The organism is Clostridium sp. DMHC 10 (assembly GCF_001270375.1).
Taxonomy (GTDB): Bacteria; Bacillota; Clostridia; order Clostridiales; family Clostridiaceae; genus Clostridium_S; species Clostridium_S guangxiense.
Window position 1 is genome coordinate 230,687 of sequence record NZ_LGVB01000015.1, and the last position, 57,671, is coordinate 288,357.

Here is a 57,671-nt window from a genome sequence, read left to right on the forward strand (position 1 = left end):
AGGTACTATATCCCCTTCTGACATGTTATTAGCTCCTGTAACTATTTGTATTGGTTCCTCTTTTCCAACTTCAACCTGACATACAACTAATTTTTCTGCATCAGGATGAGGCTCTATTTTTAGTATTTTACCAGTAACTACATTTTGCATTTCCTCTCCACTTGTTATTACTTCTTCAAGTTTTGAACCAGAAAGAGTAAGTATATCTCCAAGTTCTTTTGCATTTATATCAACATCTACGTAATCTTTAAGCCATTTATAAGGTACTTTCATATTCTTCTAATCCTCCTCTAAAATTGATTCAAAAATCTCATATCACTTTCATAAAGTTGTCTAATATCATCAATATGATGATCTAACATAACTATTCTATCAAGTCCAAGACCAAATGCAAATCCACTGTAAACTTCAGGATCTATTCCGCAGTTTCTTAAGACATTAGGGTGGACCATTCCGCAGCCCCATAATTCTATCCAGCCTTCTCCTTTACATACTCTGCATCCCTTTCCTCCACAGGCAAAGCATGTAACATCAGCTTCAGCAGATGGTTCAGTGAATGGAAAAATGATGTGGTCTAAATTTCATTTTTGTATTTTCTCCAAACATTTTCTTTGCAAACATTTCAAGCGTCCCTTTTAAATCGGAGAATCTAATTCCCTTATCTATAACTAATCCTTCAACTTGATAAAATATTGGTGAGTGAGTTGCATCTGCAGCATCAGAACGATAAACCTTTCCAGGTGAAATCATTTTTATAGGAGGTTTCTCATTAAGCATAGTTCTTACTTGTACTGGTGAGGTTTGTGTTCTTAAAACCATATCATCATTTATATAAAACGTATCCTGCTCTCCTCTTGCTGGATGATTCTTAGGTATATTCAACATTTCAAAATTATACTTATCATATTCTACTTCAGGACCTTCTTCAATTACAAAACCCATATCCATAAATATACTTTCAATTGCTTTTAACGTTAAATCTGTTGGATGTCTGTGCCCTATAAACTTTTTTTACCTGGCATAGATATATCTATAACTTCATCCTTTAATTTGTTTTCTTTTTCCGCTTTTTTTATTTTATTTGAAGTTTCTGATATAAAACCTTCGAGACTGCTTCTTATTTCATTAGCTAATTTTCCAACTACAGGTCTTTCCTCAGCACTTAAGCTTCCCATTCCTCTGAGTATTTGAGTAAGTTCCCCCTTCTTTCCAAGATATTTTACTCTTATGTTTTCAATTTCAGTTTTACTAATAGCTTTTTTTAAATCTTCAAGAGCGCTATTTTTTATTGCTTCTAATTTTTCTTTCATAAAATATTTTCTCCCTTCCTAGTGAAATCAGTTCAACTATTAATTCATATATGCATCATAATTCCTTGGAAATTGTCATTTTCAAACATGTATAAATTAAGTTTCACCTTGATTGCCCTTTATAACTTTTTGGAAATTAAAATATAAAAAAACCGCCCCCTAAATAAAAAGGGACGGAATAACTCCGCGGTACCACCCAAATTGGATAAACCCACTTGATTCTTTAACGGAACTACCGCTGTTTGCTACTCTATGAGATTACACCAGCTCAACTATTAATTTACATATACACACCATAATGCCATGAAACTTAGCATCTTGGAACATGTATAAATTAAGCTTCACCTTGATAACCCTTTATAAACATATTTCCCAAACAGAACTCCAGAGTGAACTTCAAAATAAAAATTGCTTAAAAAGACTTTCAGTCAGTGATCTTTTCTCCCTTAAAGCTATTTTAAATTTACTCTCTCTATCAAAATTTCGTATATTTTAACTTTTAATATGTATTATAACACCAATTTTATATTTTTCAAGCTTTTTATTAGATTTGCTTTAAATAAGTGTTGACTTTTGCATTTATTTAAAACATAATTTTTTCATCTTAATCTGCCTTACAGCTTCAAACATCATTATAGAAGCAGCAACCCCAACATTTAAGGATTCAGCATTTCCAGGCATAGGTATTTTCACGCTAATATTACCAAGTTCTAATACTTCATTACTTATTCCGTTTCCTTCATTTCCAACTGCAATTATAACTTTATCTGTCAAATCTATATCATAAAAATTATAATCGGTATTAAGAGAACTTGTTATTAATTTAAAATTATTTTTCTTTAATTTTTTTACTATATCGAAGCTAGCATCTTCAAAAATAATTGGAATTTTAAATATAGATCCCATGGTTGATCTTAAAGTTTTATTATTGTATGTATCCACAGTCCCTTTTGTAATTATTACACCAAGCGCTCCTGATGCATTTGCACTTCTTATTATCGTTCCCATGTTTCCAGGTCCTGCACCTTATCTATGAGCACATAAAAACCATTTTTAATTTGTATATCACTTATTCTATTTTTAACTACAGCAACTATGCCTTGAGGTGTCTCCGTGCTACTTATAGCATTTAAAACACTATCTGAAACCATAAAACTTTTAGTACTTTTATGTATTAAACCCTCAAACCCTAATTTCTCAAATTTTTCTTTTTGTCTCTCACAAATGAACACATATTTCACTTCAAAATTAGATTTGAGAGCTTCTTCTACAAATCTAAATCCTTCTATTAAGAAACTTTCATTTAAATCTCTGTATTTTTTCTCTTTTAACTTTTTTACTTCTTTTATGAGACTATTTTCTTTACTTTTTATTACTTCCATATCATCAAGCCCTTTTATTTTTATGGAGTTTGGTATAATTAGCAAAAATGCAGCCCTGTGGCTGCACTTTAATTAAGCACTAATTTGTTTTTTTGCTATTTCAACTAATTCAGAAAAAGCTTTTGGATCATTTATAGCTATTTCTGAAAGCATTTTTCTATTCATGCCTATTCCAGCAAGTTTGATTCCATTCATGAATTTTGAATAAGAAAGACCATTTACTCTTGTAGCAGCATTTATTCTAGCTATCCAAAGTTTTCTAAAATCTCTCTTTTTTAATCTTCTACCAACATAAGCATTTCTAAGTGCTCTTATAACAGTTTCGTTTGCTGTTTTAAATAACTTGCTCTTACCACCATAGTATCCTTTAGCAAGCTTTAATATTTTCTTATGATATTTACGAGCATTAACCGCCCTTTTTACTCTAGCCATTTTAGTAAACCTCCTTAAAAACCTTTCCTACTATAGGTATGGTAACAACTTTTTCATTGTTTTTTCTTGTGTCTCTGATACATAAGTAGCACTTCTTAAATTTCTCTTAGTTTTTGCAGATTTTTTTGTCAATATATGACTCTTAAAAGCCTTAGCTCTTTTTAACTTTCCAGTTCCAGTAAGCTTAAATCTTTTAGCAGCTGCTCTATTAGTCTTCATTTTTGGCATAATGTATCTCCTCCTATTTCTATGCTTTTTTAGGTGCTAGTACCATTGTCATATTCCTACCTTCTAATTTTGCTGGTTTTTCAATTACAGCAACTTCTTCAACTTTACTAAAGAAATTATTTAAAATACCATTTCCTTTAAAGGAATAATCATTTTGTCTTCCTTTGAAACGTACTGTAACCTTTACTTTATCTCCAGCACTCAAAAACTTAGAAGCATTGTTTGCTTTAATTTCAATATCATGTTCTTCAATAGTTGCACTTAATCTTATTTCCTTAATGTTGACTACTTTTTGATTCTTCTTGTTTTCTTTTTCCTTTTTAGTTTGTTCATATACGAACTTACCAAAGTCCATTATTCTACAAACTGGAGGAACTGCAGTAGGCGATATAACTACTAAATCAAGTTCTTTTTCTTCTGCTATTTTTAAAGCATCACGTGTATTTATAACACCCAATTGCGAACCATCATCACCTATAACTCTAACTTGCTTTTCCCTTATTTCTCCATTTACAAGAAAATTTTTATTCTTACTTATGACTTTCACCTCCGAAAACTATGTAATATTAAAATATCAACATTAAAATAAAAACAGAACGGTCAAAAAGCCGTTCTGTAATATACTAAACAATAATTAACATATATAACCTTACTAGCTGTGCTGCAAGGTGAGAAACGGCTAGTTCCTACTTAACACAGAATTTATTATATCATTAGTATTATAATTTGTCAAACATTATAATGAATTTATTTTTTGTTTAACTTCAGCATTAATTTTAAATATGAAATCATCTAAATTCATAGCTCCTAAATCGCCATCTTTTCTACTTCTAACAGCTACAGAACCTTCATTCATTTCTTTATCTCCAATAACAATCATATAAGGTATTTTTTGAAGTTGAGCTTCTCTTATTTTATATCCTATCTTTTCATTTCTTATATCCTTCTCAACTCTTATCCCTGCATCTTTAAGCTGTTCTACTATACGATCAACATATTGAGCTTGTGTATCTGTTATATTGAGAACTCTAACCTGCACTGGAGCAAGCCATGTTGGAAATGCCCCTGCATAATGTTCTATTAATATTCCTATAAATCTTTCTATACTTCCAAATACAACTCTATGAACCATAACTGGCCTATGCTTTTCACCATCAGCACCAACATAATTAAGATCGAATCTTTCAGGCATCTGCAAGTCAAGCTGTATAGTACCGCACTGCCAAGTTCTTCCTATACAATCTTTTAAGTGGAAATCAATTTTAGGTCCATAGAAAGCTCCGTCTCCTTCGTTTACCTTATAATCAAGATTTGCAGCTTTAAGAGCATTAATAAGGCCATTTGTAGCTATTTCCCAATCTTCATCGCTTCCCATAGAATCTTCTGGTCTAGTAGAAAGTTCTACATAGTATTCAAATCCAAACACTTTATAAAAGGAATCTATAAGTTTAACTACTCCCAATATTTCTTCGGTAATTTGTTCTCTTGTCATGAATATATGAGCATCATCCTGAGTAAAACATCTTACTCTCATAAGTCCGTGAAGTGCTCCTGATTTTTCATGTCTATGAACAAGACCAAGTTCTCCTAGTCTTATTGGAAGTTCTCTGTAAGAATGAATTCCATTTTTATATACAAGAATTGAACCTGGACAGTTCATTGGCTTTATAGCATAATCCTCATCATCAATTTTAGTAAAATACATGTTTTCTTTATAATGATCCCAATGCCCTGATTGATGCCATAATTCTTCATTCAAAATAATAGGAGTTCTTATTTCATCATATCCTGCCTTAGTATGAACTTCTCTCCAATAGTTTTCAAGAATATTTCTTACAACCATTCCCTTTGGATGGAAAAATGGAAATCCCGGACCTTCTTCATGTATACTAAACAAATCAAGTTCTTTACCTATTTTTCTATGATCTCTTTTTTTAGCTTCTTCAAGCATATTAAGATAAGCATCTAAATCCTCTTTTTTAGTAAATGCTGTTGCGTATATTCTCTGAAGCATCTTGTTTTTTTCATTTCCTCTCCAGTAAGCACCTGCAACTGAAAGAATCTTAATAACTTTTACTTTTCCAGTAGATTCAACATGAGGGCCTGCACAAAGGTCTGTAAAATCATCCTGTTTATAGAAAGAAATAGTCTCGCCTTCTGGCAAATCCTTTATAAGTTCAACCTTATAAGGTTCTTCCTTTTCTTCCATAAATTTTATTGCTTCTTCTCTTGGAAGTTCAAATCTTTCAAGTTTTATATTTTGTTTTATTATTCTTTCCATTTCTTTTTCTATTTTAGGGAACATTTCTTCTGTAAATGAAAAATCAGCATCAAAGTCATAATAGAATCCATCTGCTATTGCCGGTCCTATAGCTAATTTAACATTTGGATACAACCTTTTTATTGCCTGCGCAAGTATATGTGAAGCAGTATGTCTTAAAGTCCATTTTCCATCTTCATCATCAAAAGTTAGTATTTCAAGGTTACTATCTTCATTAATGGTTGTCATTAATTCATCCCTTTTGCCATTAATTCTAACTGAAATTGCTTTTTTATATAAACTAGGGCTTATTGCTTTTGCAACTTCAGCAGCAGTAACAGGATTTTCAAATTCCATTACTTTTCCATCTTTAAGTGTTACTTTTATCATGTTTTTTCCTCCTAATTATAAATTTATTTATTTTTGCAAAAAAAATAAAGCACATCCCCATATGGGACGAGCTTACCGTGTTTCCACCCAATTTAAAGGCAGTACAATACAAATGCTTTCCTGTATTACCTTTCACTCAAATCCATAACGCAGATATGCGAAAATGCTTACTTAGTTCAGCATATAACTCTAAGGTGGTTTTCAACAACTCATATCAAAGAAATCTTTCAGCCTTGGATTTCTATCTCTTTTAACTGTAATTTGTTTACTTTTCCTTATCATAATCTTTAACTATATGCATAACATCTAGATGTTATGCATATTATATTACAAAAATTATTATAAGTCAATATGCTTTCCAATCATTGTCTAATCAAGCTATTTTTTAGTTTTCTGCACATTTTACAATCATCACAGAAAAAAAACTTTATTTTCAAATACATTTAATATAGTTTGAATAATTTCCTTATTATTAAAACTTTCTTTACAGTGTATAACTATTTTTTTAGGGGAAAGTGTTATTAATCCACTTATAAGCACATCATCTACGTTTACCCCATTAACATTTACATCACATAATTCATCTATCATTTTATTTTCTACATTATTTCCATTCATGTCTTGGAGCAAGTATTTTCCTTCTTTATCAACGTATATATTAAGTTCATCAACTTTACTGTCTTGTATATCAACAAAATATTTTAAAAGCTTTATAAATTCATCATACTCTTTTTCAACCATATAATTTTCTATAACTTTATCTATAATATCAGAGAAATCTTTCTCTATGTTCTTCATTCTAAAAGTTGTAAATCCATTTATATTTATTTCATCATTTTCTTTTATGCACTCAATAATCTTATTTATTATGCTGTTTATCATATTAATATAAGAAATATTTTATCATTGATAACTGTATAATTTAATATAATATCACTACATCTTTTACATACATCATCAATTTCATCAGCATTTAAAAAAAAGTAAGAATCCTTAACTAAACTCATTAATTTGTTTTTGCAAAACTCATTGGCAATGTACTTATATAGTTCTTCACTAAAATATACGTAAAATTTACTTTTTATCTTTTCATTATAATCTTTATCACTGCATATTATTTTAACATAATGTAAATTATTTTCTACACTTTCTGATATTCCAATAGTTATATCACTGTTCTCAAAAGTATATTTAATTTCATTTATATTGCTTATTATATTATCCAAATTATCATTATATACTACAGTTTCAAGAAGCATTTTCAGCACTCCTTTCGTAATGTTAGTATGTGTTTAAAATTTAAGTCTATACACCCTTATAAAAAATTTTAATTATTTTTTTGATTTCACAGCTTTTAAAGATTGGTCAAATACTATAAAATTTTATTTAGTTTGTAACTAAAATCTATCTATACTATAATCTTATGGAGGTGTTTTATTTGAAAAATGTAATTGTAGACTATCGAATAGATATAAAAGAAAAGAATGTACTATTAGAAAATGGATATAACGTATTAACCGTCCCTCCATGCAAAGACGTATATAATGCGATTTCTGGTCATCCCGATATTCAATTATGTATGCTCAACAGTAATACTGCTGTTGTATATAAAAATATGCCTTACGAGTTTATTAAACAGCTTAAAGAACTAAACCTAAATATAATAAAATCTAAAAATGATGTTAAAAACAAATATCCTTATGATATCATACTCAATGCTGTAAATTTAAAAAACTTTTTTATACATAACCTTAAATATACTGATGATAATCTTTATAAAAAAATTTCTTATAAATCTTTAATTAACGTAAAGCAAGGTTATACAAAATGCTCTACAGCAATAATAAGCGATAATGCTATAATTACTAGTGACACTGGAATATCACAAGCTGCAAGCAAAAATGGACTAGATGTTCTTCTTTTACCTAATGGTGATATTGAACTCACTAATTTCGACTACGGATTTATTGGAGGCACTTGCGGTATTTTAGATAACAACACCATAGCCTTTTACGGTAATTTAGAAAATTACAAATATGGAGCTGAAGTACTTTCCTTTATAAAAAAGTATAACTTAAAGCCACTTTATTTGAGAGATAGTAAACTAATAGATAGGGGAAGCATATTATATTTTTAAAACAAAGCATTAAAATAAAACCGATATGACAACAAGTCATATCGGCCTTTATTGACAAAATCATCTTAAATTTTTTAATATTTTTTAATTATTTTAAGCCATTTTCATAACTTTGAACCATTTTTTTAACCATCTGGCCACCAACTGAACCATTTTCTCTTGAAGTAAGATCTCCATTGTATCCTTGTTTAAGATTTACTCCAACTTCCTTTGCTGCTTCCATTTTAAATTTATCTAATCCTTCTCTTGCTTCAGGTACTAAATTACTGTTTCTTGATGACATAGTTAACTCCTCCTCTTAATAAATATTTGTAATTTTCATTACGATATAAGTTTGCTCCATTTTAGCAAAAAATACGCTATTAAATTAAATGAAATATACCCAAGCTATGCCTGTATACCAATATTTTTCAAAATAAATTCAAATATTAAATTTATTATAAAAATACCCTTATAAACTTACTCTAGAAGGCTACTTTAAAATAAAGCTATATTTGCAAAAATAGCCTATACAGTTAACCATCTTACAAGTTACTGTATAAGCTACTTTTAAAACACTATTATATAATTGGAGGCGCCACCAGATTTGAACTGGGGGTAAAGGTTTTGCAGACCTCTGCCTTACCACTTGGCTATAGCGCCAAAATTGGAGCGGAAGACGAGATTCGAACTCGCGACGTTCACCTTGGCAAGGTGACGCTCTACCACTGAGCCACTCCCGCAAAATGGTGGCCAGACCAGGAATCGAACCAGGGACACGAGGATTTTCAGTCCTCTGCTCTACCGACTGAGCTATCTGGCCAATAATTAATATGGCGACTTGGAAGGGGATCGAACCCTCGACCTCTGGCGTGACAGGCCAGCACTCTAACCAGCTGAGCTACCAAGCCATAAAATTGTGGTGGGCACTACAGGGCTCGAACCTGTGACCCTCTGCTTGTAAGGCAGATGCTCTCCCAGCTGAGCTAAGCGCCCACAATCATATCTAACAATAAACTATTGCCAAGACAAATAATATTATATATTACTTATCTTGGCATGTCAATACTCTTTTACTTAATTTTTCTCTTTTTTTCAATAAGTGTACCTATATCCTCATGTGTGAAAGTATATTTTTTATCGCAAAAATTACATACTACTTCTTCTTGCTTCTCATCACGATATATTTCCTCTAAATCACTCATACTTATACTCATAAGTGCTCTTTCAACTCTCTCTTTTGAACAATCACATCTATATTCTGGTACTAAACTTCCATCTAATATTTTTAAGTCCATACCTTCAAATATAAATTCTAAAATTTCTTCAATTGATTTTCCATCACTTATGAATTCAGTTATAGATGGTATTTCTTGAAGTCTATATGTTATCAAATCTGCTGCAAGTTCATCTGCTCCTGGCATCATCTGTATTATAAATCCACCTGCTGCCTTTATTGATAAATCTTTATCCACTAACACTCCTAATCCAACTGCTGAAGGTACTTGTTCAGATGATGCATAATAGTAAGCAATATCATCGCCTATTTCCCCTGTATAAATAGGTACTTGGCCAACGTATGGCTCTCTAAGTCCCATATCTCTTACTATGCTGAGATTACCTTGTTTTCCAATTATACCTGACACATCAAGCTTACCAAGATTATTAGCTGGCAAATCAGCATTAGGATTACCTACAAATCCTTTTACATGAGCATCACTATACGCAGTTACAGTTACACCCTTAGCTATTCCTCCACCATTTATTTTTAAAGTTAAAACATCCTTGTCACCTTTAAGCATTGATCCCATAAGAGATCCAGCTGTAAGCATTCTCCCAAGCGCTGCTGATGCTGTAGGTGCACATTTATGTGTAGTTACTGCTTCGTTTACAAGTTCTGTTGTAATGGCTGCGACTATCCTCACTTCTCCATTTTTAGCAACAGCTCTTATTAATTTATCTGCCATAAAAAAGCCTCCATTTTACTTAATATTTCTTGTCTTTTTTACAATATAAGTTATTCTTTCTGTATGATCATTTATATCTTTTTCTTCATAACAATCTACTTTCTTTATAACAGAAAGTCCTACTGCATTTAAATATTTGTCTAATTGCAATTCACTATAGGCTCGTTCTTGATGCTCCTCATCAAATCGCTCATAAATACTATCTTCTTTTTTTATAAAAAACATCAAATACATATTTACAATGTCTTCTTCCAAACTATTTTCCCATACATAAACAACTTCATCATTATCAAAATCAAAAGTATTATTTCCAAGAACTTTGGTTAATTTATAACATGAATTTATATCAAATATAAACAATCCATCATCCTCAAGAGATTTTTCAACTTGACTAAAATAACTTTTCAAATCATTTTCGCACGTTATGTAATTTGTAGAATCCAAACAACACGTAATTAAGTCAAACTTCATATTTAGACTTAATTTAGATATATCCTGACAAATAAATTTTGCCTTAAAGCCTTTGTTTCTAAACTTTTCTTCTGCCTCGCAGAGCATATCTTCTGACATATCCACTGCCCACACATCTTTAAACTTAGTGCACAAATTTTCTGTTAAATTACCTGTACCACAGGCTAAATCAAGATATTTATCAAATTTTATTTCACTTTTTAAACATACATCATATATGTATTTAGACCATTTCTTATAGTTTATATCTGGATTTATAAGTTCATCATAAATATGCGCAAAACCTTTATTGTATTCCATAAAATCACCTTTCATAAAAACATTCCACTCTATATAATATAGGTTTCGCACATAATAATCAAATATAATATTTAATTCTCATCATAATTTTCATCATAATATTCACGATTTAATATTTCATCATTTTTAGGAATGTTAAGTTTCTTTTTCATTTTTGTCATTATCCCACCAATTCTTCCTGTCTCCTCTGATGTAAGTGCACTCCATCCAAGCTCATCAACTTTATCTTTAAGCCCTAATTCAGCAGCAATTTCATATTTCATTTTTTCTCTTTGCTCTTCAAGAGTTGTCAATTTCTTATTGGATTTTATTTTTGACTTAATAACTTTTTTAGTGGTGTTTTCCCCATGATGTATCCCTCCAAAATAATATATATTATATATTATTTTTTCATGATTTAATATTTTTATTCATAAAAATAAAAAAGAGTATCTTCTTAAAAAAAAAGTAAATTCCCCTAAAAGAGAATTTACTTAAGCCAAATTTTTGATATAAAAACTAGCACTATAAAGAGGATTAGACCAATCATTATAAAAATAGGCATAAACACCTGAAATCCTGCTATAACCATAGCGAGAATATCTTCATAGGTAATTTCTTGATCATCTTTTTTCGATCTTAATCTACGCTTTAAAAGCCTATTTAATTTTTCATTTTTCATGATATCACCTCTTGCTTTGCTATTAAACTAAATGACATGCAACAAAATGTCCACTTCCAGCATCCTTATATTCAGGATTTTCCTCCGAGCATCTTTTAGTAGCATACGGACACCTAGTGTGAAACTTACAGCCTGAAGGAGGATTAGAAGCACTTGGGATATCTCCCTTAAGTATTATTCTATTTCTCTTATAATCAGGATCTGGAACAGGTACAGCAGAAAGCAAAGCCTTTGTATATGGATGAAGAGGATTAGTATAAATTTCTTCTTTTGGAGCAAGTTCCACAAGAGAACCTAAATACATAACTCCTACCCTAGTGCTTATGTGCTTAACTACACTTAAATCATGAGATATAAATAAATATGAAAAACCCTTTTTCTCCTGAAGATCACAAAGTAAATTAACTATTTGAGACTGTATAGAAACATCAAGCGCAGAAACCGGCTCATCTGCAACTATAAAATCAGGATTCAAAGCAAGAGCCCTTGCTATGCCTATTCTTTGTCTTTGACCACCGGAAAACTCATGGGGATATCTTGAAATTTGGTATGATGCAAGACCGCAAGTGTTCATTGTCTCAAGTACCATATCATTTACATTATTTCTATCAGCCATACCATGGTCTATAAGGGCTTCCCCTATTATTTCACCTATAGTCATCCTAGGATCAAGTGAACTATAAGGATCTTGAAATATTATTTGCATTTTAGGCCTAATTCTTTTTAGTTCTTTTTTACCTATAGAAATATATCCTTATTTTCAAACTCTACTTTTCCAGCTGTTCTTTCTATTAGTCTTAAAATTGTTCTTCCGGCTGTACTTTTTCCACAGCCGGATTCTCCAACAAGTCCAAGTGTTTCACCTTTTTTTAATTCAAAAGAAATATCATCTACTGCTTTAACGTGACCTACAGTTTTCTGAAAAAAGCCACCTGTTATAGGGAAATATTTCTTTAAATGTTCAACCTTTAATATAGTTTCAGCCATTATTTTCCCTCCTCATAAAGCCAACATGCAACTTTATGTACATCATTAACCTGTACCAAATGTGGCTGTTTTTTACTACATATATCTTTAGCCTTTTCACATCTTTCACAAAAATAGCAATTTTCTGGCATACCTACTGGATTAGGAACCTGTCCTGGTATAGAGTATAATCTATCAACCTCATCATTTATTGAAGGTTTAGATTTAAGTAACCCTATAGTATATGGATGAAGGGGATTTTTAAACAATTCACGCACAGGAGCTTCTTCAACAATTTTGCCAGCATACATAACAACAACGTAATCCGCCATTTCTGCAACCACACCTAAATCATGTGTTATAAGCATAATAGAAGTATTTATCTTTTTCTTTAAATCCCTCATAAGATCAAGAATTTGCGCCTGAATAGTAACATCAAGAGCTGTAGTTGGCTCGTCTGCAATTAAAAGTTCAGGATCACATGATATTGCCATTGCTATCATAGCACGCTGTCTCATACCTCCACTTAATTCATGGGGGTAAGATTCAAAAATCGATTCTGCTCTAGGTATTCCTACCAACTTCAAAGCCTCTATTGATGCCTTCTTAGCCTCAGCTTCTGATAAATTTTTATGAAGCATCAAGGATTCAGAAATTTGATATCCTATTGTAAATACAGGGTTTAGAGACGTCATTGGTTCTTGAAATATTACTGAAATTTCATTTCCTCTTACTTTTCGAAGTTCATCTTCTGATAAACTTAGTAAATCTTTTCCTTTAAATAATATCTCACCAGAAACAATCTTTCCAGGAGGACTTGGTATCAATTTTAAAATCGACATAGATGTTACACTTTTTCCACATCCGGATTCTCCGACAATACACACTGTTTCCCCTTCATTTATTTTAAAGCTTACATCATTAACAGCTTTTACAACGCCTGCTTGAGTATAAAAATATGTGTTTAAGCTTTTCACTTCTAATAATTCTTTTGCCATACCTATATCCTCCTACCTTCTAAGTTTTGGATCGAGCGCATCTCTAAGTGCATCACCAACAACATTAATACTCATAGCTGTTAAAAATATACAAACACCAGGTGGTATCCAAAGCCAAGGATAATGCTGCAATGTATATAAATTATTAACAACCTGTATCATATTTCCCCAAGAAGCAGTTGGAGCTATAACTCCAAGTCCTAAAAAGCTAAGTGCTGATTCAGTAAGTATATTGGAACCTACACCAAGAGTAGCAGTTACAATTATAGTAGGTAATGTATTAGGTAAAAGATGTTTAAACATTTTTCTTGTATCCTTAATACCAAGTGCTTCAGCTGCCTGCATATATTCTTGCTCCCTAAGGGATAACACTTCTCCACGTACAAGTCTGCAAAGAGAAGGCCAGCTAAGAAACGCTATAATAAACATTAACCATATAATTCTTGCGCCTGGGCTAACATGAAAATCTGACATCATAGCTCCCAAAACTATTAAAATTGGCAAGAAAGGTATACATAAGAATATATCAACTACTCTCATTATAATAGAATCCATTATTCCGCCGTAATATCCTGATATTACACCAAGTAAAGCCCCTAGTATAACTTCAATAATAACAGAAAATACACCAACAGCAATGGATATTCTTCCACCATACATAAGCCTTGTAAGTACATCTCTTCCAAGATCGTCAGTTCCTAACAAATGGTGTATATTAGGTGCTCCCTTCATAGCCGCGTAATCTATTCCATTTTCACCATATCCAGTCATAAAAGGTCCAACAACAGCAAATAAAACGATAAATACTATAATAAATAATCCAACAATAGCAAATTTGTTCTTTTTAAAATTATTCCAAACAATTTTACCAGGAGTTAAAACTTTTTCTTTTTGTTCTTTTTTTACATCAATTTTAGTTTCCATCTCAACCCCTCCTATTTAAGTTTTATCCTTGGATCAACTAATGCATAACAAACATCCGCCAATAGATTTCCAAGTAAAGTGAAAACAACCATAATCATATTTATACCCATCAAAACAGGATAATCCCTATCATTAATGGAAGTCACTGTAAGCTTACCAATTCCAGGCCATGCGAATATTTGCTCTGTAATTACAGCCCCAGAGAACAAAGTTCCAATGCTCATTCCAAGTATTGTGACTACTGGTATCATACCATTTCTAAGAGCATGCTTATATATAACTACTTTTTCCTTTAGTCCCTTTGATCTAGCAGTTCTTATATAATCCTGTTTTATTACTTCAAGCATACTCATTCTAACATACCTCATAAGACTTGAAACGTTAATTAAGGTTATAACTAAGCAAGGCAAAAACATATGCTGTGCAATATCAACTAAAAGTTTAAAACCTTTATAGTTCATACCCGCACTTGTCATTCCTGAAACTGGAAAAATACGCATATCAACAGCAAACCATTTCATTAAAAGAAGTCCCATAAAAAATGATGGTAATGATATACCTATAAGTGCGAAAACAGTAAAAGCAGAATCGAAAAATGAATACTGTTTTGTTGCAGATATAACTCCAATAGGAATGGCTATAATAGTAGAAATTATAAAAGCTACCAACTGAAGATAAAATGAATTCCAAATATATGTATTTAAAATATGAGAAACCGGCTGATTAAGTTTTACAGATTGTCCTAAATCGCCATGTAAAAAACCAACAAGCCAGTTTCATATTGTACTAATTTAGGCTCATCGAGATGATATAAATGCCTAAGTTGCGCAATCTTAACCGCAGACATATTAGGATGCGCTGCAACTAAAGAAGATACTGCATCCCCTGGAGCAAAAGTAAAAATCATAAATATTAAAAATGAAACTCCAATTAATACTGGTATCATTTGAAGCAGTCTTCGTGTTATGTACTGTCTCATTAAATTTCCTCCAATCCAAAACTATGCCCGACGGCTTATTCCGCCAGGCATATAAAGTTTATTTAATTTCTGCTTTTGACAAGTAATTAGTAAAATCTTTAAATGTTGTAGGTTCAATTCCAGTTATTTTTGAACTTATTGGATACATATCATTTCTTTCATATAAAGGTATTATTGGCATATCATCACTAAGTTGTTTATAAAGCTTCTTAAATACAGCTTTTCTTTTAGTCTTATCCAATTCTTTCAACTCTTGATTAGAAAGATCATCAATGTTTTTGTTAGAATACTGTTGATAATTTTGAATTCCATTTGTTTTAAAACTTGCCGATTGATCTGGATCAGCTGTAGTAAACCCTGTAGCCATAAATGTCATTTCAAAATCATGCGAAGTTGTCTTTGCTAGAACTTGTTTAAATTCCATAGGTTCAGCTACAAAATCAATTCCTATTTTTTTAAGATTTTCCTTTGCAACCGCAACAAATTTATCAGCTACAGTATTACCTGTAGATTGTAAAAAGTGTATTTGGAATTTCTTCCCATCTTTTGTTCTTATTCCATCAGAACCTTTTTTCCAGCCTGCTTCATCAAGAAGTTTATTAGCTTTATCTGGATCATATTTGTAATTTGTTATTCCTGATGCATCATATGCCCAAGAAACTACTGGCAAAGGCTGATTAATAACTTGTGCATATTTACCATATGCTGCCTTATCTATATTAGCTCTATCAAGACCATAAGCTAAAGCCCTACGAACTTTTACATCGCTAAACATTGGATTTTTATTATTAATGTAAAGCAATCCATATCCCCAAGTAGGATTTATGCGCATATTTATAAATCCTGCATCTGTAAGTTCGCTGACATTTTCTTCACTACAAACTGTAGATGAAGCTTCTATCATATCAACGCCGCCTGTCTTAATTTCCTGAATAGCTGTATCATCAGTAACGCTCTTAATCAATATATGTTTAATCTTAGGAGCCCCACCCCAATACTTATCATTAGCATCAAAGTCATATTCTTGACCATCTTTTTTAGATTTGAGCACCCAAGCTCCTGCTCCCACAGGGGCATTTTGAAGTGCATCTACAGCTGCATCATTTCCAGGTGCATAGTTTTTACCAAAATAATCTTTTGACATTATTAAAGTACTTGCAAGAGTATAAATTGCTGTGGCATTCTTTTGCTCAAGTGTAATTTTAACTGTCTTATCATCAACTACTTTTACTCCCTCAAGATCTTTTGAGGTTCCTTTATTGAAGGCTTCCCAACCTTTAATATAAGTTGTTGTAGGGTCAAACATTTTACCCTTATAACTAGGATCTAACAAATATTCAAAAGTAAACTTTACATCGTCAGCTTTTACTGGTGTACCATTACTGTACTTAGCTCCATCCTTTATTTTAAATGTGTAAGTCAATCCATCTGATGATACATTCCAACTTGCCATACCTGGTACTGGAGTACCATCATCAGCTATACTTCCAAGGGAACTATAGAGCATTTCACATAAATAATAGTTATACGAACTATCTGATAAATAAGGAATAAGGTTTCCTGCATCTGGTGATTGCATACCTATTACCATAGTATCCTTTCTAGCTTTAGCACTAGCAGGTAACTTACTAGTATCTGTTGCTTTTATAACTGTAGATGTTGCCTTTGTTAAATCTGTTTTCTTTTCATCATTTCCACTTGTTGTTGAGCTTGTTTGACCGCATGCAGTTAACAATACCGAAGCACTCATAACTGCTGCAAGTGCAGTAACTAAACTTTTTCTTTTCATGTTATTTCCCCCTTAAAATTTATAATAAATCTTTTTACAATATAAAACAAATTAAATTTAATTAACCAATATATTTAACATCTTTATATAATAATATATATTTGGGATGTATATTTATATGTATAATCATTAAAAATTACTTATGTAAAAATTAAATCTAAAATGTTTTTCATTTTTAATAATATTAATATTATCATTTTTCTTTTTTTTGGTCAACCCTACCAGATTGTCCTAAAACGTTTACAATTTATGACTTACTTATTTGATGATTATCATATTTGAATAAATACACTTTTCTTTTGCCCATACCAATGAAAGATTGTATACTTATATATTTACTATTTCCTCTACAAACATGATATTTCATGCACATCTTATTTAATATAAATTTAATTTCCTTGTTTTTACCATATACTTGTCTTTTATTATATTGCATAATTATTAATAAAAAAGAATAAAATATTTTTTATTAATATTTTTTTACATATTTTCTTACACCTCAATGATAAGTCTTTTATTTTATAGCCATAATTTTAACAAATTCTCAATTCTTATTTAATGAATTGCAAGATAATAAATAAATTCATAAATTCCTTAAAAAAAACTTTATTATTTCTCATATTAAACGCAATAAAATTATATATTTTTTACTCAAGCATTATATAATATTATAGATAATTTTATTTTAAAATATATTATGAGGAGTGAAGCTTATGAGCATTTTTAAAGGCTCTGCTGTTGCAATAATAACACCTTTCACTGATAATGGAGTAAACTTTAACAAACTGAAGGATTTACTCAACTGGCATATTGCCAATAATACAGATGCAATTGTCATATGTGGAACAAGTGGAGAAGCCTCAACAATGACCTTAGATGAAAAAAAGGAAACAATAAAATTTACTATAGATGTAGTAAACAAAAGGATCCCAGTAATTGCAGGCACAGGTAGTAACAATACTTCCGAGGCTGTTAAAATGAGCAAATTTGCAGAAGGTGCTGGTGCAGACGGTTTGCTTGTTATAACACCTTATTACAATAAGGCCACTCAAAAAGGTTTAATTGAGCATTTTAAAAAAATAAATGATAATGTAAATATTCCAATTATACTATATAATGTTCCTGGAAGAACAGGTGTAAATCTACTTCCAGACACTTTGTATAAAATGAGCAATTTAAAAAATATTATTGCAATAAAAGAGGCAAGCGGAAACATTAGTCAGATAGCCAAAATTAAAGCTTTATGTAGCGATAGATTTGATATATACTCTGGAAATGATGATCAAATCATACCTATACTGTCCTTAGGCGGAAAGGGTGTAATATCTGTTCTTGCAAACATCATTCCTGAAACAGTACATGATATGTGTATGCTATATCTGAATGGCAAAACCTCTGAAGCCTTAAAATTACAATTAGATTCTTTAGCCTTAATTAATAGTCTATTTATAGAGGTCAATCCCATACCTGTTAAAACAGCTATGAATCTTTTAGGAATGAATGTTGGCAGCCTAAGGCTTCCTCTATGCAGTATGGAAGATAAAAATCTTAATGTTTTAAAAAATGAATTAAAAAATTATGGTATATTATAATATAGGATGTTTATTTAACCAATAAATCTTAAAAATTATGGAGGTAATTTTATGACAAAAATTTTACTAAACGGATGCGGCGGGAAGATGGGGCATGCTGTGACAAATACTGCTAATAATAGAGATAATGTTTCAATTGCAGCTGGAATAGATAAATTTTCAAATGAAAACTTTTCTTACCCACTTTTTAAATCTATAGAAGAAGTAAATATTCCTTGTGATGTGCTTCTTGATTTTTCAAGACCAGATTCTCTTGATTCAATTTTAGATTACGCAGCTAAAAATAAAGTACCTATCGTTTTATGTACTACCGGATACTCTGATGAGCAGCTTGAAAAAATAAAAGATTTTAGCAAAGAACATGCAGTTTTTCGTTCTGCTAATATGTCTATCGGAATTAATGCACTTAATATAATTTTAAAAAAATTAAGTCAAATGCTTTATGATAATTATGATATCGAAATAATTGAAAAACACCACAATCAAAAAGTTGACTCCCCAAGTGGAACTGCAATTTTACTTGCGGATACAATTAAAAATTCTATAAGCAACGATAATATTTCATTTATAAATGGTAGAAGCGGCATAAGTCCTAAAAAACATAATGAAATTGGAATTCATGCTGTTAGAGGGGGCAGTATTGTTGGTGAGCATGAAATTTTGTTTGCAGGACAAGGTGAAACAATAGAACTTAAGCATACAGCGATTTCAAGAGAAGTTTTTGCAGTAGGTGCTATTAAAGCATGTAACTTTATGACTGGTAAAACTTCTGGTCTTTATGATATGGGAGATGTATTAGACATATAAAATCACAAAAATCATTTAAAGTTAAACGATGAGAAATAGAAGTTAAATTTTTATTTCTCATCCTTTCTCTATTCTAGCTTTTTTAAAGTCTATTATTCCAAATTTATCTGTGGTTAAACCTTTTATATAATTTTTTTTGCATCTTGTTATACTTAACTGATAAATAGGAATTATGGGCATATCCTCCATAAGTACACTTTCTGCTTTTCCCATCTCATCATACTTACTATTTTCTGTATTTTTAGTTTTAGCTTCCTCTACTAATGAATCATATTTAGGATTGCTATATCCTGACGTATTTTCCCCTCTTCCTGTTATGAAAGCGTCTAAAAATATCATTGGATCTGAATAATCAGAAACTATATCCTCCAAAGCCAGGGAATAATTCTTTTTTCCTACTTCCTCATTAAACTTTTTAGAATCATATCCTGACAATTTTACATCAATGTTCAAATTTTTCTTAAGCATATCCTTTATAGTTTTTGCTATAATATTATTGTTTCCTTCTTCAATATATAATAAGTTTAATTCAGGTACACTGTTTCCTTGTGTAGATTCATTTAAAAGGCTTTTGCCTGTTTTATATCGCCATCATTACTATAATACGCTTTACTAAATGTTTTACCATTATTATCCTTAATATCTAATGGAATTAAACTAACTGCTGCTTTTCCAGTTCCGCTTGAAATCTTATTTAATATTATATTTCTATTAATTCCTAAGGAAATTGCCCTTCTTAATTTCGAATCTGGAACTTTTTCTAAATTAACATTAAGATAACCTATCCCTTCAACTTGATATTCCTTTTCTTCACCATTTTTTATTAATTTATCAGTATCACTGCTAGGTGGGAAATCTATAACATCAATTTTTCCTTCTTTATAATTTTTATAATATTTTTTAGGATCTTTTTCAAAGGTAAATTTAAGACTTTCTAATTTAACATTCTTTTTATCCCAATAGTTTTTATTTTTTTTGAAAGTCATATTCTTATCTTTCTGCCATGAATTAATTACAAACGGTCCATTACTTATATTATTATCGATTTTACTTTCTACCATATCTTTTCTGAATGGCATAAAAGTTTGCGATGCGGTAATTGCTAAAAACTTAGAATTTGGGTTTTGAAGAAGTACATTTAATGTATACTTATCTACAGCTTTCACCCCAACTTTATCTTCTGATACTTTTCCCTTATTATAATCTTCACCATTTTTTATACAATATAATTTATATGCATATTTTGAACCTGTAGCTGGATTAAGTATTCTTTTCCATTGGTATTCAAAATCATTGGCTGTTACTTCTTTTCCATCAGACCATTTTGCATTTTTTTTTTTCTTATGAAAAAAGTATAATTAGTATATTCCTGAGAAATATTCCATTTTTCAGCTACACCATTTTCTATTTTATCCTTATCACCTAATCTTGTAAGACCTTCAAATACATTTTCAATTACATTATTTGCTTCTATAGAATAGTTAAACGCTGGATCCAATGATTGAGGTTCACTTGTTAAGTTATACGTAATGCTTTGTTTTTGTTCTTTCTTTTTATTTTTATTAATACTTTTGCAGGATGATAATTCTAATATAATAAATATTATCAAAAAAATTGAAATTACTTTTGATTTTGAAACTTTCAATTTTACACACCATCCTTTCTATAAAAAATAAATTTCGTCTATCTATTTTGTCCTAAATATATAAGTTTTATGATTATTTTTTTAAATAATCATATCTTTAAAATAAAGCAAAAATAATAAGCAGTACTTAAATTCTTATTAAGCACTACTTATTTTACTTATATTCTTAAAAGTTTTTATTAATCCACTTATCTATTCTATCAATACTGGTTTGTAATTCTTCCATGCTATATGCATACGAAATTCTAGCAAAGCCTTCCCCATTTTTACCAAAAGCGGAACCAGGTATTATTGCTACTTTTCCTTCCCTAAGCAGCCTATCACAAAATTCTTCACTTGATAAATTATATTTTTTTATACTAGGGAATATATAAAATGCACCTTTAGGAAGGCTCACTTCAAAACCTATATCCTTTAACGCTTTATATATGTAGTCTCTTCTTTTCTTAAATTCGTTTTTCATATATTCTACATCTTCAAGGCAATTTCTTAGTCCTTCATAAACACCATATTGGCATATTGATGGTGCACATGTAACAGCATATAAATGTGTTTTCATTATACCCTCCATAACCTCTCCGCTTGCACATATATATCCTATTCTAAGTCCAGTCATAGAAAAAGTTTTTGAAAATCCACTGACTAAAATAATCTTATCTCTAATATCACTATATTGCGCTATAGAATAATAATTATCCTCATAACATAAAGCACTATATATCTCATCAGTTACTACTAATATATCGTTATCTTTTATTATTTTATGTAATTTTTCTGCGCCTTCCTTATCAAGTATTGCTCCAGTAGGGTTGCATGGATATGACATAACTAATATTTTGGGTTTTTCTTTTGATATTATATCCTCAATTTGTTTATAATCTATTTCAAAATTTTCTCCCACTAAATCGTACTTTATAATGGTTGCACCATAAAGCTTAGCACAATTTAAATATGCTGGAAAAGCTGGATCTGGTACCATGACCTTGTCGCCAGAATTAATAATTGCAGCAAGTATGGACATTATACCTTCGCTTCCACCAACTGTAACACAAATTTCATCCCCACTATAATTTATATTAAAATTTTCAAGATACTTGCTTATTTCACTTCTAAGCTCTGGTATTCCAGGATTTGGAGTATACACAGTTTTATTCTCATTAAGTGCTTTAACAATTGCCTCTTTTATTTTGGGTGGAACTGGAAAATCTGGCTGCCCTAATGTCAAAGAAATTGCTCCTTTAACCTGTGGAACCTTATTGTGAAACTTTCTTATACCAGATGTTTCTATTGCCTGAACATTCCTAGATAATTTACTATTTTTCAAACTTATGACCCCCTAATATTCTATTCCTTTTCTTGCAGCTACTCCTTTTTCAAAATAATGTTTTATTGGTCTCATTTCAGTAACGAGATCCGCTTTATCTATTATTTTTGAAGGTGCATTTCTTCCTGTAAGAACTAATTCAACATTTTTAGGTTTTAAACTTATAAGCTTTAATATATCTTCTTCTCTTAAAAGGTTATTTTGTAAAACTCCCATAATTTCATCCATAATGAGAACATCACACTGTTTATTTTTTAAGACCTTAACGCAAAACTCATATGCTTTTCTTATTTCATCTTTTAGTTCTTCTTTTTGCTTATCATTTAAATTCCAAAAGAAGTCTCTTTCCCTCTCGAACCTAAATAATTTAAAATACGGTTCAAGTTTCTTTATGCTGGCCAGTTCACCTGTTGAGCTGCTTTTTAAGAATTGAACCATATATACTGTCATTCCATTTCCTACTGCCCTCATACCAAGTCCCAGCGCTGCTGTTGTCTTTCCTTTTCCATCACCAGTATATATCTCTATAAAGCCTTCTTCAATATTATTCATACTTAATCTTCCCTACATACTTTTTTAATTTGACAAGTTGCTTTTTTATGTATAATCATTATTAATTCAATACTATAGTGGGTATTTTAACTTATTAACTATAATTTATACAATATTTTTATATTTATATGATTATTTAATGATAAAATATAAACAGATATACATATATTATAGTTTACTAGTCTAAATGCGTGCATTAAGTTTAAGATTTTTTGTAGCGACAGCGGAGAAAAATCATCCTTCACTGTACTCTGTCCTCTGTACTTTGTACTCTGAGTTAAATTCCAGTTTGTCGAGATAAACTTGAAACTTATGATTTTTAAGTTCTAAGCTGCTCATTATATTAAGTGGGGTGATAATTTGATAAATTACATATGGTTTTTATTCATAGTTTTTGGCGCTATATTTGGCATTATAAGTGGTAGAGGAGAAGCTTTATCAAAGGCTATAGTAAATTCTTCTGGTTCTACTGTCGAACTTGTAATATCACTTGCTGGAATAATGTGCTTATGGTGCGGAGTTATGAGAATCGCACAACAAAGCGGACTTACGGACAAGCTATCAAAGATATTAAGACCAATATTAAAGTTGATTTTTAGAGAATCCAGTAAAAATGATAATGTTATGGGACCAATGATAATGAATATAACTTCTAATATGATGGGGCTTGGCAATGCAGCAACGCCTTTTGGCATAAAGACTATGCAGGAAATGGAGAAAGAAAACCGAAACAATGGAACAGCAACTAATGATATGGCAAAATTTCTTGTGCTTAATGCAGCATGTATTCAATTTGTTCCAACTACAGTTTTATCTGTGAGAGCGGCTTGTGGGTCAAAAAATCCAGCTATTATAATCCCGTCAGCTATTGCAACGTCGGTTACGGCGGCAGTACTTGGGATAATTTACTGCAAAATACTAGAGAGATATTTTTAATAGTTCACAGTGCACAGTTCACAATTTACAGTGAAGGATGATTTATCTTCCTCTCGTCAGATAAATCTAAAATTATATAAAAAACTGATATGATGTTCCAGTAGGCTGAATGAACGCAATAAAGCATTATATCAAAATGGCGTCAGCAATAAGTTTTAGATTTTCTGTAGAGAAACGGAAGAAAATCATCCTAAACTGTGCATTGTGAACTGTGAATTGATTGGGGGGATTAATTTGGATTATATTATAAAAGCCTTGATTCCAATTATAATAGTTACAATAGTTTTATATGGAATGCTTAAAGGAGTAAAGGTTTATGAGTGCTTTGTTGAAGGAGCAAAAGATGGAATTAAGATATGTATTAATATATTTCCATACTTATTGGCTATGATTTTAGCAGTTACTATATTTAGAGAGTCAAATGCTATGAATTATGTTATAGATTTTGTTAGACCAGCAGCAGAACTTGTTGGTTTTCCACCGGAACTTGTACCTCTTGCTATAATAAAGCCATTGTCAGGGAGTGGAGCATTAGGAGTTTTTGCAGAAGTGTTAAAAAAATATGGGGCTGATTCGTATATAGGCGTTGTAGCTTCTATAATGATGGGATCAACAGAAACAATTTTTTATACAATAACCGTTTATTATGGCGCTGTAAAAATAAAAAAAATAAGACATACACTTTGGGCTGCTATAATGGCAGATATGAGTGCACTCATAATGGCAACTGTAATGGCTAAGTTCATAGTATTTTAATTAGGTTTTGTTTTAAATGAGTGTTGTAAAGCAGAGACTTTAATTGAAATTTATTATACCAAGGTATATTATGTTATTTAATGTAAAGTATGTAATAGTAGCGTTATAACTTAGGAGATGAAAGAATGGAGAAGAGCTTAAAACAAATCAAAATGGAAGTAACCAAAGTTTTAACTATTATTTTTTCGGTCACTTATCTTATGGGAATAATATTATTTTTGGTGTATAAAAATTTAGATAAATCTGCTGGTCAATATTTTGCTTTAGTTCAAATGCTTTACCCAGCGTTTGCGGCTATTTGTATGAAATTATATTATGAAAAGAGTAATATGCCCAAAGAACTTATCAAATTTTTTAAAGAGTATATTGCATTTTTTATATTGTGTATAGTTATTTTAATTGTTGGAATTTTTGCATATAGGAAATATGTAGAGTTAGTATTAAACATGGTAGTGGGAATATTTAGCTTGATTGCTTTTGTTAAAATTATAGATGACAAGAATAAATATTTTGAAAGAATAAGCATGATATTAAGAAAAAATATAAAAATTACTATGTTGTTATCATTAGCTTTTATTGTAATTAGATTAATTGAAGTTGGAACTTCGGGAGTAATCTGTGGATTTTCAAGCAGAGAAATAAAAAATGTTATAATTACTATTTCTTTTTTACCAATAAGCCTATTAATAGGTATTGTAGCAGCTTTTATGCCATATTTTGGTGAGGAGTTAGGTTGGAGGGGATATCTCCAGCCAAGGCTTCAAGTTTTATTTGGTAAAAAGGTTGGGATTGTTGTGCTGGGAGTAATATGGGGGATGTGGCATTTACCGCTGTGTATTACATTGTATGGACCTAAAACACCTGTCTATAGCATAATATCATATCCTTTTTTTTGCACATTTCTTGCTATATTTTTTGGTTTTGTATATATGAAAACAGGAAATTTGTGGTCAACAATAATTCTTCATATAATAAATAATTCTTTAGCTTCAGGAGCTAACGGAGGACAATATGCTCAAGTATTAACATTAAAAGATTTAGTAATAGGAATAGCAATAGAAGGTGTTTTATTTGTACCATTCATATTTACTAAAGAATACAAGAATAATGAAATTAACAAAGTTTCTCAATCATTATAAAATGAGTGGCGATTATAGGTAGTAAATATTTTTTTACAAGAGGAATTTAAACTTTTTATCTAATGTCTATATATAAAGAAGAAGAGGTTTATGAGCCTCTTCTTTATTGTAAGTTGGTGTTCAAACTAAAAGTTTCTTTAAGCAGTTCATCTCCGCTAATTAGATTATCTAGTTTTGGAAGGGATATACCTAAGGTTTCCTTTAAAACATCCTCTACGGTTTCAACAGCCTTAATCTCAAGACTGTCTTTTACTTCAGAAGGAATGTCCTTTAAATCAACTAAATTATCCTTTGGTATTAATACTTTTTTTATTCCAGCTCTATCAGCAGCTATGAGCTTTTCTTTTAATCCGCCTATAGGTAATACAGCACCTCTTAAGGTTATTTCACCAGTCATTGCAAGTTTTGAATCTACTTTTATTCCAGTTGTAAGGGATGCAAGAGCAGTAAACATTGTTATTCCGGCAGAAGGACCATCTTTTGGTACAGAGCCAGAAGGAACATGAATATGAATGTCTTTTTCCTTAAAATTAAAACTATTTAAAGGAAGTCTTGATTTTAAAAGACTTAAGGAAATTCTTGCTGATTCTTTCATTACATCTCCAAGTTGTCCTGTCAATATAGTTTGTCCACTACCGGGCATGTGAGTTGCTTCAATGAATAATATTTCACCACCAACAGATGTCCAGGCAAGTCCTGTTACAACACCAGGAGGGTTATCATTTTGAGCTTTTTCATGGTTAGAAACTTGTCTACCTAGCAGCTTAACAAGATCTTGTTTTTTTACTAAAAAAGTATCATTTATTTCTCCTAAAGCAATTTTTTCGGAGGCAACTCTTGCAATGGCCGCTATTTGCTTCTTTAATCCTCTTACTCCCGCTTCTAAAGTATAGTCACTTATTATACTTTTTAATGCTGAATCATCTATGCTTAAGTTATCAGGTGTAAGTCCATGATCTTTGAGTACCTCGGGAACTAAATGCTCTTTTGCAATGTGGAACTTTTCATTTGCAGTATAACTTGAAATTTCAATAATTTCCATTCTATCTAGAAGTGGACGAGGTATGCCGCTTAGTGAATTAGCTGTAGCTATAAAAAATATATTTGACAAATCATAAGGAGCGTCAAGGTAGTGATCTGTAAATGTATCATTTTGCTCTGGATCGAGAACTTCAAGTAAAGCACTAGCAGGATCACCATTATAATCACTTGTGAGCTTATCAACTTCATCTAATACTATAACAGGATTTTTTTCGCCGGCTTTTTTTATGCTTTGGATTATTCTCCCTGGCATTGCTCCCACATAAGTTCTTCTGTGTCCTCTTATCTCAGCTTCATCTCTTACTCCACCAAGGCTTAATCTTATATATTTTCTTTGGAGAACTTCTGCAATACTCTTTCCAAGGCTTGTCTTACCAGTTCCAGGAGGACCTACAAGTAGAAGAATAGAACCACTTTTATCTTTTCTTAGCTTCATAACAGCAAGATGTTGAATTATTCTTTCTTTAACCTTTTCCAGTCCATAATGTTGTTTATTTAAAATAGCCTTAGCTTCATTCAAATCAATGTCCTTTTCTTCTGGATTTTTCCAAGGAAGTTGTACTAACAAATCTAAATAGTTTTTTATTATACTGTAATCAGAATTACTTGGATTTTGATTTTTAAGTTTATTAAGTTCATCCATAGCTATTTCTTTTATATCATCTGGCATTCCAGAAGCTTCAATCTTATCTAAGTAGTCTGTGTCCTTTGAGGAAGCTTTATTTCCATTTTCATTTAGTTCACTTTGTATTGCCTTTAGTTGTTCTCTCAAAACAGATTCTCTGTAACGTTTATTAGCCTTTTCGGAAAGTTTTTCTGCAACTTCAAATTTAAATTTAATTGATTCTTTTTCCTTTAAGAGGTAATCCAGAAAGTTTAGGCTTCTTCCTTTTAAAGATTGAATGCTTAAAAATTTATATTTTTGTTCTAAAGAAAGGGGCATAAATTGTGATATATAGCCTATTAATTTGTTAATATGTTTTATCTTATTTATTTTATCAAGATATACTTCGGCTCCATTAAAATTCTTTGCTAGTTCATTAATGGTTTTTTTGATAGAGGAAAGCATTTCGTTTATGCTGGCTTGTGATAAGTCTATAATATCAGATGCTTTTTCGTATTCACCCATAATAAATCCATTTTGAAATTGAAGCGATGTTACGCTTACACGATCAAGTACTTTAATCTTTAAATCGTGACCTTTAAATGTTTTTTCTATATTTAAAATCTTGAAAGTAACTCCAATTTTATAAAAATCATCTTCCGATAGATTATCAAATTTGTTTTTTAAAGAAAGTGCTATATTTGAAGTATTTTCATTGCCTAAATAATTTAACGATACTTTATTAAGATTATTTAACTTTAATGTATATTCCATACCCGGCAGCAAAACGATGTCTAAAATTGGGATGATTATTGCTAAATTTATATTTTCCATAATTATTTCTCCTTTCTTAAACTTTAAATGAATATTCATTTAATAATTATTAAAATTTTAGTAAACAATTTGTAATTCATAGATGTTAAATAACTAAGGCGTCTTGAATAATTTTTATTAACTCCTCTAATAGTTTCAATTTTTTATCGATACCAATACACTTATTCATGCATATAGATTTTACAGGAGAAAATATTAAGGAGATAATTGTATTATTGCTATAATCTTTAATAATTTTATTTTTCTTTATCTTGTCTAGTAAATTATCAAAATCTTTTGTACTTTTTTGTGCTTTACAGCTATTTGTTAAAGCGGGACAACTAGAAAATTGTTCTACGAATAAGAATATTTCTTTATTATCTTTTATATAATTATAGTAACTTTTTATAAGAGTGTCTATAAGTTCTAAGCCTGTCATGTGTTCTGAAACCTTATTTAGCAAATGATTTAGTATTTCTTCAGAGTATTCAAAGTAAATTTCATGAAGCATTATATCTTTATTTTTGTAATAAACATATACTGTAGCAGGTGATACTTCTGCTTCCTTTGCTATTTTAGAAATAGATGTACCGTGAAAGCCTTCTTCTAGTATTAATTTAATTACTGCTCTTTTTATATTTTCCTGCTTTTTGTCGTCCTTCTTTCTCATTTGCCCACCTCTTTATACATATAATAAATGATCATTCGTTTATTGTCAATAGAAAAAATTTATTTAAAAATGATAATTTTTAGCGTATTATTATAAATAAACCTAAAGTGTTGGAGGAATAGCAATGAAAGTTAAGTTAACTATATTAGAAAGTAGATGCCGAGGAGGATACCATAAAGCTGGAGATACTTATATTGTAGAGGATATTTGCCCTTCTATATGTCATGAGCTGTGGCAATGTATATATCCAAGTGTTTATGTACTATTAAATAATGGAGAATTAGATTATGGCAGCACAAGAGAAAAGAAATTTCAATTTAGATGTCCAGACCAAGGAAGAGTTTTGATTCAAGGAGAGGTTATTAATGAAAGTGAGTCGGAATTATGAAATTTAAAAGAAATAGATCAATATATGGATTAATCATAGTAGTTATAATTATATTTGGAATATACTCAAAAAGAGTTAATAATTTTATTCCTGATTCTTTGAATGATTACTTAGGGGATTCACTTTGGGCAGTAATGATTTTCTTTGGATTTGCTTTTATTTTTAAGGATATGGACACGAAGAAGATTGCATTAAGTTCAATATTATTTTGTTATATTATTGAACTCAGCCAATTATATCATGCTAATTGGATAGATGATATAAGAAGGACAACTTTAGGTGGGTTAATATTAGGATATACATTTTCCTGGAGTGACTTAATAGCTTATGCTGTAGGGATAGGTACAGCTGTAGTTTTTGAAATGATTTTGAAAAAATATTGTACGTAAGGATATAGAGAAGGTGTTTTTGTGAAAATTTTATATGGTACAAAAAATCCAGCAAAAATCAAATACATGAAAAAAATACTTGAAGGACTGGATATACAATTACTCAGTTTAAATGATATAAATTTAGATACTCAAAATATAGATGAAAGCGGAAACAATCCATTAGATTCGCTTTCTGTAGATATAAATTCCAGGAAAATACTACATAGATATTATAACGGTTTAAATAAAATCTAATAAATATTAGAGCCAAAATTTTAAAATTATAGGAACTTTCAATAACTTGCTATTTGCTTATTTTGTTTTAAGTCTCTTAAGATTTTAGCTCCTAGATTTATGAACTTTATTTAATGTTATAAAACACTATTGCTTAGCCAGCTGCTTTAGGTGTAACGTTAAAGTCTTTTTCTCCAGATGCAGTTCTAGCCCTTATTCTTAAGGTGTTTCCTACGCCTGTGTTATATAGCGCTTCTCTCAAATCAGTTACAGTTTTGACATCTTTTCCATTCATAGAAAGAATAATGTCACCTTTTCTTATTCCAGCATTATAGGCACCACTTCCACTTGATACGCTATAAATGTAAATACCTCTATCAAAGGTTGTATTTAAATATCCGGACATTGATTTGTCGAACCCAACTATTCCTATTACTGGTGTAGTAAAACTCCCAGTTGCTTTTATACTTTTTAATACTGGCTTAATTATATTAGTTGGTACAGAAAAACCTATTCCTTCTGCACTTGTAATTTTAGCTGAATTTACACCTATGACGTTCCCATTTATATTTACAAGAGGTCCACCACTATTTCCAGGATTAATTGAAGCATCTGTTTGAAGCAAATCCTCCATGAAAGTTCCTTCACTAACTTCTATAGTTCTATTTACGGCACTTATAATTCCGGAAGTGACAGTTCTTTGGAAGTTTAAGCCTAATGGATTGCCTATAGCTATAGCATTTTCACCTACTTTAACTTTTGAAGAATCTCCAAATTTTACGGTAGGAAGATTTGCAGCATTTATTTTGATTATGGAAAGATCTAAGCCTGCTTGAGCCCATACTGGTTTTGCGGAGATATCTTTTCCATTGTACAGCGAGACAGTGATGGTTTTACTGTCTGCATTGGCAACATGATTGTTTGTAAGTATGTAACCATTACTATCAATTATCATTCCAGAACCTACACCTTGTACTGTATTACCGTTATTATCAACATAAGTCGCAGTGATACTTACTACTGAAGGTATTACTTTTTCAGCAGCAGTTGTTATTTGCGAGCCAGCTGAGGAAGTAGCATTTTGAGCATTTGCAGTTTCTTTATTATTATTAATTTTAGAAGTAGTAGTTTTGCAGCCAGTAAGTCCAGAGACAAGTAAAGCGTTTATTAAAAATGTACTAATTATTAATTTGAATTTTTTCATGACATCACCACCATTATTTTTTATTATTTTTTCACAAATGTACAAATAATATTCTTGCTTAGAAATTGATATCTATGTGGTGTTTACACAATAAAGCAGTTGGTATAAAATGATTGAAAAGGAAATTGAATAAAATAAGTTATTTTATACGAGGTGTTGTAAAAATGTATTATGGAGAAAAAGTTTGCTTAAGGGCTTATAAAGAAGAGGATATAAAGGTGGCAGCAGAACTTGTAAATGATGAGGAGCTTAAAAGATTTTTGACTCCAAGAATTCCATTTCCAATAAGTCCATGGGAGGAAGAGGATTGGATAAAATCTCAAAAAGGAAATCAAAGTGGACAGTTTAATTTTGCAATAGAAGATATGAAAACAAAAAAATATATTGGAGGCTGTGGTATTCAAGACGTAAACTGGCTTGCTCGTACAGCTACAGTTGGAATTATGATTGGAGATAAAGATTACTGGGGAAAAGGTTATGGAACTGATGCAATGAAGATTCTTATAAAGTTTATTTTTGAAAACATGAATATTAACAAAATAAAGTTAAGTACATTTTCATTCAATGAAAGAGCTAAAAAATGCTATGAAAAATGTGGATTTAAAGTAGAGGGCATTCTAAAAGATGAGATATTTAAGGATGGAAAATACTATGATGAAGTACTTATGGCAGTATTTAGAGAGGAATTTCAAGAATAGGTGATGTTATTATGATAAGTGTGGTCAGAGCAAATACGAATGAGGCATATGAAATTAAAAAGTTGTTATGGAAAAAACAATTCACAATAATGGAGGAAAATAAGTGTATTATGGAAAAAAGGTATGCCTGAGGGCGTACAAAGAAGAAGATATAAAGTTAGCAGCTAAATATATTAATGATGAAGAAATGATGAAATACTATGAGGATGAGATACCTTTTCCTGTAACCTTGTGGGAAAAGGAGAAATTAATAAAATCTAAAGGTGGTATTGGAGAATATAATTTTGCAATTGAAGATAGGGAAACTAGAAAGTATATTGGAGAATGTAACATTCAAAAAGTTAATTTAATTACAAGGACAGCCTTAGTTGGAATTATGATTGGAGATAGAGAATACTGGGGCCAGGGCTATGGAACGGATGCAATGAGGGTGCTTTTGAAATTTATTTTTCAAAAAATATGAATATGCACAAAGTAAAGCTAAGGGTCTTTTCGTTTAATGAAAGAGCAATAAAATCCTATGAAAAGTGCGGCTTTAAAGTGGAAGGTATTTTAAAAGATGAGATATTTAAGGATGGAAAGTATTATGATGAAGTGCTTATGGCGGTTTTTGAAAAGGAGTTTAACCAATAATTCTCTTGCAATATTTTCATAAATTGCGAAGCTTAAAGTGGCTGAAGTTAGTATACTTTTAATTTTTCCTCTATATATTGAATTTGATATTTATATTTAATTATGATAAAATTAAACAATAATTTTTAATTTTTAGGAGGAAGAAATAAATGGAATCTGACCCCGATCCTGCTACTATAGTTCCGCAATTAATTCTAATTGCAATATTAACATTAATAAATGCTTTTTTCTCTTCAGCAGAAATGGCAATTGTATCTCTGAATAAAACGAAGTTAAAGCTTTTAGTTGAGGAAGGAAATAAAAAAGCACAATTACTAGAAAAGTTAACTGAGGAACCAACTAAATTTTTATCGACTGTTCAAGTAGGAATTACTTTGGCAGGATTTTTTTCTAGTGCATCTGCAGCTACAGGACTTTCTAATACATTTGGTAGTTATTTGGAAAAAGTACATGTTCCGTATGCAAATCAAATTTCCTTAATTGTTGTAACGATTATTTTATCTTATTTTACACTTGTATTTGGTGAATTATTTCCAAAGAGAGTTGCACTTCAAAAATCAGAGAAAATTGCTATGGCATCCGCAAGGCCAATACTTTTTGTTTCGAAAATTGCAGTGCCTTTTGTTAAATTACTTTCAGCTTCTACTAATATTCTTATAAGAATTGTTGGCATGAATAGTAGTGATTTAGAAGAAAAGGTTTCGATAGAGGAAATAAGATCTGTTGTTGAGGCTGGTCAGGAATATGGCGTAATAAATGAAACTGAAAAAGAGATGATTAATAGCATTTTTGAGTTTGACGATAGAACTGCAGAAGAAGTTATGACACCAAGAACAGAGGTATATTTAATTAATATTGACAAGCCACTTACAGAATATTTGGATGAACTTCTTGAAGAAAAGTATTCTAGAATACCAGTTTTTCAAGATGACAGTGATAATATAATTGGTATTTTATATATGAAGGATTTTATGATTGAAGCACGTAAGGTTGGATTTGAAAATGTAGATATAAAGAGCATTCTCCATCAAGCCTATTTTGTGCCAGAAAGAAAAAATATAGACGAGCTATTTAAGGAACTCCAAAGTTCTAAAAAGCACATGGCTATATTAATAGATGAATATGGGGGCTTTTCTGGAATAGTAACTATAGAGGATTTAATAGAAGAAGTAATGGGCAATATTAATGATGAATATGATGAAGATGAGCCTAATATAAGAAAAGTTGATAATAACACATATATAGTTGATGGCATACTTCCTGTAAGGGAATTAAATGAAAAAATTCATTTAGAGTTAGATGAGGATTCTGAAGATTATGATACTTTAGGTGGTCTTTTAATTAAGCTTATGGGACATATACCAGAAGGTGAAGAAGAAAATGTTATTGAATATGAAAATATTAAATTTAAAATAGAAGAAGTTAAAGAAAAAAGAATAGAAAAAGTTAAAGTTTATATAGAAAAATAAAATACTATAAGGTTATTGACTCAACTATTAATTTATACATGTCTCATAATGTCCTGGATATATTATTTTGAAATGTGTATAAATTAAATTTCAGTACGGTAACCATTTAATTAAGGCTGGATATAAAGGAGGTCACAATGTTTAAATATAATGTTGAACCTATAAAATAAATTTCAGTCTTTATTTTTATATATAATTAATAAAAATATTGGAGGGTAATTATGGCGAGTAGGGAAATATTATTATTAGGAAATAAAAATTTATATAAGACTTGCAGTGAAATTTCAAAAGGTGAAATAGATAAAGCAAAGCAAGTAGTAGAGGATTTACATGATACTATAATGGAATTTAGAAAAGAGCATGGCTTTGGAAGAGCAATAGCTGCACCACAGATAGATGAACCATTTAGAATAATATATATGTATTATAATGAAAAATCTATAGCATTTATAAATCCTAGACTTGAGTTTGATGAAGATGATAAATTTGAAATGTGGGATGACTGTATGAGTTTTCCGGGACTAGAAGTAAAGGTATTAAGGCAGAAGAAATGTACGGTTTATTATAAAAATCTAGAGTGGAAGGATTGCAGGCTGGAATGTACAGGAGATTTATCTGAACTTTTGCAGCATGAATACGATCATTTAGATGGAATATTAGCTGTTCAAAGAGCTATTGATGATAAGTCCTTTAGAATTAACAAGGATAAGCTCGGAAAGGATTAAAAAATGATAATAAAAGAAGAACTTATAAAGGGATTTGTTAAGAATACTCATCCTTATGGTTGTAGGCAGGAAGTATTAAATCAGATAGATTATTGTGAGAATTCTAAGAAATTTACGGGACCTAAAAAGGTTTTAATCATAGGAGCATCATCTGGTTTTGGTCTTGCTACTAGAATTTCACTGGCATTTGGAGGAGCAAAAGCAGATACGATTGGATTATCCTATGAAACTGGAGTTACAGATAGGAGACTTGGAACACCGGGATGGTATAATAATATATTTTTTAAGGAATTTGCAGAAAAGGAAGGACTAATAGCAAAAAATTTTATTGGCGATGCTTTTTCAGATGAAGCTAAAGATGAAGTAATTAAATATATAAAAGAAAAGTTTGGAAAAATAGATTTATTTGTTTATAGTGTGGCTGCTCCAAGAAGGAAGGATTATAAAACTGGAATAGTGTATAACTCAAAGATAAAAACCACTTCAGGAGAATTCGAGGGACCAACTATTGATATTGAAAAAGGTGAAATGGTATTAAAAAAAGTTAATAGTGCTACTGTGGATGAAATTGAAGACACTAGAAAGGTTATGGGTGGAGAAGACTGGGAGAATTGGTGTGATATACTCCTTAAAGAAGAATGTTTTTCAAAGGGTGCTCTTACCATATCATACTCATATATTGGTTCTCCAAGAACTTACAAAATATACAGAGAGGGAACTATAGGAGCAGCTAAAAAAGATCTTGAAAATATAGCACACGAAATTAATGAAAAGCTAAAAAAAGAAATTGATGGGAAAGCTTTTGTTTCTGTAAATAAAGCACTAGTTACTAAGGCAAGTGCATATATACCTACTTTTCCGTTGTATGCGGCAGTTCTATATAAGGTTATGAAAGAAAAAGGCATTCATGAAAATTGCATTATGCAAATGCAAAGGATGTTTTCAGAAAAGATATATTCAAGCGGTGAAGTAGAATTTGATGACGTAGGAAGACTAAGAATGGATGATTTTGAACTTAGGGAAGATGTTCAAAGAGAAGTAGACAATATATGGAATAAAATTACTCCGGAAAATTTTAAGGAGTTATCTGATTATGAAGGATATAAAAAGGAATTTATGCAGGTAAATGGTTTCGAGGCTGAAGGAGTAGATTACGATATGGATATTGATGTTGAAGTATTAAAGAAATTAGAATATTAAGTGCGATAATTGTTAGTTGAAGTTCGGAAAATTATGTGAGATATTGTGAAGCTGTATTTAAGAGATACAAAGATAAGGTGAAATATTGGCTTATATTTAATGAGATTAATTGTCTTACCGTACCTTTCGGTGCAAGAAACTAATGGTTGGAATCTGGAGTAATAATGTTTTGAAATATCTATATATAGCGGTTTTAAATAAGAAGACATGTATGTTATGTCTTCTTATTTTTGATTTTATTTAATGTGCCGCAAAGCTTTTGCTTGTATTGTGTTTCTCCTGAAAAAATAATGCAAATGCTCCTGTTAAGATTACAGTTATTATTCCAACAGATGAAAATCCGGCTCTACCACCAAAAGCATTCATAACACTGCCTACAAAGAAATTTCCTATAGGTACTGAACCAGCGTTAAAAAGACTATATATACTCATTACTCTTCCTCGGTACTCATCTTCTGTATTAAGCTGAAGAATTGAGTTACTTCCATTTAGAAAAGCTAGATTTGCAAAGCCAGTTCCAAGAATAAAAAGCGCACACAAATAATAGTTATTTGAAAATGAAACTAAAAGCTGAAATATTGCTGTAGAAAATGCAGCTGTTTTTAAGAGCTTAAAATTTAAATTTTTTTTACGTGTGCTGGCCATTTTAAATGTGCCTAAAAGAGAACCAAAGCCCATGGCTGATAACAAAAATGTATAGCCATTTGCCCCTCTATGCAAAACTGTTTTAGAGAAGACAGGGGAAATGACATCTATATTCATGCAGAAGGTACAAACTATTCCCATCAGTATAAATGTTTTAACTAGTTTTATATTATTGCGAATATATACTAAACCGTCTTTAACCTCTTTTAATAAGTTTTGGTTATGTTTAACTTGCACCTTGTCTTTTGCAGATATGAAAAATAATCCAATAAGTACAGCCGTAAAACTGAGAAAGTTTAAAAAGAAACAAAAACTTGTGCCGAATTTAACCATTATAATTCCAGCTATAGAAGGTCCAATTATTTTTGCAATGTTAAAAATAGAAGAATTAAGAGAAACTGCGTTGGGCAAATCCTCTTTTCCGACAAGTTCTATGAAATAAGATTGCCTTGTTGGCATATCAAGTGTTGTTGCAAACCCGGAGATTACAGCTAAAATAAAAATAGACCAATAGTTTATGTGGTTAGTATAAACTAATATAAACAATATAAAGGCTTGAATCATAAATGTGATTTGAGTGCAGTAAAGTAGCTTTTTCTTTGGAAATCTATCAACTATTGCTCCTGAAAATGCGGAAAAGAGAAGAGTTGGTCCAAATTGAAATACTCCAAGCATACCTAAAAGTAATGGGGATTTTGTTAGCGTGTATAAAAGCCAAGTTTGAGCAGTTTTCTGAAGCCAGGTGCCTATAACTGATATTGCTTGACCGATAATGAAACATCTAAAATCCCTATGACGCAAAGATTTAAAAGTACTTTTTGTTTAGTAAAAGCATTAGCATTCCTCCGTATTGTAGATATTGTAATAAATAATTGCTAATGCACATACTTAAGCAAAAATGTGCCAAATATATTAAAAGTGTTATTTTTAATGTTAAACATAAGTGAAATAAAGCATTGGGACCTAGGAAATCTCAACTTAAGGCATTTATCTCAAAAACAATATGTTGTAAAAATGAAATATGATTTTTTAAAGATTGAGTATAAACCTTTAAATAAAATGGAGATATATGTGTTTCAAAAATGAAACCAAAATATTATTTTGAAACATAATAAAAATATATATCGGAATAATAAGACTAAATAAATTATTCAATTAAAGGAGCAATTTAAATGAGATATGTTTTAGTTTGCAACATAAATGGAGAAGCTGCAAAATTAAACGCAAAGATTGCAGCTGACTTAAAATATAAATTTAACGCTGGACGTTCTAAATTATCAGCACACTTTACTATAAAGGCACCTTTTGAGACTGATGAGAAAAATATAGTGGAACTAAAAAACATTTTAGAAAAGTTTCAAAATGATTTTAGAAGCTATGAAATGAGTATAAATGGATTTGACAAGTTTAGAGAAGATGTTATATACATGGCAGTTAGTCCATCAAAGGAAGCTAAAGAAGTGCATGATAAATTAATTGATGAACTTAAAAGTCTGCCTTGGCTTGAATGGAAAAGGAATGAGAGGAAGGATAAGGTTTTTCACTGTACAATTGTAAGCAAGAGGGTTAAAGAAAATTTTAAAGAAATTTGGGAGTATGTAAATAAATATGAATGTAATTTTAAATCTAACTTTGATAATCTAACTTTGTATAAGTGGGAGAAAAATACCTGGGTTTTAGATGAAGGCTATAAACTTAGCAGTAGATAATAAAGGAAAAATAAATTTAAATAAAATTTATTAAGTTAAAGGTGATGCTGTTGACACTAAAGGATATTATAAATACAAAGATTGATTCGTTAAAATTATTTTTATATTATTGATTTAGGACGTCAATGTTCGAGTATATCGAAGCTTAGTACGATAAAAGAAGGATACATGGAAGTATTGGATATATAACTCCTCAACAATGTGAGGAGTTATCAAGAAAAATTGCATAAAAAGTTAGACTTTTGTGTCTAAAATATTGACGTTAATCCATTATTCAATAAATTCGTCACTTAAAATTGCATAACTTTTTAAATCAACTGGAATACCATTTTTTAGGATGTCTTGCCTTCGAGTACCTTCATATTTCATCCCTATCTTCTTCATTACGCTATATGAAGCAACATTGCTAGCCATAGCTAAAGCATATATTCTATTTAAATTGAGTTCTTTAAATCCAAATTTTAGAAGGGCTTTAGATGCTTCACTGCAGTAACCTTTACGCCAATATGGTACTCCAATCCAGTAAGCCAATTCTGCTTTTCTATGAACATTATTTATATGTAGCGCTGCTGTACCTATTAGCTCATTATTATCTTTTGTTACTATTGCATATACAACTGCTTTTTTATTAATAAAAGATTCTTTATGAAAACTAATCCACGATTCTGCCATACCATCTTCATATGGATGAGGAACATTGAGTGTTGTTTCAGCTATTTTAGGATTGCCTGCCAATTCTTTTACTCTACTTGAGTCGGATAGTTCGAAAGGCCTTAGAATTAGTCTATCTGTATTTAGTATTGGTTGACTATGCATTTTTACCATCTCCCGTTAATTTTATGTTTGATACAAATCTACAGGTATTAACAATGCAATGTTTGGCGTTATTATACATTATTTAACTTGAAAATGATATAATAATTTAATAAATGTGAGGGGAATTATAATGTGAAGAGATAAATTATTAAATATTTTAAGGGCAGTTACTTTATTAATTGCAGTAATATGTTTCATATGAAAGTTTAATAATTCCTCTTTTGAAATTGTATAATTTATTTCCATATTAAAACCCCAATTATGTTTTTCTATTATAAACTAAAGTGGTAAAATGTGACTGATTACACTATATTGCATTATGTGTAAAATTTAAACATATAATAATTATAAAATATTTTAGTTCATATTAAAAAATACAGCATCTAAAAATTTTGTATTTCTTAGATTTATAGAATTTATTTAATATCTCAAAACACAATTACGGAGCCAGTTTCCTCCATAGGGTTGTTCGTCCTATTCCTAATTTTTCAGCGGCTTTTCCATGGTTATTATCACACCTTATAATTGTTGACGCTATTATTTGTTTTTCAACACTTTTTATCATATCCTTTATATTTAAGGATGTTGGAACTTTTAAATTTATAACATCTCTATCTTCAGATTTATTCATGACCATTTCAAGTATTTCACCCCATTTTAGAGGTGCGTTATTTTTTATAAAAAGGGCGATTCTCTCCATTATATTGTTAAGTTCTCTTACATTGCCTGGCCAATTATATGTCATCAAAAGTGGTGTTAAGTTTTTGAACACAGCATCATAATCAATATTTAGTGTGCTTGATGTCTTTAAAAAGTGAATTGCAAGGAGACCTACATCTTCCCCTCTATCTCTTAATGATGGAAGCTTTATGTTAAATACATTTAATCTATAATAAAGATCTTTTCTAAAAGTTCCTTTTTCTATATGTTTGGTTAGATTTTCATTTGTAGCGCTTATTATTCTTATATTTACTGGTATAATTTTATCTCCACCTATATGCATGACTTCTTTCTCTTCAAGAACTCTTAAAAGTCGTGCCTGTAGAGGTTTAGAAAGCTCACCTATTTCATCTAAAAAAATTGTTCCGTTGTGAGCTAATTCAAAAAGACCTTGTTTTCCTTCTCTTTTAGCGCCGGTGAAGGAACCTCCCTCGTAACCAAACAATTCACTTTCAAGAAGCTGTTCTGGAAGAGCTGCACAGTTTATTGCTACAAAAGGACCATTTTTTCGATTACTGCTGTTATGTATACTTTGTGCAAAAAGTTCTTTTCCGGTACCAGATTCACCTTGTATGAGTATTGAGGAATCGGTTTTAGAATATAAAAGAGCTAAATTTTTTAATTCATTCATGTGTTCATTTCTAGTTAAAATATCATCAAAATGATACTTTGCAATAAAGCCTTTTTCATGAATTTTTTTTTCTTATCATCTGCTCTAAAGTTTGAATTTTTGTAACATCTTCAAAGGTGTTTACAACACCTATTATTTTGTCTTCTACCTTAATAGGAAGCTGATTTGCAGCAATAGTTAGACCGTGCAAATCTTTAATAACTTTTGTTTCTGATTTTCCGCTTTTTAATATATTATCTATTTTATAATTTGGAATTACACAATGTATGTTTTTACCAAGCATTTTTTCGGATGTTTTATTAAACATTTTATTTGCGGAAGGATTGCTTGTTGTTATTTTTTTATGCTGATCAGTAACTATAATTCCCTCGCCTATTGAATCTAGAATTGCCTTAAAACGTGCAGAACGACTAAGTTCTGATCTTCTTACTTCTATTAAGTTTAAGGCCTCATCCACAGCTTGTCTAAGAGCTTCTTCACCGCTTTCTATAGTTATTCCTATGAGACCTTTAGCTTTTGCTATATCAGTAGAAGCCATTCCGCCTACAACAACCTTAAAGTTCTTTTCTTTTACCCCGGAAATTACTTCTTCAATTTCATATTCAGAGTTGAATTTAAATTCTGTTAGTTTAACTTTAAGCATGTTTTCTACATCTACTTTATTTATTCTAGTTTCTTTGTATGAGACTATAGCTACATTATTATTGATTCCTTTGGCTTTATAAATAGCTCTAAAAATATCCATGGAAGCTATAGGAATTGATACTACAGGTATATTTGCCACTTTTTTAATTAATTCACCAGTTGCTCCTCTGCTTATGATTGCATCTACTTCATTTTCTAGTTTTAATGCAATTTTGCGAGCTTTTGTAAAGGAAGCAGGTTTTATTATTGAATTAAATCCATTTTCTTTAGCAACTATAGGAAATAAGTTTGATAAGGTTTCATTTTGAGATATAAGTGCTATAGTTATTGGCATTGAATCACCTTCCTTTAGTTGAAGCAGTTTATATATAAAGATGTAAATTTTATTAACATTGTTTTGAAGCATAGTTTTCAATAAAATCATAAACTTTTTCATCCTCATATCTTGATATTTTTACATTGCCAAAACTCTTTTCTTTCGAGGTAAAATCAAGATATTCTTTTAAAACGTTGTAATTTTCTTTTCTGTTAATTTTAACTTTGCTTATTATTATTTTTTGACAGCAAGGTTTACTATTTGCATCTGAGGGTAAGCACAAAAGGGCTATTCCACCAACATATTTACTTTTATTTAAGCTTGGTTTAACCATCGTTATGTAAGCGCAGCCATCCTGTGAATTGTATAAATTAAAAAATATAAGATTGTCAGAAATCGTGTAACTTCCCTTAAATTCTTTAATCACAGTAGAAGAACCCAATATTGTAAAATTGACATTGCTTTCTGAAATTTTAAGAATACCCTCATGTATATTTTCTTTTTTAGATGAATTTGTGACTAGAAAGTAACAGTAGTAATTTTTTATAAATATACAATTAGAAGTATCGTCACAGTTTATAAATTTTTCAAAGTAAGATGAAGATAAAGGTACGTTTAAAAATGTGTCTATACTAATATGGTAAATTGAGCAAATATAAGCGATGGTTTCTATTGAAGGAAAGGCCTCAGAGGACTTATATTTTGAGAGTAAATCTTCTGAAACTCCTATTTTTTGAGCTAATTTTTTTGAGTTCCTTCAAGTTGTATTAATTTTTTTAAATTATGAACAAAAATTTTTGAGACTTTTTCATATATGTTATTCTTTATTATTTTTATTTTAAGGTTATTATCTTTCAATTTATAATATCCTCCTTTACGAGTTGAATATTTTTCAAGTTTATATAAGAAAATTATATTTAAAATAGTGAATATCTCAAGATAGTTTTTAAATTTGATATATGTATTGAGTTTGAAAACTAAATCAATTATTATTTTAATAATATTTTATGACTTATGTCTAAGCAAAGTCAAATGGTTTATCCTTGAGGAGAGATAATATGAGTGAAAATAAAATACCCGAGGTTGCACGAGCAATACTTGATGAGTATGTGTTTAACTTAAGAATATATTTTGGAAGTAAAGTATTTGGTGTGTATTTATATAATTCAATAGCACTTGGGGCATTTGATGAAAATAAGAGTGATATTGATTTTGTTACGGTTTTGAATAAAAGATTTACGGATAGAGAGATACAGGGGTTAAGAGAACTGCATAGGAAGCTTACAAAAACGTTTAAGTTTGCTAAAAGAATGGAAGGAATGTACATAACAATAGATGAGGTTGGAAAATGTGATTTTGAATTAGATCCATATATATATTTTGCAGGAGGAAAACTTCACAGTGGTCACTATGATGCCAATTATGTTACTTGGTGGACATTAGGCAAATATGGGATTGGGGTTGAAAGCCCGGATATAAGCAAACTTTCTATAGAAACTTATTTTGATAATGTGTTGGAAAATATGGATTACAATTTAAATTGCTACTGGAAAAGTAAACTTAATTCAAAAATTGTTTTCTTTTCGGATGGATGGATTGAATTTTCAGTTTTAACCATGTGTAGAATAATGTACACAATTAAAAATGGAGATGTAGCATCTAAAGTTGAAGCGGCAAAAAATATAATTGAAGATTTACCTAAGGAGTTTAGAATCATTGTAAAAGAGGCACTGAGAATAAGAGAGAGGAGTGATTCAAAATCCCTTTATACCTCAAGGTTTAAAAGAGGAAGGGAAGCAAAAATATTTATAAAGTATGTAATAGGGTGTTTCAATAATAATTACTTTACAAATGTTAAATGGAACTCAAATGTATGAAAGTAGGTTTACTTTAGAATGGAGTTGATATTTTGAATCTTCAAATTTTACTTGTGCTAATATTTAACTTTATTATTTCGCTTATAGGGACACTTGCATATTCAGTTAGGCTAGTTGGAGTTAGAACAGGTAAGATAGCTATTTCATTTACTGTATTTAATATACTATCTTTAATATCTAGAATGGCAGTAACTTTTCAAGAACCATTACTAACTAATTATGTTGAGAAAAACTTATATTCTAATAACCTGCTGCATATATTTAATTTAATAATATTAGTTTCAGGTGCAGCGGCAGCTTTTGGAGCGTTTTTAATACCAACTTTTCAAAAGATTTTTTCTAAAGGTGTTATGGTTTTTTCTATAGAAAGGTCTATTCCAAGACTAGTCATAGATGGCATGTCTAAAAGAGGAAGATAAAAAACTGTTAAGGTTAAGCTGCACAAAATATTTACAAGAAATTTACTGTAAAATCCTTGTAAAAGTATATAGAATAGATTAAAATATTCCCTAAGGTTTTACTGCACATATATGGAGGTGTTTGCATGATCAAAGCTATTTTATTTGATTCTGGCAAGGTTTTAGATAAGCCTGTATCTGGACATTGGTTTATACCGCCGAATTTTTTTGAATATGTTGACAGAGAAGCGTTTGATTCCGTACCATCATCAAACAAAAGAGCGGCATTTACTAGGGCTGGAAATTATATCAGTAAGAAAAAACTTGTTATTAGCGCAGACGAGGAATATAGCAATTTTGTTGAATACTATAGAATACTCGGAGAAGAGCTTCCAAGGCTTAAATTAAGAGATTCAGATGCTAAAGCTATTGCAAGAGATTTGGTTTATAATTATGATAAATATAGTTTTTATGAGGATGCTGTTAGTTTAATACCAGAACTAAGTAAAAAGTATAAACTGGCAGTTGTAACAGATGCATGGCCATCATTAGAAAATGTTTTTAAGCAGGCAGGCTTTAGAGACTACTTTTCATCTTTTATTATATCATCTATGATAGGAGTAACAAAGCCAGATGAACTTATGTATAAGGCTGCACTTTCTGAACTTAAGGTTTTGCCAGAGGAAGCAGTATTTATTGATGATCATGCAAAAAAATTGTGAAGGGGCTAGTAAACTTGGGATTAAATCTATTATTCTATCTAGGGAATTTAAATTTTATGTTTATAATAAATTGGTTAACCCAGGTTATCAGATAATTAGGAGTTTAAATGAGTTAAATGATGCAATTTATAATGAAGTAAGCCATACAAAAGATTAAATCTTTGTACGGCTTCACTTTTTATTATCTGTGTATAACTTTAATTATATAGCATATTTCATCATCTGTTATTGATACATCATATTCCTTTTCAAGAATAGCTGCAGCTCCTCTTACTGTATTAAATTGTTCTAAGTTTTTCAATTTAAATTGTTCTACATTTTCAAATTTTTGCAAAATCACCATGAACACATCTATCGAGCATACAGCCCATATGAACTATTAGGTCCACAAGGTTATCTTCAGAGTTTTCCTCATTATTAAGATTTAATTTTTCAATGAACTTTTTTATAACGATTATGGCAATTTTAGGGTTAACATACTTTACGTATTCATAAAGCATATCTCTTGAAATTTCATAAGCGTTTTTTGGCAGCGGGTCTTGAGCAGCAGTTTTATCAGATGAAGAAATTAATTTTGTATCTATAAATTTTATAAATTCCTGTTGAAAGTTTTTGGTTAAAAGCTTGTTTATAGGGAAATAAGGTATATCTGATTGAGGTCTTAAACTTCCTATGCAGGCGATAATGTCGTATTTTTCTTCTAAGCTTTTTAAATTATTCTCCATGTCAAAATAATTTATAGTTATTATTTCAACAGCTTTTTTATGATCTTCGTCTAATAGTTTTGTAATAATATCTTTAGATATAAGTCCTGCACCTTGGCCAGTAACACATACAGTTATTATAGCCTTTTTCTTTTGTTCTCCTTCTGTTTGTGGTGCTGTCATATTAATTATAGAATTATAGATAGTGTCTATATCAGATTTTTGATACAATACGCTCCTAAGGGTGTCAAGAGCAATAAGTGTGGAAATGTTACTTATAGTCCTTACCTTTATGCCGGTTTCACTCATTATTTTTTCTCCAAATCCAGATAGGGATCCCATATCTACAAGCAATAAAACGCCTTTTCCAGTATTTGAGTTTAAAACCGCAAGCTTAACTTTTTCATAGGTTTCAGGTATTTTTGCACTTAAAGGCATATCTACGGATATTATGTGCTCAACATTAAGGAGTTTGTTTGCTACATTTCCCATGCTTGTTGCAGTGCTGTCGCCGTGGCATACCAGAACAATTCCTATAGTATTATCAGTAGGATTACTTCCAGATTTATTGTTTGCAAGTAGAATTGATAAAAATCCTTTTTCGTCTTCTGGAATTGAAATGCTAAATTTGTCACTTAACATTTTAACCAGTTCTGAGGCTACTTTGAATTCCTCTTTATATTGTCTTCTAATGATTGCCAGATTAGGGTTCTTTATTGGTTTATTTTCCTCAAGTCTTTTTAGTAAGGAATAAATATGAAAAGTAAAGCCAAAAAAGAATTTATTATTAAATTTGGTATTTAGTCTATTTTGAGCAAGCTGAATTAAACTTGCAGATGAATCAACTAGTTCTTTTGGAATAATATTATATAGCTTTCGTATATTCAAATTGTCTGAACTAAACTTATTTATTACTGTGTTAAAGTGATTGTCAAGTTCGGAGTTTATATGGCGCTCAATTTCATTACTATCAAGTCCTTTACTTCTTAATTCCTCCATTTTTTGGTTTATACAATCATATAAATCTTCCTCATCATCTATATTGGAAGTTAAAATTTCATTTTTATCAAAAGAGGAAAAAGGATGTATTATTAAGTTTTCAGTAAACATGCTTAAAAAGTTTTTTACATCTGGTGGAATAGTGAGATTAAAAAGGTTTCCTTTGATTTCCTCGTTAAGCATTTTGAATTCTATATTAAGGGCCTCATTATTTTGAAGGTGTTGAAAGAAGGCTTTTGCGCAAACAAGTTTTATTTCCGAGCTAAGTTGACCTATATTTCCATCTCTAAATTCATATAAAGCTAGAGCTTTAACGACCTCTGGAGAAATACTTATTGGTATATTAAGTTTTAGGGCCTCATAATAAAAAAGTTTTTCAATAACTTCAAGTCTTTCGTCTATAGTTTTCTCTCTAAAAGATGGCAGTGTTATAGTAACTGGGATTCTTCTTAAAAATGTATTTAAGAATGTATCGTTTGGGTCTTCTGTGGTTGCTGCAATTATAAGTACATTGCTTTTTCTAGGTTTTGAGGTTTCACCGAGTCTTGAAAATTCACCCTTATCCATAAGGTAAAAAAGCATTTCCTGACCATCTGGAGGGAGTCTATGAACTTCATCCAAAAATAAGATTCCATTATGAGCTTTTTCTACAATTCCTATCTTATCACTGTCAGCTCCAGTAAAAGCACCCTTAGTATGCCCGAATAATTGGGAAAGTAAAAGTTGTGGAGCATTATAATAATCGGAACAGTTAAAAGATATGAATGGAAAGTTGTCTGAATTTGTATTTTTATTTAGCAGTACATATTTATAAACCGCAGAAGCAAAAGTAGTTTTACCTACCCCACTTTCCCCTAAAATTAGAGTATGAAGACCATGAGGCGGATACATTACAGCTGCCTTTGCTTGCTCTATCTGATGAATGAGACTGTTGTTAAAACCTATTAAAACTTTAAATGGATCATCTATATCTGATTTTTTATTGTTTTTTTCAACAAGAGTTTTAAATTCTTCAGGTGAAAATACCCTGCTAGTATTGTTTATTTTTAATTTATTTAATATAGATTTTGGTATAAAGGTTACAGGTCTGCTATTTATTTTAATAAGTTTTTCTTCTTTTAAAAGATCATTTAAAATTGTACTTGCATTATTTCTTACGATATTAAACTTTTCTTGTATCTCAGAAGCATCAACTCCAAAATTGGCTTCTTCTTGTAAACGCTTTAACAAATAGTCAGTAGTTATCTTGTCACATATATAATTATAAACAATTTCAGATTTTTTCAAGAAAATCACCTACTTAAGATTAGTGTATATTTGTTTGTAAAGGTTTAAATTAGTTTTTTGAAGTATTATTTAATTTATTAAGAACTAGCGCTGCTATAAATATAAATGTTGCAAAATAAATATTTCTGTAAAATAATGATATAGCAAAGAACAAAAAGCTCAACACTATAAGTAAGTTTAAATATAACTTTTTCATAAATCATCCTCCTAATTCTCAAAAGATAGTATTTGGGTACAAATTAATTTTCAAGTTTCAAGTGGTTTATATTTAGAAGGTTGAGTGAGACTAATAGGAATGAAAATTGGAGTAAGGATAGATATTAATATAAAGAAACTAATCTATATTATTACTTTATTATAAAATATATAAAAAATCAATATAATTTTTAGGGTTATGTACATAGTAATTGTTGATATAGATGTAATTTAAAGGAACACTTTGTCTTTTATAAATGAAAAATAATTAAATAAAATAATAATTGTCTAAAAAGTAGTAATATTTGCATATAAAAATTATGCACTAATATAAAATAAAAAAAAGTAGTGCATAATTTATTTTTTGGAAGCTTCATTTATTGATGGTTTTCTCATTATGCACTAAGTTGGCACGCTAATTGCTATATAAAATGGTGTAAAGGTTTTAAAGAATAAGCAGCACTTTAAATATTAAATACAAGGCATTTGAGCAATCAATAAAAAGTATGTCTGATATTAAAGACATACTTACTAGGAGGGGAGAAGGTTGGAGGATAATTTATTACATGAAGAACTAATCTTTCTAAATTATGAAGCAAGTAGTAGGGAAGAACTCCTTAGAAGTTTATCATTAGAGTTGGAGAAAAGGGGGTATGTAAAGGAATCATACGTAAAAGGAATCTTAGATAGAGAAAAAGTTTTTCCAACAGGGCTCAATACAGAAGGAGTAAAGGTAGCACTTCCACATACTGATGCTGTACATGTTAATAAAGCAGCAATAGTTATCGCAAAGTTAAAAAATCCAGTTATATTTAAAGAAATGGGTTTTGGTGAAAAAGATGTGGAAGCAAAACTTATATTTATGATGGCTGTAAAAAATCCAGCAGAACAGGTTACAACTTTAAGCAGGCTTATGTCAATTCTATCTAATAAAGAAACACTTACAAACTTATATAATTGTACAACTAATTCAGAAGTAATAAAGATATTAACAGGTGTTTTATGCGGTAACTAAAAAATTAAAATATAAAATTATTTAAGGAGGAATTTATTATGAGTAATGTAAGAAAAATATTTTTGTAGCTTGTGGATCGGGTGTTGCAACATCACAAACAGTGGCATCAAAAATTGCAAGTATGTGCGAAGATGAAGGACTTAATGTAAACGTTGAAGCAGTTGATATTAAATCTCTTGAAAATATAATAGACCAATGTGATATATACGTATCAATAGTTTCAGCAGGACATGATTTTGGAAAACCTACAATAAATGGAATTGCATTTTTAACAGGTGTTGGTATTGATGAAGAATTTGAAAAGTTAAAAGAATATGTCAATTCATAAAAAAGTTTCCCAATAGAATACCTAAAAATTCTATTGGGAAGATGTTGAAATAAGTTATTATAATACAAATCAAGTTTATCACAAGTTAGAAAAAATTAATATAAAAATAAAAAAATAGGGGGAATTAAAAATGGCTGTTATCAATTATATTTTGGGCTTAGGTGCTGCAGTATTTTTACCTATAATCATGATAATCTTAGGTTTAGCTATGAGAATGAAACCTAAGAAAGCAATAATAGCGGGTCTTACACTTGGTATAGCATTTACAGGCATGAATGTGGTACTTGGCTTTATGTTCAATGCTATAAGTCCAGCAGCTACAGCTTTTGTTAATAATACAGGAATAAAATTGACTTCTATAGATGTTGGTTGGTCTCCTATGTCAGCTATAGCATGGGCATGGCCATATGCATTACTTGTTTTCCCACTTCAAATAGGAATAAATATAGTTATGCTTGCATTTAAATGGACGGATTGTTTAAACGTGGATTTATGGAATGTTTGGGGTAAAATTTTTACAGCAACGATGGTTGCAGCTGTAACGCACAGTGTTCCTTTAGGTTTTGTAGCGGCAGCAATTCAAGTTGTTTTAGAACTTAAAAGTGCAGATATCTCTCAAAAGGAATTATATAGAATTACTAAAATACCTGGAGTTGCATGTTCTCACTATATGACTATACAGGCAGCACTTCTTGCACCTATAAATAGAGTATTAGATTTTATACCTGGAATAAATAAAGTAAATATTAATGCAGAACAATTAAAAGCTAAAATAGGTGTTTTTGGTGAAAATAGTGTTATGGGGTTCATTGTTGGAGCGCTTATAGCAGCATTTGGAGGATATGATTTAAAAGGAATATTAACTACAGCTATGGAAGTTGCTACAGCTCTTGTTTTATTCCCAATGGTAGCTAAATTATTCATGCAGGCGCTTGCTCCAATAGCTGATGCTACAAGTGCAGTTATGAAGAAAAGATTCAAAGGAAGAGAAATTTATATTGGACTTGACTGGCCATTCCTTGCAGGACAATCAGAAATATGGGTTGGTGCGATACTTTTAGTTCCAGTTGAACTTGTTCTTGCAGTTGTAATGTCAAAAATGGGTTTAAACAATGTTATTCCGCTTGCTGGTGTAATTAATGTAATAGTATTTGTTCCGGCTTTAATCGTAACAGGCGGAAATTTAATAAGAATGATAATTTTAGGACTAGTTGCTACTCCTATATATTTAGCAGTTGCAACAAGCTTCTCTCCTATAGTAACTAACCTTGCGAAATCAGTTGGAACTATAAAAGTACCAGCAGGACAGTATATAACTTACTTTGGTGTAGAAATGCCAGAATTAAGATGGTTACTTGCTCATGGATTTAATGTATTAAGAGGTGAAATAATTCCAGCGGTTTTATTGGTAGGATACTTTGGATTATTTTACTGGTACAGCAGATATATGAAGAAGAGAGACGAAGCAGCAGAAGCAAAAGAAGCTAAATAATCCTACGCGGGGTTTGGGCGGAGCCCATTATCCTTCTAGAACCCAAAGCGAGCACTGTTTAAGCAACAGGCAAGAACAAAAAGTAATAAGAGATGAAAATCGCGGGGTTTGGGCGGAGCCATTATCCTTCTAGAACCCAAAGCGAGCACTGTTTAAGCAACAGGCAAAAACAAAAAGTAATAAGAGATGAAAATATATGAATGGAGTGATATTAATGTTAGAAGAATTAAAAAAAGAAGTTGTTAAAATAGCTAAAGAGGCTGATAGATCTGGATTATGCAAACATAGATCAGGTAACTTCAGTATAAGAGATAAAGAAACGGGGTATGTTGTTGTAACTCCTACAGGTGTAGACAGAGAAATATTAACTTACCATGATATATGCGTTATGGATTTAGATGCAAATGTAATTGAAAACGTTACAGGTTTAAGACCTACAAGTGAGGTTTTAATGCATCTTGAACTTTATAAAACAAGAGATGACATATTTGCAGTTGCTCATACACATTCACGTTTTGCAACAGCTTTTGCAGTTCTTAACAAGCCAATACCAGCAATAATATATGAGTGTGCAAATCTTGGACTTAAAGATGCTGTAATACCTGTAGCACCATATGGAAGACCAGGAACAAGAGCTCTTTCTGACAGCGTTATAGAACCTATAAAAAGAGCAGATACAATACTTCTTGAAAAGCATGGAGTAGTAGCTGTAGATAAAGATCCTGAAGAAGCACTATTAAAAGCTCACTATGTAGAAGAGTTAGCAGAGGTTTATTATAGGTCACTTACAATAAATGGAGGGAAAGAACCAGCTTCATTTGCACCAGAAGAACTTCAAAAATGGGAATATCCTTCAGAAATTAAATTAAAAGGATAAGAGAGGTGAATTACTATGAAGAAATTAATGAATAAGGCAGAGGATTTTTCAAGGGAAACTATAGAGGGAATTATCCTTGCACATTCAGAAAGTTTAAAAATGGTTAATAATAACTTCAGATGTATAGTTAGAGCGGATGAAAAGAGGCCTGGTAAGGTTGCAATTGCTACAGGTGGAGGTTCAGGACATCTTCCAACCTTCCTTGGATATGTTGGCTATGGGCTTGCTGATGGGGTAACTGTTGGAAATGTTTTTGCATCACCAAGTGCTGAAGCTATGTACGAAGTGGACAAAGCTATAGATAATGGAGCTGGAATTCTTCACTTATATGGAAGATACGGTGGAGACATAATGAATTTTGGAATGGCAGCAGATCTTGCTTCAATGGATGATATAAGAGTTGAAGAAGTTTTGGTTACAGATGATGTTGCATCAGCACCAAAGGGTGAGGAAGATAGAAGAAGAGGAGTTGCAGGACTTTTCTATGCATATAAGACAGCAGGAGCAGCAGCAGAAAAAATGTATTCACTTGATGAAGTTAAAAGAATTGCTCAGAAAACTGTGAATAACACAAGAACTATGGGAGTTGCTTTAAGTCCATGCACAGTTCCAGAAGCGGGAAAACCTACATTTGCTATTGCTGATGATGAAATGGAAATAGGTATGGGTATACATGGAGAGCCAGGAATTGAAAGAACAAAACTTAGAACTAATGATGAAATTGTAGAAATCATGTTAAATAAGATAATTGAAGATTTACCATTTGAAGAAGGAGATGAAGTTTCAGTTCTTGTTAATGGACTTGGAGCGACTTCACTTGAAGAACTTTATATTGCATATAGAAAAGCTTATGAGATATTAAATAAAAATGGTATAAAAATATACAGAAATTATATAGGAGAATTTGCTACTTCAATGGAGATGGCAGGTATGTCATTAACTCTTCTGAAACTAGATGACGAGCTAAAGGAAATGCTAGATTTTGAAGCTTATTCACCATTTTTTAAACAAGAATAGATTTAAATTACTTGTATAATATTAGACTTATTAACTTGAAAGGTTAAAATGACTAATGCCAAATTAATCCTGTTAAACTGGAATTTAACTCAGAGTACAAAGTACAGAGGACAGAGTACAGTGAAGGATGATTTTTCTCCGCTGTTGCTACAAAAAATCTTAAACTTAATGCACGCAAAGCGCTTAAAATATAGTGTTCAGCGCAGCTGACACTATTAAGTTCTAAGATTTACCTGAGAGTAACGAAAGGTAAATCTACCTTTACTGTACTCTGTACTTTGTACTCTGTGCTCTGAATCAACTTCCAGTTTGTCAGGATAAAGCTGGAACTTATAATTTTCAAGTTTCACGTTGTCTATCTATAGCATAATTAATTGGAGGGTGAAAAATGAATAAAGAATTTTTGAAAAAAATACTTGGAGAAATAACTAAGGTCATGAATGAAGAAAAAGAGTATCTTATAGAACTTGATGGTGCTATGGGCGATGGAGATCTTGGATTAACAATGTCAACCGGATTTAAAACTATGTATGATGAAGTTAATAATGTAGATTCAGATGATATAGGTACGGTAATGATGAAGCTTGGAATGAAAATGAACTCAACTGTGCCATCTACTATGGGAACTTTAATATCGATATGTTTTCTAAAAGCAGCTAAAGAAGCAAAAGGAAAAGCAGAAGTAGATCTTTTAACTGCTTCAAAAATGGGAAGGGCCGCTGTAAATGGAGTTATGGAAAGGGGAAAGGCTAAAGTAGGACAAAAGACAATGCTTGATGCTTTAGATCCAGCAGTAAGAGCACTTGAAAAGGCAGCAGAAGAAAACCAAGCTGCAAAAGCAGCTTTTGAAAAAGCTTATGAAGCAGCAAAACAGGGTGTCGAAAATACAAAACAAATAAAATCAGTTCATGGAAGAGCTGCATACTATGGAGAAAAGTCCCTTGGAAGACCAGATTCAGGAGCAGTTGCAGTTATGTTTATATTTAAAGGAATTGCGCAAAGCTTTTAAGTGTGAAGTAACAATGCTTCGTCATGTTAAAAAAATTCTATAAATCTAAGGCTGAAAAATTTATTAGAATTTTTTAAAATCATTCCTTCAGCATTGTTACTTCACTTCCACGGTAGTGCAAGGAAAAAATTCCTCCGTACCTACGGAATTTTTGGTGTGAACTTGTCCACTCATTTATTGATTAACAGTGATTATAGAGTATTTTTCGTAGGCAACCGTAGAAAAATTTACCTTGCATTTCCGGTTTAGCTAAGTAACAGTATTGAAGAGATGATTTAAATGAAAGCTAATAAATCTTAGGCAATGATTGTTAAAAGGCTTAGAAGCTTCAATTTGTTTGAGCCACAGGCGAGTTATTGAAACTTCTTAGAATTTTGACAATCATCGCCTTAGATTTATAGTTTTCATTTAACATCTCAAGATACTGTTAGTTCGCAATCTTTTTAATTTGTGTGATAAAGAATTGGGGGTGAGAAAATGGACGGTGATATGATTATTGGTCTTGCCAAGGTTACTGAAGCGGCGGCAATTAGATCGGCAAAGCTTGTTGGTAGAGGAGATAAAAATGAAGCAGATGGTGTAGCAGTAGATGGTATGAATGATGCATTTGCCTCTATGCCTATAAGGGGAACTGTGGTAATTGGAGAAGGTGAGCTGGATGAAGCACCAATGCTTTATATAGGACAGAAGGTAGGAAAATGGGAAATGGATATGCCAGAGATGGATATAGCTGTAGACCCAGTAGATGGTACTACATTAATAGCAAAAGGATTGTCTCATGGAATAGCTGTTGTGGCTATGGGAAAAAAGGGGACTCTTCTTCATGCTCCAGACATGTACATGGAAAAGATAGCAGTAGGTAGAGGTGCCAAAGGTGTAATAGATATAGGAAAATCTCCAATAGAAAATATGATAAACACTGCAAAAGCGCTAGGTAAGGATGTAAGAGAACTTACAGTTTTACTTCAAGATAGAGATAGACATAACTATATAATTGAAGATGCTAGAAGAATAGGTGCAAAGGTAAAAGTATTTGGCGAAGGTGATGTAGAAGCTATTTTAACATGTGGACTGGAAAATTTAGGTGTGGATATATTTATGGGAACAGGAGGGGCACCAGAAGGAGTAATAGCTGCTGCGGCAATAAAATGTTTAGGCGGAGATATGCAGTGTAGACTAAAACCATATACTACTGAAGAGATAAATAGATGTTTTGAAATGGGTATTAAGGATATTGGGAAAATGTTCACATTAGATGATCTTGTTAAAGGCGATGAGGTATACTTTTCTGCTACAGGAATTACTAAATGTGAATTTTTGGATGGTGTAATTTTTAATAATAATCAAGCTATAACTTATACTATGGTAATGAATTTAAAAGATAGGACAACAAGGTTTATAAAGACAATGCGAAGTAACATAGTGTCTTACAAAAATAAATAAAATTAATAAATTCTATTTAAGTTATTATGTTACTAAAGATATATTAATGTGAAACTTAAAGTTCATGTATATCAAAATTCGATATTTTGGGTATTTTGGTATATATGAATTTTACTAGTTTCAGTACTAAAAGGCAAGGAGGATTTTCTGTGAGAGGAAAATCTTCCTTTACTATTAACTTATTGTTAGTAGCTTGCAGAATACCGCAAGCAGTAAATATTATAACTTTTTAAGCATTAGGATATTCATCTAAATGTTGGCAAAAAATAACAAAATACTTATATATTTTAAGCTATCTTAGGCTGTAGATTATTGTACTAAGAATTAATATAAATTAAAATCATAAAAATATATTGAATTTATCGTATTATATGCTATAATTATTTATAGCTACCATACAAGTATGGTTGTATGGTAAGCCAAAAGGAGAGTTAATAGATGATTTTTGAAACGGGAAAAAAAATTAACAAGCAAAAAATTATATCAAATTTTGAAAGAAGAGATTATAAAATTAAATTTAAAACCAGGTCTTAGCATTTCTGAAAAGGGTATCTCAGAAAAGTTTGATGTAAGCAGAACTCCTGTTAGAGAAGCATTTTTACTTCTTTCTCAAGAGGGTCTCCTTGATATCTATCCTCAAAAGGGTACATTTGTTTCATTAATTGATCTTTCTCAAGTAGAGGAAGCAAGATTTTTACGTGAGCATATGGAAAGAGCCGTAGTTAAACTAGCTTGCACAACAGATTTTTCGGAAAAGAAGCTAATATCTCTTGAAATGAGTGTAAAAGTTCAAAAGATGTGCATCAAAAATAAGGATTATATAGGAGCTTTTAAAGCTGATGAAGATTTTCATAGGACTATCTTTGAAGGCTGCAATAAGTTAAGAACCTGGAATACGATTTGCCAGGTTGAAATGGATTTTCAACGTATTCGTATGCTGACGCTGGCTTCTAATTTAAAAGTTGATGATATAACTTCTCAGCACTCAGCTCTCATCGATTTAATAAAGAATAAAAAGCCTGAGGCTGCTGATGAAATTATGAAAAACCATCTAACAATGGTTAACTACAATTTAAAGAAAATAAAAGAAAACTATCCTGAGTATTTTAAATAATAATTGGTTTAAAAGAGGGGTGTTAAAATACTTCTGCAAAAGTATATAAAAATAACATCTCCTCTTTCAATAAATAATAATCGTTTTAATTTTAACACAACTACAAATTATATGCTATTAATTATTATTGGTGTATTTTAAATGAAATGGTTTACTAAAAACATTAATTTATGAGGAGGTAATTTTATTATGTTAAATTTAAGTAGTAAAGGCATTAAAGATAAAGAAGCATGGAAAAGTGCAGATATTGAACTTCCTAAATTCTCTTATGAAAACATGGCTAAGGAAACTAAAGCAAATCCAGCTTGGGTGCATTTTGGTTCAGGTAATATTTTCAGAGGTTTTATAGCTGCACTAGAACAAACACTTTTAAATTCAGGGAAAGAAAAATCTGGAATTGTTGCTGTTGAAACTTATGACTATGAAATCATAGACAAAATATATACACCATTTAATAACTTAAGCTTACAGGTGATTATGGAACCCAACGGAAAATTAAAGAATGCAGTAATTGCAAGTATAGGAGAAAGCATTGCAGCAGATACTGAAAGAAAAGAAAATTGGGCTAGATTAAATTCGATATTCGAAAATCCTTCACTTAAAATGATAAGCTTTACTATAACTGAAAAAGGATATAACTTAAAGAGTTTATCTGGAGATTTCTCAGCTGAAGTAGCACAGGATATAAAAAATGGACCAGCTAAGCCAAATAACGTTATGTCAAAGGTTACTTCTCTTTTGTACACTAGATTTAAGGCTGGAAAACTTCCACTTGCAGTAGTTAGTATGGATAACTGCTCTCACAATGGAGAAAAATTATATGCTTCAATAAACACAATAGCAACTAAATGGGCTGAAAACAAGCTTGTCGAGAAGGAGTTTGTTGACTATTTAAACGATACTACTAAAGTAACCTTCCCTTGGAGCATGATAGACAAGATTACCCCAAGACCTTCTGATATAGTAGAAGAAAAATTAACTAAGCTTGGCCTTACTAATCTATCTCTTATTATAACAAGCAAACATACTTATATAGCACCTTTTGTAAATGCTGAAGGACCGCAATACTTAGTTGTTGAAGATAGTTTTCCAAATGGAAGACCTGCTCTTGAGGATGCTGGAGTATATTTCACAAACAGAGAAACCGTTGAAAGAGTTGAAAGAATGAAGGTTTGCACATGCCTTAACCCTCTTCATACATCTTTGGCAGTTTTCGGCTGCGTACTTGGATATACTCTTATTGCTGATGAAATGAAAGATGACTGCTTATCAGCACTTGTAAACAAAATAGGCTATGAAGAAGGTATGCCTGTAGTTACAGACCCTAAGATACTTAACCCTAAGGATTTTATAAAAGAGGTTATAGAAGTAAGACTTCCAAATCCATTTATTCCTGATACTCCTCAAAGAATTGCCACAGATACCTCACAAAAGGTTGGTATAAGATTCGGAGAAACAATTAAGGAATATGTAAAGAGATCAGATTTGGATGTAACGTCACTTAAATATATACCACTTGTTATTGCAGGCTGGTTACGATACCTTCTTGGAGTAGATGACGATGGTAAAATTTTTGAAATTAGCTCTGACCCACTTCTAGAAAGTTTAAAAGAATATTTATCAGAAGTAGAACTAGGCAAAAAATACATCAAAGGTTCCTTAAAACCTATACTTTCAAATAAAGCCATCTTTGGATCAGATCTCTATGAAATAGGTCTTGGCGAGAAAGTTGAAAATT

At 30.8% G+C, this 57,671-nt stretch carries 56 protein-coding genes, 5 tRNA genes, 8 pseudogenes and 2 other annotated features (2 of these 71 running past the window's edge); of the genes and pseudogenes, 29 read left to right on the top strand and 40 right to left on the bottom strand.

The features are described from left to right. The 9 genes and pseudogenes from pheT to AGR56_RS19295 form a co-directional block, all read right to left on the bottom strand. Positions 1-273 carry the start of a phenylalanine--tRNA ligase subunit beta gene (gene pheT / locus AGR56_RS03065; RefSeq protein WP_053241095.1) on the bottom strand. 2,106 nt of this gene lie to the left of the window's left edge, so the window shows 273 of its 2,379 coding nt (coding positions 1-273); its start codon is at positions 271-273; the stop codon falls past the left edge of the window. A 17-nt stretch (positions 274-290) separates the two neighbouring features. Next, positions 291-1,310 (bottom strand): annotated as a pseudogene (gene pheS, locus AGR56_RS03070) (phenylalanine--tRNA ligase subunit alpha). Between the two features lie 579 nt (positions 1,311-1,889). Beyond that, a pseudogene (locus AGR56_RS03075) lies at positions 1,890-2,692 on the bottom strand (RNA methyltransferase). Between the two features lie 72 nt (positions 2,693-2,764). Beyond that, positions 2,765-3,124 (bottom strand): 50S ribosomal protein L20, encoded by a 360-nt coding sequence (gene rplT, locus AGR56_RS03080; protein ID WP_053241096.1) that lies wholly within the window; start codon positions 3,122-3,124, stop codon positions 2,765-2,767. Positions 3,125-3,154: 30 nt separating this feature from the next. Then, the gene (gene rpmI / locus AGR56_RS03085; RefSeq protein WP_053241097.1) at positions 3,155-3,352 is read right to left on the bottom strand and encodes a 50S ribosomal protein L35; all 198 of its coding nucleotides are present in this window, start codon (positions 3,350-3,352) and stop codon (positions 3,155-3,157) included. A 19-nt stretch (positions 3,353-3,371) separates the two neighbouring features. After that, positions 3,372-3,899, bottom strand: coding sequence for a translation initiation factor IF-3 (gene infC / locus AGR56_RS03090; RefSeq protein ID WP_053241098.1), 528 nt, complete (start codon positions 3,897-3,899; stop codon positions 3,372-3,374). Positions 3,900-3,934: 35 nt separating this feature from the next. Further along, positions 3,935-4,050, bottom strand: a sequence feature (ribosomal protein L20 leader region). A 38-nt stretch (positions 4,051-4,088) separates the two neighbouring features. Beyond that, positions 4,089-6,002 (bottom strand): threonine--tRNA ligase, encoded by a 1,914-nt coding sequence (gene thrS, locus AGR56_RS03095; RefSeq protein ID WP_053241099.1) that lies wholly within the window; start codon positions 6,000-6,002, stop codon positions 4,089-4,091. Positions 6,003-6,061: 59 nt separating this feature from the next. After that, positions 6,062-6,293, bottom strand: a binding site (T-box leader). Between the two features lie 120 nt (positions 6,294-6,413). After that, positions 6,414-6,884 carry a putative sporulation protein YtxC gene (locus tag AGR56_RS19290; protein WP_084756844.1) on the bottom strand — a complete coding sequence of 157 codons (471 nt, stop codon included), beginning with the start codon at positions 6,882-6,884 and terminating at the stop codon, positions 6,414-6,416. After that, a complete protein-coding gene (locus tag AGR56_RS19295) occupies positions 6,881-7,261 on the bottom strand; it encodes a hypothetical protein (RefSeq protein ID WP_084756845.1) in 381 nt (126 codons plus the stop codon). Before AGR56_RS19295 ends, AGR56_RS19290 begins: the two co-directional genes overlap by 4 nt. A gap of 179 nt (positions 7,262-7,440) precedes the next feature. Here AGR56_RS19295 and AGR56_RS03105 point away from each other — a divergent pair, with 179 nt between their 5' ends. Then, entirely contained in the window at positions 7,441-8,139 is a 699-nt protein-coding gene (locus tag AGR56_RS03105; RefSeq protein WP_053241100.1) for a DUF6873 family GME fold protein, read from the top strand. Between the two features lie 88 nt (positions 8,140-8,227). Here the strand turns inward: AGR56_RS03105 and AGR56_RS03110 are convergent, their stop codons facing one another. The 15 genes and pseudogenes from AGR56_RS03110 to AGR56_RS03180 all read right to left on the bottom strand — a co-directional run bounded on the left by AGR56_RS03110 (position 8,228) and on the right by AGR56_RS03180 (position 17,173). After that, positions 8,228-8,422, bottom strand: a complete 195-nt coding sequence (locus AGR56_RS03110; RefSeq protein WP_053241101.1) for an alpha/beta-type small acid-soluble spore protein — start codon at positions 8,420-8,422, stop codon at positions 8,228-8,230. A 286-nt stretch (positions 8,423-8,708) separates the two neighbouring features. Continuing rightward, positions 8,709-8,781: transfer RNA gene (locus tag AGR56_RS03115), tRNA-Cys, on the bottom strand. 5 nt (positions 8,782-8,786) lie between these two features. Then, positions 8,787-8,861, bottom strand: a tRNA-Gly gene (locus AGR56_RS03120). Between the two features lie 4 nt (positions 8,862-8,865). Beyond that, positions 8,866-8,941: transfer RNA gene (locus tag AGR56_RS03125), tRNA-Phe, on the bottom strand. Positions 8,942-8,952: 11 nt separating this feature from the next. Then, a tRNA-Asp gene (locus tag AGR56_RS03130) sits at positions 8,953-9,029 on the bottom strand. Between the two features lie 9 nt (positions 9,030-9,038). Continuing rightward, a tRNA-Val gene (locus AGR56_RS03135) sits at positions 9,039-9,114 on the bottom strand. Between the two features lie 77 nt (positions 9,115-9,191). Next, positions 9,192-10,085, bottom strand: a complete 894-nt coding sequence (hslO, locus tag AGR56_RS03140) for an Hsp33 family molecular chaperone HslO (protein ID WP_053241102.1) — start codon at positions 10,083-10,085, stop codon at positions 9,192-9,194. A gap of 15 nt (positions 10,086-10,100) precedes the next feature. Beyond that, entirely contained in the window at positions 10,101-10,856 is a 756-nt protein-coding gene (locus AGR56_RS03145) for a class I SAM-dependent methyltransferase (RefSeq protein ID WP_053243266.1), read from the bottom strand. Between the two features lie 71 nt (positions 10,857-10,927). After that, the gene (locus AGR56_RS03150; protein WP_242851529.1) at positions 10,928-11,212 is read right to left on the bottom strand and encodes a small, acid-soluble spore protein, alpha/beta type; all 285 of its coding nucleotides are present in this window, start codon (positions 11,210-11,212) and stop codon (positions 10,928-10,930) included. A gap of 113 nt (positions 11,213-11,325) precedes the next feature. Beyond that, positions 11,326-11,517, bottom strand: coding sequence for a hypothetical protein (locus AGR56_RS03155; protein ID WP_053241104.1), 192 nt, complete (start codon positions 11,515-11,517; stop codon positions 11,326-11,328). A 22-nt stretch (positions 11,518-11,539) separates the two neighbouring features. Then, a pseudogene (locus tag AGR56_RS03160) lies at positions 11,540-12,504 on the bottom strand (oligopeptide/dipeptide ABC transporter ATP-binding protein). After that, on the bottom strand, positions 12,504-13,481 hold the full coding sequence (locus tag AGR56_RS03165; protein WP_053241105.1) for an ABC transporter ATP-binding protein: 978 nt from the start codon (positions 13,479-13,481) through the stop codon (positions 12,504-12,506). Before AGR56_RS03165 ends, AGR56_RS03160 begins: the two are co-directional and overlap by 1 nt. Before the next feature lie 12 nt (positions 13,482-13,493). After that, positions 13,494-14,405: an oligopeptide ABC transporter permease gene (opp4C, locus tag AGR56_RS03170; protein WP_053241106.1), complete on the bottom strand. Its 912-nt coding sequence runs from the start codon at positions 14,403-14,405 to the stop codon at positions 13,494-13,496. Between the two features lie 11 nt (positions 14,406-14,416). Next, positions 14,417-15,384, bottom strand: a pseudogene (locus AGR56_RS03175) (ABC transporter permease). Positions 15,385-15,442: 58 nt separating this feature from the next. After that, positions 15,443-17,173 carry an ABC transporter substrate-binding protein gene (locus AGR56_RS03180; protein ID WP_053241107.1) on the bottom strand — a complete coding sequence of 577 codons (1,731 nt, stop codon included), beginning with the start codon at positions 17,171-17,173 and terminating at the stop codon, positions 15,443-15,445. Between the two features lie 713 nt (positions 17,174-17,886). On the opposite strand from AGR56_RS03180, the gene dapA reads away from it, so the two are divergent. Further along, complete coding sequence (dapA, locus tag AGR56_RS03185; RefSeq protein ID WP_053241108.1) at positions 17,887-18,765, top strand: 4-hydroxy-tetrahydrodipicolinate synthase; 879 nt, start codon at positions 17,887-17,889, stop codon at positions 18,763-18,765. 51 nt (positions 18,766-18,816) lie between these two features. Further along, a complete protein-coding gene (dapB, locus tag AGR56_RS03190) occupies positions 18,817-19,572 on the top strand; it encodes a 4-hydroxy-tetrahydrodipicolinate reductase (protein ID WP_053241109.1) in 756 nt (251 codons plus the stop codon). A 57-nt stretch (positions 19,573-19,629) separates the two neighbouring features. On the opposite strand, the pseudogene AGR56_RS03195 reads toward dapB, so the two are convergent. The 5 genes and pseudogenes from AGR56_RS03195 to AGR56_RS03215 all read right to left on the bottom strand — a co-directional run. Beyond that, positions 19,630-20,097: pseudogene (locus AGR56_RS03195) on the bottom strand (peptide ABC transporter substrate-binding protein); the annotation flags it as partial. 35 nt (positions 20,098-20,132) lie between these two features. Beyond that, a pseudogene (locus AGR56_RS03200) lies at positions 20,133-20,849 on the bottom strand (ABC transporter substrate-binding protein); the annotation flags it as partial. Positions 20,850-20,872: 23 nt separating this feature from the next. Then, positions 20,873-21,217 (bottom strand): hypothetical protein, encoded by a 345-nt coding sequence (locus AGR56_RS03205; RefSeq protein ID WP_053241112.1) that lies wholly within the window; start codon positions 21,215-21,217, stop codon positions 20,873-20,875. 166 nt (positions 21,218-21,383) lie between these two features. Beyond that, entirely contained in the window at positions 21,384-22,541 is a 1,158-nt protein-coding gene (locus AGR56_RS03210; protein ID WP_053241113.1) for an aminotransferase class I/II-fold pyridoxal phosphate-dependent enzyme, read from the bottom strand. Positions 22,542-22,553: 12 nt separating this feature from the next. After that, complete coding sequence (locus AGR56_RS03215) at positions 22,554-23,093, bottom strand: cob(I)yrinic acid a,c-diamide adenosyltransferase (protein WP_053241114.1); 540 nt, start codon at positions 23,091-23,093, stop codon at positions 22,554-22,556. A gap of 360 nt (positions 23,094-23,453) precedes the next feature. Here AGR56_RS03215 and AGR56_RS03220 point away from each other — a divergent pair, with 360 nt between their 5' ends. The 3 genes from AGR56_RS03220 (at position 23,454) to AGR56_RS03230 (ending at position 25,924) form a co-directional block, all read left to right on the top strand. After that, positions 23,454-24,029, top strand: a complete 576-nt coding sequence (locus AGR56_RS03220) for a nucleoside recognition domain-containing protein (protein ID WP_053241115.1) — start codon at positions 23,454-23,456, stop codon at positions 24,027-24,029. 234 nt (positions 24,030-24,263) lie between these two features. Continuing rightward, positions 24,264-24,785 (top strand): spore maturation protein, encoded by a 522-nt coding sequence (locus tag AGR56_RS03225; protein WP_053241116.1) that lies wholly within the window; start codon positions 24,264-24,266, stop codon positions 24,783-24,785. A gap of 125 nt (positions 24,786-24,910) precedes the next feature. Continuing rightward, on the top strand, positions 24,911-25,924 hold the full coding sequence (locus AGR56_RS03230) for a CPBP family intramembrane glutamic endopeptidase (protein ID WP_053241117.1): 1,014 nt from the start codon (positions 24,911-24,913) through the stop codon (positions 25,922-25,924). Between the two features lie 103 nt (positions 25,925-26,027). Here the strand turns inward: AGR56_RS03230 and lon are convergent, their stop codons facing one another. Then, entirely contained in the window at positions 26,028-28,403 is a 2,376-nt protein-coding gene (gene lon, locus AGR56_RS03235; protein ID WP_053241118.1) for an endopeptidase La, read from the bottom strand. An 85-nt stretch (positions 28,404-28,488) separates the two neighbouring features. Next, positions 28,489-29,052, bottom strand: a complete 564-nt coding sequence (locus AGR56_RS03240; protein ID WP_053241119.1) for a TetR/AcrR family transcriptional regulator — start codon at positions 29,050-29,052, stop codon at positions 28,489-28,491. A 124-nt stretch (positions 29,053-29,176) separates the two neighbouring features. Here AGR56_RS03240 and AGR56_RS03245 point away from each other — a divergent pair, with 124 nt between their 5' ends. Genes AGR56_RS03245 through AGR56_RS03255 form a run of 3 tightly spaced genes read left to right on the top strand, consistent with a single transcriptional unit; the run spans position 29,177 to position 30,066 of the window. Then, on the top strand, positions 29,177-29,440 hold the full coding sequence (locus tag AGR56_RS03245; protein WP_053241120.1) for a TIGR04076 family protein: 264 nt from the start codon (positions 29,177-29,179) through the stop codon (positions 29,438-29,440). After that, positions 29,437-29,829, top strand: coding sequence for a DUF2809 domain-containing protein (locus AGR56_RS03250; RefSeq protein ID WP_053241121.1), 393 nt, complete (start codon positions 29,437-29,439; stop codon positions 29,827-29,829). The genes AGR56_RS03245 and AGR56_RS03250 overlap by 4 nt, the downstream gene beginning before the upstream one ends. Positions 29,830-29,850: 21 nt before the next feature. Then, on the top strand, positions 29,851-30,066 hold the full coding sequence (locus AGR56_RS03255; protein ID WP_053241122.1) for a hypothetical protein: 216 nt from the start codon (positions 29,851-29,853) through the stop codon (positions 30,064-30,066). A 133-nt stretch (positions 30,067-30,199) separates the two neighbouring features. Here AGR56_RS03255 and AGR56_RS03260 read toward each other — a convergent pair whose 3' ends face one another. Beyond that, complete coding sequence (locus tag AGR56_RS03260; RefSeq protein WP_053241123.1) at positions 30,200-31,249, bottom strand: trypsin-like peptidase domain-containing protein; 1,050 nt, start codon at positions 31,247-31,249, stop codon at positions 30,200-30,202. A 125-nt stretch (positions 31,250-31,374) separates the two neighbouring features. Between AGR56_RS03260 and AGR56_RS03265 the strand changes: the two genes are divergently transcribed. The 7 genes and pseudogenes from AGR56_RS03265 to AGR56_RS19995 form a co-directional block, all read left to right on the top strand. Next, entirely contained in the window at positions 31,375-31,947 is a 573-nt protein-coding gene (locus tag AGR56_RS03265; RefSeq protein ID WP_347460379.1) for a GNAT family protein, read from the top strand. 103 nt (positions 31,948-32,050) lie between these two features. After that, the gene (locus AGR56_RS03270; protein ID WP_278279565.1) at positions 32,051-32,410 is read left to right on the top strand and encodes a GNAT family N-acetyltransferase; all 360 of its coding nucleotides are present in this window, start codon (positions 32,051-32,053) and stop codon (positions 32,408-32,410) included. Further along, positions 32,407-32,580 (top strand): GNAT family protein, encoded by a 174-nt coding sequence (locus tag AGR56_RS22545; RefSeq protein ID WP_278279566.1) that lies wholly within the window; start codon positions 32,407-32,409, stop codon positions 32,578-32,580. Before AGR56_RS03270 ends, AGR56_RS22545 begins: the two co-directional genes overlap by 4 nt. Before the next feature lie 149 nt (positions 32,581-32,729). Then, the gene (locus tag AGR56_RS03275; protein ID WP_053241125.1) at positions 32,730-34,049 is read left to right on the top strand and encodes a hemolysin family protein; all 1,320 of its coding nucleotides are present in this window, start codon (positions 32,730-32,732) and stop codon (positions 34,047-34,049) included. Positions 34,050-34,270: 221 nt separating this feature from the next. Beyond that, entirely contained in the window at positions 34,271-34,774 is a 504-nt protein-coding gene (locus AGR56_RS03280; RefSeq protein ID WP_053241126.1) for a peptide deformylase, read from the top strand. A gap of 3 nt (positions 34,775-34,777) precedes the next feature. Continuing rightward, entirely contained in the window at positions 34,778-35,974 is a 1,197-nt protein-coding gene (gene fabV, locus AGR56_RS03285; RefSeq protein WP_053241127.1) for an enoyl-ACP reductase FabV, read from the top strand. Between the two features lie 26 nt (positions 35,975-36,000). Then, a pseudogene (locus AGR56_RS19995) lies at positions 36,001-36,108 on the top strand (family 1 glycosylhydrolase); the annotation flags it as partial. A gap of 106 nt (positions 36,109-36,214) precedes the next feature. Here the strand turns inward: AGR56_RS19995 and AGR56_RS03290 are convergent. Further along, a pseudogene (locus tag AGR56_RS03290) lies at positions 36,215-37,423 on the bottom strand (MFS transporter); the annotation flags it as partial. 368 nt (positions 37,424-37,791) lie between these two features. On the opposite strand from AGR56_RS03290, the gene AGR56_RS03295 reads away from it, so the two are divergent. Further along, positions 37,792-38,328, top strand: a complete 537-nt coding sequence (locus AGR56_RS03295) for a 2'-5' RNA ligase family protein (RefSeq protein WP_053241129.1) — start codon at positions 37,792-37,794, stop codon at positions 38,326-38,328. Positions 38,329-38,598: 270 nt separating this feature from the next. Here the strand turns inward: AGR56_RS03295 and AGR56_RS03300 are convergent, their stop codons facing one another. The 4 genes from AGR56_RS03300 to AGR56_RS21210 form a co-directional block, all read right to left on the bottom strand. After that, complete coding sequence (locus tag AGR56_RS03300) at positions 38,599-39,144, bottom strand: GNAT family N-acetyltransferase (protein WP_084756847.1); 546 nt, start codon at positions 39,142-39,144, stop codon at positions 38,599-38,601. 439 nt (positions 39,145-39,583) lie between these two features. After that, positions 39,584-40,495 (bottom strand): sigma 54-interacting transcriptional regulator, encoded by a 912-nt coding sequence (locus AGR56_RS21200; RefSeq protein ID WP_242851275.1) that lies wholly within the window; start codon positions 40,493-40,495, stop codon positions 39,584-39,586. Positions 40,496-40,550: 55 nt separating this feature from the next. Next, the gene (locus tag AGR56_RS21205; RefSeq protein ID WP_242851276.1) at positions 40,551-41,564 is read right to left on the bottom strand and encodes a PrpR N-terminal domain-containing protein; all 1,014 of its coding nucleotides are present in this window, start codon (positions 41,562-41,564) and stop codon (positions 40,551-40,553) included. Then, positions 41,527-41,883, bottom strand: a complete 357-nt coding sequence (locus AGR56_RS21210) for a hypothetical protein (RefSeq protein ID WP_242851277.1) — start codon at positions 41,881-41,883, stop codon at positions 41,527-41,529. Before AGR56_RS21210 ends, AGR56_RS21205 begins: the two co-directional genes overlap by 38 nt. A 631-nt stretch (positions 41,884-42,514) precedes the next feature. On the opposite strand from AGR56_RS21210, the gene AGR56_RS03315 reads away from it, so the two are divergent. The 3 genes from AGR56_RS03315 (at position 42,515) to AGR56_RS03325 (ending at position 44,453) form a co-directional block, all read left to right on the top strand. Then, the gene (locus AGR56_RS03315) at positions 42,515-43,333 is read left to right on the top strand and encodes an aminoglycoside adenylyltransferase domain-containing protein (RefSeq protein ID WP_053241131.1); all 819 of its coding nucleotides are present in this window, start codon (positions 42,515-42,517) and stop codon (positions 43,331-43,333) included. Positions 43,334-43,365: 32 nt separating this feature from the next. Beyond that, the gene (locus AGR56_RS03320) at positions 43,366-43,752 is read left to right on the top strand and encodes a DUF2837 family protein (RefSeq protein WP_084756848.1); all 387 of its coding nucleotides are present in this window, start codon (positions 43,366-43,368) and stop codon (positions 43,750-43,752) included. A 125-nt stretch (positions 43,753-43,877) separates the two neighbouring features. Beyond that, positions 43,878-44,453 carry an HAD-IA family hydrolase gene (locus AGR56_RS03325; RefSeq protein WP_347460380.1) on the top strand — a complete coding sequence of 192 codons (576 nt, stop codon included), beginning with the start codon at positions 43,878-43,880 and terminating at the stop codon, positions 44,451-44,453. A 181-nt stretch (positions 44,454-44,634) separates the two neighbouring features. Here the strand turns inward: AGR56_RS03325 and AGR56_RS19300 are convergent, their stop codons facing one another. The 3 genes from AGR56_RS19300 to AGR56_RS20000 are packed head-to-tail and all read right to left on the bottom strand — an operon-like array spanning position 44,635 to position 47,639. Next, entirely contained in the window at positions 44,635-44,754 is a 120-nt protein-coding gene (locus tag AGR56_RS19300) for a PRD domain-containing protein (protein ID WP_198149920.1), read from the bottom strand. Between the two features lie 19 nt (positions 44,755-44,773). After that, positions 44,774-47,443, bottom strand: a complete 2,670-nt coding sequence (locus AGR56_RS03330) for a sigma-54-dependent transcriptional regulator (RefSeq protein WP_053241132.1) — start codon at positions 47,441-47,443, stop codon at positions 44,774-44,776. A 49-nt stretch (positions 47,444-47,492) separates the two neighbouring features. Beyond that, on the bottom strand, positions 47,493-47,639 hold the full coding sequence (locus AGR56_RS20000) for a hypothetical protein (protein WP_157055651.1): 147 nt from the start codon (positions 47,637-47,639) through the stop codon (positions 47,493-47,495). A gap of 546 nt (positions 47,640-48,185) precedes the next feature. On the opposite strand from AGR56_RS20000, the gene AGR56_RS03335 reads away from it, so the two are divergent. The 9 genes from AGR56_RS03335 to AGR56_RS03375 form a co-directional block, all read left to right on the top strand. Then, on the top strand, positions 48,186-48,653 hold the full coding sequence (locus AGR56_RS03335) for a PTS sugar transporter subunit IIA (protein WP_053241133.1): 468 nt from the start codon (positions 48,186-48,188) through the stop codon (positions 48,651-48,653). Between the two features lie 58 nt (positions 48,654-48,711). Beyond that, positions 48,712-48,981: a PTS sugar transporter subunit IIB gene (locus AGR56_RS03340; protein WP_053241134.1), complete on the top strand. Its 270-nt coding sequence runs from the start codon at positions 48,712-48,714 to the stop codon at positions 48,979-48,981. 130 nt (positions 48,982-49,111) lie between these two features. Further along, positions 49,112-50,473 (top strand): PTS transporter subunit IIC, encoded by a 1,362-nt coding sequence (locus AGR56_RS03345; RefSeq protein WP_053241135.1) that lies wholly within the window; start codon positions 49,112-49,114, stop codon positions 50,471-50,473. Between the two features lie 214 nt (positions 50,474-50,687). After that, positions 50,688-51,350: a class II aldolase/adducin family protein gene (locus AGR56_RS03350; RefSeq protein WP_053241136.1), complete on the top strand. Its 663-nt coding sequence runs from the start codon at positions 50,688-50,690 to the stop codon at positions 51,348-51,350. Positions 51,351-51,365: 15 nt separating this feature from the next. After that, positions 51,366-52,367, top strand: a complete 1,002-nt coding sequence (locus tag AGR56_RS03355) for a dihydroxyacetone kinase subunit DhaK (RefSeq protein ID WP_053241137.1) — start codon at positions 51,366-51,368, stop codon at positions 52,365-52,367. A gap of 388 nt (positions 52,368-52,755) precedes the next feature. Beyond that, a complete protein-coding gene (gene dhaL, locus AGR56_RS03360; protein WP_053241138.1) occupies positions 52,756-53,376 on the top strand; it encodes a dihydroxyacetone kinase subunit DhaL in 621 nt (206 codons plus the stop codon). A 477-nt stretch (positions 53,377-53,853) separates the two neighbouring features. Further along, complete coding sequence (glpX, locus tag AGR56_RS03365; protein ID WP_053241139.1) at positions 53,854-54,819, top strand: class II fructose-bisphosphatase; 966 nt, start codon at positions 53,854-53,856, stop codon at positions 54,817-54,819. A gap of 445 nt (positions 54,820-55,264) precedes the next feature. After that, a complete protein-coding gene (locus tag AGR56_RS03370) occupies positions 55,265-55,933 on the top strand; it encodes a GntR family transcriptional regulator (protein WP_053241140.1) in 669 nt (222 codons plus the stop codon). A gap of 189 nt (positions 55,934-56,122) precedes the next feature. Next, positions 56,123-57,671 carry the 5' portion of a mannitol dehydrogenase family protein gene (locus AGR56_RS03375; RefSeq protein ID WP_053241141.1) on the top strand. The gene runs 65 nt beyond the window's last position, so the window shows 1,549 of its 1,614 coding nt (coding positions 1-1,549); its start codon is at positions 56,123-56,125; the stop codon falls past the right edge of the window.

What these genes read in the sequence shown, in the direction of transcription:
- fabV (WP_053241127.1), top strand. Translation starts at nt 34,778, where the DNA reads ATGATAATAAAAGAAGAACTTATAAAGGGATTTGTTAAGAATACTCAT.
- hslO (WP_053241102.1), bottom strand. Translation starts at nt 10,085, where the DNA reads ATGGCAGATAAATTAATAAGAGCTGTTGCTAAAAATGGAGAAGTGAGG.
- AGR56_RS03315 (WP_053241131.1), top strand. Translation starts at nt 42,515, where the DNA reads ATGAGTGAAAATAAAATACCCGAGGTTGCACGAGCAATACTTGATGAG.
- AGR56_RS03325 (WP_347460380.1), top strand. Translation starts at nt 43,878, where the DNA reads ATGATCAAAGCTATTTTATTTGATTCTGGCAAGGTTTTAGATAAGCCT.
- AGR56_RS03230 (WP_053241117.1), top strand. Translation starts at nt 24,911, where the DNA reads ATGGAGAAGAGCTTAAAACAAATCAAAATGGAAGTAACCAAAGTTTTA.
- AGR56_RS03260 (WP_053241123.1), bottom strand. Translation starts at nt 31,249, where the DNA reads ATGAAAAAATTCAAATTAATAATTAGTACATTTTTAATAAACGCTTTA.
- rplT (WP_053241096.1), bottom strand. Translation starts at nt 3,124, where the DNA reads ATGGCTAGAGTAAAAAGGGCGGTTAATGCTCGTAAATATCATAAGAAA.
- AGR56_RS03240 (WP_053241119.1), bottom strand. Translation starts at nt 29,052, where the DNA reads ATGAGAAAGAAGGACGACAAAAAGCAGGAAAATATAAAAAGAGCAGTA.
- lon (WP_053241118.1), bottom strand. Translation starts at nt 28,403, where the DNA reads ATGGAAAATATAAATTTAGCAATAATCATCCCAATTTTAGACATCGTT.
- opp4C (WP_053241106.1), bottom strand. Translation starts at nt 14,405, where the DNA reads ATGGAAACTAAAATTGATGTAAAAAAAGAACAAAAAGAAAAAGTTTTA.
- dhaL (WP_053241138.1), top strand. Translation starts at nt 52,756, where the DNA reads ATGAATAAAGAATTTTTGAAAAAAATACTTGGAGAAATAACTAAGGTC.
- AGR56_RS21200 (WP_242851275.1), bottom strand. Translation starts at nt 40,495, where the DNA reads ATGAATGAATTAAAAAATTTAGCTCTTTTATATTCTAAAACCGATTCC.
- AGR56_RS20000 (WP_157055651.1), bottom strand. Translation starts at nt 47,639, where the DNA reads ATGAAAAAGTTATATTTAAACTTACTTATAGTGTTGAGCTTTTTGTTC.
- AGR56_RS22545 (WP_278279566.1), top strand. Translation starts at nt 32,407, where the DNA reads ATGAATATGCACAAAGTAAAGCTAAGGGTCTTTTCGTTTAATGAAAGA.
- AGR56_RS03345 (WP_053241135.1), top strand. Translation starts at nt 49,112, where the DNA reads ATGGCTGTTATCAATTATATTTTGGGCTTAGGTGCTGCAGTATTTTTA.
- AGR56_RS03180 (WP_053241107.1), bottom strand. Translation starts at nt 17,173, where the DNA reads ATGAAAAGAAAAAGTTTAGTTACTGCACTTGCAGCAGTTATGAGTGCT.
- AGR56_RS03350 (WP_053241136.1), top strand. Translation starts at nt 50,688, where the DNA reads ATGTTAGAAGAATTAAAAAAAGAAGTTGTTAAAATAGCTAAAGAGGCT.
- AGR56_RS03275 (WP_053241125.1), top strand. Translation starts at nt 32,730, where the DNA reads ATGGAATCTGACCCCGATCCTGCTACTATAGTTCCGCAATTAATTCTA.
- AGR56_RS03295 (WP_053241129.1), top strand. Translation starts at nt 37,792, where the DNA reads ATGAGATATGTTTTAGTTTGCAACATAAATGGAGAAGCTGCAAAATTA.
- AGR56_RS03355 (WP_053241137.1), top strand. Translation starts at nt 51,366, where the DNA reads ATGAAGAAATTAATGAATAAGGCAGAGGATTTTTCAAGGGAAACTATA.
- AGR56_RS19290 (WP_084756844.1), bottom strand. Translation starts at nt 6,884, where the DNA reads ATGATAAACAGCATAATAAATAAGATTATTGAGTGCATAAAAGAAAAT.
- glpX (WP_053241139.1), top strand. Translation starts at nt 53,854, where the DNA reads ATGGACGGTGATATGATTATTGGTCTTGCCAAGGTTACTGAAGCGGCG.
- AGR56_RS03155 (WP_053241104.1), bottom strand. Translation starts at nt 11,517, where the DNA reads ATGAAAAATGAAAAATTAAATAGGCTTTTAAAGCGTAGATTAAGATCG.
- AGR56_RS03215 (WP_053241114.1), bottom strand. Translation starts at nt 23,093, where the DNA reads ATGAATAATATTGAAGAAGGCTTTATAGAGATATATACTGGTGATGGA.
- AGR56_RS03165 (WP_053241105.1), bottom strand. Translation starts at nt 13,481, where the DNA reads ATGGCAAAAGAATTATTAGAAGTGAAAAGCTTAAACACATATTTTTAT.
- AGR56_RS21205 (WP_242851276.1), bottom strand. Translation starts at nt 41,564, where the DNA reads ATGATTTTATTGAAAACTATGCTTCAAAACAATGTTAATAAAATTTAC.
- AGR56_RS03250 (WP_053241121.1), top strand. Translation starts at nt 29,437, where the DNA reads ATGAAATTTAAAAGAAATAGATCAATATATGGATTAATCATAGTAGTT.
- AGR56_RS19295 (WP_084756845.1), bottom strand. Translation starts at nt 7,261, where the DNA reads ATGCTTCTTGAAACTGTAGTATATAATGATAATTTGGATAATATAATA.
- rpmI (WP_053241097.1), bottom strand. Translation starts at nt 3,352, where the DNA reads ATGCCAAAAATGAAGACTAATAGAGCAGCTGCTAAAAGATTTAAGCTT.
- dapB (WP_053241109.1), top strand. Translation starts at nt 18,817, where the DNA reads ATGACAAAAATTTTACTAAACGGATGCGGCGGGAAGATGGGGCATGCT.
- AGR56_RS03245 (WP_053241120.1), top strand. Translation starts at nt 29,177, where the DNA reads ATGAAAGTTAAGTTAACTATATTAGAAAGTAGATGCCGAGGAGGATAC.
- AGR56_RS03145 (WP_053243266.1), bottom strand. Translation starts at nt 10,856, where the DNA reads ATGGAATACAATAAAGGTTTTGCGCATATTTATGATGAACTTATAAAT.
- AGR56_RS03300 (WP_084756847.1), bottom strand. Translation starts at nt 39,144, where the DNA reads ATGCATAGTCAACCAATACTAAATACAGATAGACTAATTCTAAGGCCT.
- dapA (WP_053241108.1), top strand. Translation starts at nt 17,887, where the DNA reads ATGAGCATTTTTAAAGGCTCTGCTGTTGCAATAATAACACCTTTCACT.
- AGR56_RS03280 (WP_053241126.1), top strand. Translation starts at nt 34,271, where the DNA reads ATGGCGAGTAGGGAAATATTATTATTAGGAAATAAAAATTTATATAAG.
- AGR56_RS03110 (WP_053241101.1), bottom strand. Translation starts at nt 8,422, where the DNA reads ATGTCATCAAGAAACAGTAATTTAGTACCTGAAGCAAGAGAAGGATTA.
- thrS (WP_053241099.1), bottom strand. Translation starts at nt 6,002, where the DNA reads ATGATAAAAGTAACACTTAAAGATGGAAAAGTAATGGAATTTGAAAAT.